Annotated in this window: 48 protein-coding genes, 3 pseudogenes and 1 riboswitch; of the genes and pseudogenes, 11 read left to right on the forward strand and 40 right to left on the reverse strand. The window is 36.1% G+C overall.

Going from position 1 to position 52123, the window contains the following annotated elements; translation table 11 throughout:
- Positions 1-214: 214 nt before the first annotated feature.
- Positions 215-1450: an ABC transporter permease gene (locus EKL97_RS08995; protein ID WP_126457400.1), complete on the reverse strand. Its 1236-nt coding sequence runs from the start codon at positions 1448-1450 to the stop codon at positions 215-217.
- 78 nt (positions 1451-1528) lie between these two features.
- Between EKL97_RS08995 and EKL97_RS09000 the strand changes: the two genes are divergently transcribed.
- Entirely contained in the window at positions 1529-2764 is a 1236-nt protein-coding gene (locus EKL97_RS09000) for an exo-beta-N-acetylmuramidase NamZ domain-containing protein (RefSeq protein WP_126568690.1), read from the forward strand.
- A 73-nt stretch (positions 2765-2837) separates the two neighbouring features.
- Here the strand turns inward: EKL97_RS09000 and EKL97_RS09005 are convergent, their stop codons facing one another.
- Positions 2838-3332 carry a YkgJ family cysteine cluster protein gene (locus EKL97_RS09005; protein WP_126555029.1) on the reverse strand — a complete coding sequence of 165 codons (495 nt, stop codon included), beginning with the start codon at positions 3330-3332 and terminating at the stop codon, positions 2838-2840.
- A gap of 74 nt (positions 3333-3406) precedes the next feature.
- On the opposite strand from EKL97_RS09005, the gene EKL97_RS09010 reads away from it, so the two are divergent.
- Both EKL97_RS09010 and EKL97_RS09015 read left to right on the forward strand, forming a co-directional pair.
- Positions 3407-4114 (forward strand): class I SAM-dependent methyltransferase, encoded by a 708-nt coding sequence (locus EKL97_RS09010; protein WP_126457402.1) that lies wholly within the window; start codon positions 3407-3409, stop codon positions 4112-4114.
- Positions 4115-4136: 22 nt separating this feature from the next.
- On the forward strand, positions 4137-4679 hold the full coding sequence (locus EKL97_RS09015) for a YfiT family bacillithiol transferase (protein ID WP_126568691.1): 543 nt from the start codon (positions 4137-4139) through the stop codon (positions 4677-4679).
- Positions 4680-4864: 185 nt separating this feature from the next.
- Here EKL97_RS09015 and EKL97_RS09020 read toward each other — a convergent pair whose 3' ends face one another.
- The 7 genes from EKL97_RS09020 to EKL97_RS09055 all read right to left on the reverse strand — a co-directional run bounded on the left by EKL97_RS09020 (position 4865) and on the right by EKL97_RS09055 (position 11445).
- On the reverse strand, positions 4865-5497 hold the full coding sequence (locus tag EKL97_RS09020; protein ID WP_126457404.1) for a 7-carboxy-7-deazaguanine synthase QueE: 633 nt from the start codon (positions 5495-5497) through the stop codon (positions 4865-4867).
- A gap of 210 nt (positions 5498-5707) precedes the next feature.
- Positions 5708-7414: a tetratricopeptide repeat protein gene (locus tag EKL97_RS09025; RefSeq protein WP_317125238.1), complete on the reverse strand. Its 1707-nt coding sequence runs from the start codon at positions 7412-7414 to the stop codon at positions 5708-5710.
- Entirely contained in the window at positions 7401-8327 is a 927-nt protein-coding gene (locus tag EKL97_RS09030) for a PstS family phosphate ABC transporter substrate-binding protein (protein WP_126568692.1), read from the reverse strand. The genes EKL97_RS09025 and EKL97_RS09030 overlap by 14 nt, the downstream gene beginning before the upstream one ends.
- A 230-nt stretch (positions 8328-8557) precedes the next feature.
- Positions 8558-9355 carry an energy transducer TonB gene (locus EKL97_RS09040; RefSeq protein ID WP_126457406.1) on the reverse strand — a complete coding sequence of 266 codons (798 nt, stop codon included), beginning with the start codon at positions 9353-9355 and terminating at the stop codon, positions 8558-8560.
- 41 nt (positions 9356-9396) lie between these two features.
- A complete protein-coding gene (locus tag EKL97_RS09045) occupies positions 9397-9945 on the reverse strand; it encodes an ExbD/TolR family protein (RefSeq protein ID WP_126453123.1) in 549 nt (182 codons plus the stop codon).
- Positions 9946-9964: 19 nt separating this feature from the next.
- Positions 9965-10576 carry an ExbD/TolR family protein gene (locus EKL97_RS09050; protein ID WP_126457407.1) on the reverse strand — a complete coding sequence of 204 codons (612 nt, stop codon included), beginning with the start codon at positions 10574-10576 and terminating at the stop codon, positions 9965-9967.
- Positions 10577-10623: 47 nt separating this feature from the next.
- Positions 10624-11445 carry a MotA/TolQ/ExbB proton channel family protein gene (locus EKL97_RS09055; protein ID WP_126453117.1) on the reverse strand — a complete coding sequence of 274 codons (822 nt, stop codon included), beginning with the start codon at positions 11443-11445 and terminating at the stop codon, positions 10624-10626.
- A gap of 373 nt (positions 11446-11818) precedes the next feature.
- Between EKL97_RS09055 and EKL97_RS09060 the strand changes: the two are divergent.
- The 3 genes and pseudogenes from EKL97_RS09060 to EKL97_RS09065 form a co-directional block, all read left to right on the forward strand.
- Positions 11819-12099: pseudogene (locus EKL97_RS09060) on the forward strand (helicase HerA-like domain-containing protein); the annotation flags it as partial.
- Between the two features lie 6 nt (positions 12100-12105).
- Positions 12106-12273: pseudogene (locus EKL97_RS16090) on the forward strand (cupin); the annotation flags it as partial.
- 42 nt (positions 12274-12315) lie between these two features.
- Positions 12316-13575, forward strand: coding sequence for an NAD(P)/FAD-dependent oxidoreductase (locus EKL97_RS09065; protein ID WP_126457408.1), 1260 nt, complete (start codon positions 12316-12318; stop codon positions 13573-13575).
- 32 nt (positions 13576-13607) lie between these two features.
- Here EKL97_RS09065 and EKL97_RS09070 read toward each other — a convergent pair whose 3' ends face one another.
- Positions 13608-14945 carry an FAD-dependent oxidoreductase gene (locus tag EKL97_RS09070; protein WP_126457409.1) on the reverse strand — a complete coding sequence of 446 codons (1338 nt, stop codon included), beginning with the start codon at positions 14943-14945 and terminating at the stop codon, positions 13608-13610.
- A 63-nt stretch (positions 14946-15008) separates the two neighbouring features.
- Positions 15009-17399: a penicillin acylase family protein gene (locus EKL97_RS09075; RefSeq protein WP_126568693.1), complete on the reverse strand. Its 2391-nt coding sequence runs from the start codon at positions 17397-17399 to the stop codon at positions 15009-15011.
- A gap of 163 nt (positions 17400-17562) precedes the next feature.
- Here EKL97_RS09075 and EKL97_RS09080 point away from each other — a divergent pair, with 163 nt between their 5' ends.
- Together EKL97_RS09080 and EKL97_RS09085 are read left to right on the forward strand one after the other, a co-directional pair.
- On the forward strand, positions 17563-18204 hold the full coding sequence (locus tag EKL97_RS09080) for a flavin reductase family protein (protein WP_126516167.1): 642 nt from the start codon (positions 17563-17565) through the stop codon (positions 18202-18204).
- Between the two features lie 2 nt (positions 18205-18206).
- Positions 18207-19739 (forward strand): cryptochrome/photolyase family protein, encoded by a 1533-nt coding sequence (locus EKL97_RS09085; protein ID WP_126568694.1) that lies wholly within the window; start codon positions 18207-18209, stop codon positions 19737-19739.
- Between the two features lie 78 nt (positions 19740-19817).
- On the opposite strand, the gene EKL97_RS09090 is transcribed toward EKL97_RS09085, so the two are convergent.
- Both EKL97_RS09090 and kynU read right to left on the reverse strand, forming a co-directional pair.
- Positions 19818-20225, reverse strand: a complete 408-nt coding sequence (locus EKL97_RS09090; protein ID WP_126457412.1) for a glycine zipper family protein — start codon at positions 20223-20225, stop codon at positions 19818-19820.
- Positions 20226-20326: 101 nt separating this feature from the next.
- Positions 20327-21613, reverse strand: a complete 1287-nt coding sequence (kynU, locus tag EKL97_RS09095) for a kynureninase (RefSeq protein ID WP_126568695.1) — start codon at positions 21611-21613, stop codon at positions 20327-20329.
- Positions 21614-21680: 67 nt separating this feature from the next.
- Between kynU and EKL97_RS09100 the strand changes: the two genes are divergently transcribed.
- Entirely contained in the window at positions 21681-21893 is a 213-nt protein-coding gene (locus EKL97_RS09100; RefSeq protein WP_126568696.1) for a hypothetical protein, read from the forward strand.
- A 522-nt stretch (positions 21894-22415) separates the two neighbouring features.
- On the opposite strand, the gene queA is transcribed toward EKL97_RS09100, so the two are convergent.
- The 14 genes from queA to EKL97_RS09170 all read right to left on the reverse strand — a co-directional run bounded on the left by queA (position 22416) and on the right by EKL97_RS09170 (position 35242).
- Entirely contained in the window at positions 22416-23465 is a 1050-nt protein-coding gene (gene queA, locus EKL97_RS09105) for a tRNA preQ1(34) S-adenosylmethionine ribosyltransferase-isomerase QueA (protein ID WP_126453091.1), read from the reverse strand.
- A 199-nt stretch (positions 23466-23664) separates the two neighbouring features.
- Entirely contained in the window at positions 23665-24882 is a 1218-nt protein-coding gene (aroA, locus tag EKL97_RS09110; protein ID WP_126568697.1) for a 3-phosphoshikimate 1-carboxyvinyltransferase, read from the reverse strand.
- Positions 24883-24995: 113 nt separating this feature from the next.
- Entirely contained in the window at positions 24996-25322 is a 327-nt protein-coding gene (locus EKL97_RS09115; RefSeq protein WP_126453086.1) for a nucleotide pyrophosphohydrolase, read from the reverse strand.
- On the reverse strand, positions 25319-26308 hold the full coding sequence (locus EKL97_RS09120) for a virulence RhuM family protein (protein WP_126568698.1): 990 nt from the start codon (positions 26306-26308) through the stop codon (positions 25319-25321). Before EKL97_RS09120 ends, EKL97_RS09115 begins: the two co-directional genes overlap by 4 nt.
- A gap of 2 nt (positions 26309-26310) precedes the next feature.
- Positions 26311-26640, reverse strand: coding sequence for a type ISP restriction/modification enzyme (locus EKL97_RS15845; RefSeq protein ID WP_233588569.1), 330 nt, complete (start codon positions 26638-26640; stop codon positions 26311-26313).
- A gap of 65 nt (positions 26641-26705) precedes the next feature.
- A complete protein-coding gene (locus tag EKL97_RS09130; protein WP_126568699.1) occupies positions 26706-27140 on the reverse strand; it encodes a hypothetical protein in 435 nt (144 codons plus the stop codon).
- A 1-nt stretch (position 27141) separates the two neighbouring features.
- Positions 27142-27735, reverse strand: a complete 594-nt coding sequence (locus EKL97_RS09135; protein WP_126568700.1) for a Panacea domain-containing protein — start codon at positions 27733-27735, stop codon at positions 27142-27144.
- Positions 27736-27860: 125 nt separating this feature from the next.
- Positions 27861-28313: a D-aminoacyl-tRNA deacylase gene (gene dtd / locus EKL97_RS09140; protein WP_126555007.1), complete on the reverse strand. Its 453-nt coding sequence runs from the start codon at positions 28311-28313 to the stop codon at positions 27861-27863.
- Positions 28314-28358: 45 nt separating this feature from the next.
- Positions 28359-29336 carry a ribosome small subunit-dependent GTPase A gene (gene rsgA, locus EKL97_RS09145; RefSeq protein WP_126457418.1) on the reverse strand — a complete coding sequence of 326 codons (978 nt, stop codon included), beginning with the start codon at positions 29334-29336 and terminating at the stop codon, positions 28359-28361.
- A gap of 201 nt (positions 29337-29537) precedes the next feature.
- Entirely contained in the window at positions 29538-30620 is a 1083-nt protein-coding gene (locus tag EKL97_RS09150) for a bifunctional 3-deoxy-7-phosphoheptulonate synthase/chorismate mutase type II (protein ID WP_126457419.1), read from the reverse strand.
- A gap of 85 nt (positions 30621-30705) precedes the next feature.
- Positions 30706-31563: a prephenate dehydrogenase gene (locus EKL97_RS09155; protein ID WP_126562872.1), complete on the reverse strand. Its 858-nt coding sequence runs from the start codon at positions 31561-31563 to the stop codon at positions 30706-30708.
- A gap of 3 nt (positions 31564-31566) precedes the next feature.
- The gene (locus EKL97_RS09160; protein WP_126568701.1) at positions 31567-32712 is read right to left on the reverse strand and encodes a pyridoxal phosphate-dependent aminotransferase; all 1146 of its coding nucleotides are present in this window, start codon (positions 32710-32712) and stop codon (positions 31567-31569) included.
- Between the two features lie 75 nt (positions 32713-32787).
- Entirely contained in the window at positions 32788-33615 is an 828-nt protein-coding gene (locus EKL97_RS09165; protein WP_126568702.1) for a prephenate dehydratase, read from the reverse strand.
- A gap of 373 nt (positions 33616-33988) precedes the next feature.
- Positions 33989-35242 (reverse strand): dicarboxylate/amino acid:cation symporter, encoded by a 1254-nt coding sequence (locus EKL97_RS09170; RefSeq protein ID WP_126516157.1) that lies wholly within the window; start codon positions 35240-35242, stop codon positions 33989-33991.
- A 145-nt stretch (positions 35243-35387) separates the two neighbouring features.
- Here EKL97_RS09170 and gldA point away from each other — a divergent pair, with 145 nt between their 5' ends.
- On the forward strand, positions 35388-36287 hold the full coding sequence (gldA, locus tag EKL97_RS09175) for a gliding motility-associated ABC transporter ATP-binding subunit GldA (RefSeq protein WP_126568703.1): 900 nt from the start codon (positions 35388-35390) through the stop codon (positions 36285-36287).
- A gap of 261 nt (positions 36288-36548) precedes the next feature.
- On the opposite strand, the gene metF is transcribed toward gldA, so the two are convergent.
- On the reverse strand, positions 36549-37505 hold the full coding sequence (gene metF / locus EKL97_RS09180; RefSeq protein WP_126554996.1) for a methylenetetrahydrofolate reductase [NAD(P)H]: 957 nt from the start codon (positions 37503-37505) through the stop codon (positions 36549-36551).
- 110 nt (positions 37506-37615) lie between these two features.
- Entirely contained in the window at positions 37616-40297 is a 2682-nt protein-coding gene (metH, locus tag EKL97_RS09185) for a methionine synthase (protein WP_126568704.1), read from the reverse strand.
- Between the two features lie 256 nt (positions 40298-40553).
- Here metH and EKL97_RS15990 point away from each other — a divergent pair, with 256 nt between their 5' ends.
- Complete coding sequence (locus EKL97_RS15990) at positions 40554-40679, forward strand: hypothetical protein (RefSeq protein ID WP_255416337.1); 126 nt, start codon at positions 40554-40556, stop codon at positions 40677-40679.
- 319 nt (positions 40680-40998) lie between these two features.
- Here the strand turns inward: EKL97_RS15990 and EKL97_RS09190 are convergent, their stop codons facing one another.
- The 11 genes and pseudogenes from EKL97_RS09190 to EKL97_RS09240 all read right to left on the reverse strand — a co-directional run.
- The gene (locus EKL97_RS09190; RefSeq protein ID WP_126554994.1) at positions 40999-42000 is read right to left on the reverse strand and encodes a homocysteine S-methyltransferase family protein; all 1002 of its coding nucleotides are present in this window, start codon (positions 41998-42000) and stop codon (positions 40999-41001) included.
- A 265-nt stretch (positions 42001-42265) separates the two neighbouring features.
- Positions 42266-42385, reverse strand: a riboswitch (SAM riboswitch).
- 92 nt (positions 42386-42477) lie between these two features.
- Positions 42478-43530 (reverse strand): NAD(P)/FAD-dependent oxidoreductase, encoded by a 1053-nt coding sequence (locus EKL97_RS09195; RefSeq protein WP_091204228.1) that lies wholly within the window; start codon positions 43528-43530, stop codon positions 42478-42480.
- A gap of 107 nt (positions 43531-43637) precedes the next feature.
- Entirely contained in the window at positions 43638-44219 is a 582-nt protein-coding gene (locus EKL97_RS09200) for a bifunctional precorrin-2 dehydrogenase/sirohydrochlorin ferrochelatase (protein WP_126554992.1), read from the reverse strand.
- A 74-nt stretch (positions 44220-44293) separates the two neighbouring features.
- Positions 44294-45067, reverse strand: a complete 774-nt coding sequence (cobA, locus tag EKL97_RS09205; RefSeq protein WP_126562874.1) for a uroporphyrinogen-III C-methyltransferase — start codon at positions 45065-45067, stop codon at positions 44294-44296.
- Complete coding sequence (locus tag EKL97_RS09210; RefSeq protein ID WP_126568705.1) at positions 45060-47150, reverse strand: HEPN domain-containing protein; 2091 nt, start codon at positions 47148-47150, stop codon at positions 45060-45062. The genes cobA and EKL97_RS09210 overlap by 8 nt, the downstream gene beginning before the upstream one ends.
- Before the next feature lie 187 nt (positions 47151-47337).
- Positions 47338-48582: a sulfate adenylyltransferase subunit 1 gene (locus tag EKL97_RS09215; RefSeq protein ID WP_126568706.1), complete on the reverse strand. Its 1245-nt coding sequence runs from the start codon at positions 48580-48582 to the stop codon at positions 47338-47340.
- A gap of 152 nt (positions 48583-48734) precedes the next feature.
- Complete coding sequence (gene cysD, locus EKL97_RS09220) at positions 48735-49634, reverse strand: sulfate adenylyltransferase subunit CysD (RefSeq protein WP_126453028.1); 900 nt, start codon at positions 49632-49634, stop codon at positions 48735-48737.
- 65 nt (positions 49635-49699) lie between these two features.
- Positions 49700-50401, reverse strand: coding sequence for a phosphoadenylyl-sulfate reductase (locus EKL97_RS09225; protein ID WP_126516148.1), 702 nt, complete (start codon positions 50399-50401; stop codon positions 49700-49702).
- A gap of 15 nt (positions 50402-50416) precedes the next feature.
- A complete protein-coding gene (locus EKL97_RS09230; RefSeq protein WP_231507414.1) occupies positions 50417-51322 on the reverse strand; it encodes a sulfite exporter TauE/SafE family protein in 906 nt (301 codons plus the stop codon).
- A gap of 115 nt (positions 51323-51437) precedes the next feature.
- Positions 51438-51848, reverse strand: a complete 411-nt coding sequence (locus EKL97_RS09235) for an RrF2 family transcriptional regulator (RefSeq protein WP_126516147.1) — start codon at positions 51846-51848, stop codon at positions 51438-51440.
- A gap of 169 nt (positions 51849-52017) precedes the next feature.
- Positions 52018-52119: pseudogene (locus tag EKL97_RS09240) on the reverse strand (PLP-dependent transferase); the annotation flags it as partial.
- Between the last annotated feature and the right edge of the window lie 4 nt (positions 52120-52123).

Here is a 52123-nt window from a genome sequence, read left to right on the forward strand (position 1 = left end):
CAAGCTACAATTACTTGCGGCAAAACAACAAAATATTCTGGTTTCCAAATCTTCGCGTTAGGGATAGTAGTGGAAAGCCCGCAAGAAAGTGGAGTGTAACGCAACTTTATGAGGACTTGTAGCGGATAGCCCGACCGTTTATAAAAAAGAGAGGCTACTATCGATATTGATAATAGCCTCTCTTTTTTATAAATGGGAACGCACTAATGATAATCTAATCGAAACGTATGGCTTTGACTGGAGAAATTTTAGTTATTATATAGGACGGAATTAATAATACAAAAAAACAAACGGTCACAGTAAGTAGGTTTAGCACTAGGATATATCCCCAATTTAAATAAACTGGTGCTTGGTTTACATAATAGTTTTCTGGATTCAACTGGATCACGCCAAATTGTTGCTGGAGTAACAATAGTGCTATTCCGATTAAGTTTCCCCAGAAAAGCCCTCTTACGATAAGATAGAAGGCATTATATAGAAATATTTTCCGGACGGACCAATTATTGGCTCCTAACGCTTTTAGGATTCCTATCATTTGGGTTCGTTCGAGAATTAATACTAATAGTGCAACCACCATGTTGATTGTGGCCACAAGAATCATGACAACTAATATAACGATGATATTAAAATCGAATAGCTGAAGCCATTCAAATATATAGCTGTATTTTTCTAGTATGGTTTTACTATCTAATGTAGAAGCTGTTTGTGCATAGACTTGTTCTCCGGTAGCTTCGATAGTATTAAAATCGTCAACAAAAACTTCGAAAGCACCAATTTGATCCGGAGTCCATTTATTGATACGCTGCATGTGACGAATATCTCCTATTATATAGGTTGCATCGAATTCCTGAAAACCGGAATTGAAGATTCCTGTAATTTTAAATCTCCGAATATTGGGCAACTGATTTTGATTTTCTTTGATGAAGAATGTATTGAACAGATCTCCTACTTTCAAATTCAACCTATTGGCAAGGAATTGAGACAATAACACTTCTTGATTCACATTTTTTGAATAATCAGGTAATTTGCCTGAAACCAGATACTCTTTTATATTATCCCATTTGTAATCATTCCCCACTCCCTTGAAAATAATTCCTTCGAAAGCGGTTTCGGTTCTAATAATTCCTGCTTTACTGGCAATGGCTTGAATATGCTCCACTTCAGGAACAGCAGTAAATTTTGGATAAAAATCTTGTTTTTTAGAAATTGGAACTACCGTGACTTCGGATTGATTGTTGTCATAATTGGAAATAACGATGTGTCCGTTGAAAGCCGCAACCTTCTCTCGGATTTTTTGTTGCAGTCCAATTCCTGTCGCTACCGAAATAATCATCATAATCATACCAATTGCAATTGCTGAAATAGCAATTTTTATAATTGGAGCAGATATGCTACTTTTATAATCTTTAGCAGTTATGAGTCTTTTGGCTATGAAATATTCTAAATTCAAAATTTATAGTTTGCAACAAAGATACATAAAGTTTTTTGCCACAGATTAAACAGATTTAAACAGATCAAAAATAGTACTATGAAATATTTTAGCTATACTTACCTCTTATTATTGACATTAGTTGTACAATCCTCTTGTGGAAGTTCTACAAAAAACAATCAGTATAGCAGCAGTACGGATAGCTTGCCAAAAATCCATTTCCAACCATTTTTTAGACCACATCAAATACCAATATTTAAAACGGGAGCCGATAATTACGAAAAATATATTTCTCTGTTAGAAAATAAAACAACAGGAATTGTAACCAATCAAACGGGAATTCTATCTGACAAAACCCATTTTGTTGATTTTTTACTTTCCAAAAATATCAATGTGCAAACTATTTTTGCTCCAGAACATGGTTTTCGTGGCACTGCTGATGCGGGAGAACATGTGGTTGATGGAAAAGATTCTAAAACCGGGCTGCCAATTATTTCTCTATACGGTGATAATAAAAAACCAAAACAAGAACACCTCGCTGGAATCGATATCATGATTTTCGACTTGCAAGATGTAGGCGCACGGTTTTATACTTACATCTCCTCGTTACATTACATCATGGAAGCTTGCGCTGAAAACAACATTCCGCTTTTAGTTCTTGACAGACCAAATCCGAATGGAAGTATAGTCGACGGTCCAATTCTTGAGCCAGAATTTACCAGTTTTGTAGGCATGCATCCAATTCCTTTGTTTCATGGAATGACAATTGGCGAATATGCACAAATGATTAATGGGAAGAAATGGCTGAAAAATGGCATTCAATGCAAATTGACCGTTATTCCGTGTATTAATTACAACCGAAAAATGAATTATAGTTTACCTGTAAAACCTTCACCGAATCTTCCAAATGATCAAGCCGTGAATCTTTATGCAAGTTTGTGTCTGTTTGAAGGCACAAATGTAAGTGTGGGTCGTGGAACTGAAAAACAATTTCAGATTTATGGCTCTCCGTATCTACCAAAAAGTGATTTTAGTTTTATACCCAAACCAAATTTTGGTGCACAAAATCCAGTTTACAATGGCGTGAAATGTTATGGGGAAGATTTATCAACACATACAAAGGTCAGTAAACTAGAATTAAAATGGTTGATTCAAGCCTATCAAAGCACAACGGAAAAATCGAAATTCTTCAATCCTTTTTTTACCAAACTTGCAGGAACTAAAAAACTGCAACAGCAAATAGAAAATGGAATTTCCGAAAATGAAATCAGAAAAAGCTGGCAGAAAGGACTTATCGAGTTTAAAGCAATGAGAATGAAATATTTGATATACTAATTCCCACCCCCTTCCGATCCCGAAGTTTCGGGACGGGACTCTACAAAGCAGAGGGAGACAAAATAGAAAATTTTTAAAGCGGCATTTTCTTTTTCATTTCCTCTACAATATTAAACGCTGCCGGGCATATCGCTACGTTTTTCAGGGTTAAGTCTGTAATTTGTTGGAATTTTTTTCGATCCGTATGCGGGAATTCTCTACACGCTTTTGGACGTACGTCATATATCATGCACGCATTTTCATCATCGAGAAAAGTACAGGGTACACTTTGCAAAACATAATCTCGGTCTTCATCGATTTGAAGGTATTGCTGGATAAACTGTTGTGGCTTTTGGCGTAGGTATTTTGAAACACGCTCAATGTCGGCATCCGTAAATAATGGTCCCGTAGTTTTACAACAATTAGCACACTTTAAACAATCCGTTTTCTTGAATTCAGCATCATGCAAATCTTGCATCACGTAATCCAAATTCTTTGGTGTCTTTTTTTTCAGCTTATCAAAATACTTTTTGTTTTCGATATGCTTATCTTTGGCTTCCTTAGGGAGATTGTTTAAAATATGTTTCAAATTTAAAGTTTAAAGTTGGAACCACAAAAGTAACAAACTTGAATCCTTTAACCTTAAACTTTAAACAAAAAAAGATGAAAGACCTTTTTGGCAAAGCCATACTTGATTTTCAAACCAATAATTCACCCGAAGATTTAATTACGGAAACTACAATATCTGAAGAAGATGAAATGAGCGTTGCCTACTTGTTTCGTTCTTATGATGAAATGCCCCAAATGGAACAAAAAGCGTTACAACTTGCCAAAGGTAAAATCCTGGATGTTGGCTGTGGCGCAGGAAGCCATAGTTTATCTTTGCAAAACGAACGCAATCTAGACGTGACCTCTATTGATATTTCAGCAAATGCTATTCAAGCGTGTACCTTGCGTGGATTGAAAAAAGCAAAAGTTCAAGATGTACTGACATTAGAAAATGAAAAGTACGACACCATACTCCTATTGATGAATGGTGCGGGAATGTGCGGTAAACTTAAAAACATCCCGAATTTCCTTTTAAAACTAAAATCATTATTGAATCCTGGCGGACAAATTCTATTAGACAGTTCTGATATAATTTATATGTTTGATGACGATGAAGATGGCGGAAAGTGGATTCCTTCCCAAAAGGAATATTATGGAGAAATCGTTTTTAATATCTCCTACAAAGGCGAGAAAGAAAAACCATTTGACTGGATGTTCATTGATTACAACACTTTGCAAAATGCAGCTTTAGATAATGGACTAAAATGCGAGTTGATTCTTGAAGGCGAACATTTCGACTATTTAGCAAAACTTTCCATTTAGAAAACACATAAAGCTACTTAGTATGAGAAATTCAGCGGTGGAAAAATTACGTTATCCTATTGGGAAATTTATCAGACCCGAGATCTATTCAAGTGAATATCTCCATAATAAAATAAAAGAAATCGCAAGTTTTCCAGAACGATTGAAAAACGAAGTCATTCATTTGACAGAGGAACAACTAGAGACACCATACCCTCAGGATGGCTGGACGATTCGTCAAGTCATTCACCATTGCGCCGACAGTCACATGAATTGTTTCGTTAGAATTAAATGGACATTAACTGAAAATAAACCGCTAATAAAAGCGTATCACGAAGATTGTTGGGCAGAATTACATGATAATTTAACGATGCCCATTCAACCCACACTTTCATTTCTTGACGGATTGCATTTTCGTTTGGCATATATAATGAACAGTCTTTCTGAAGCAGATCTTGAAAAATCTTTTATACATCCCGAACATAATACCGTTATTCAATTGAAGGAAATAATTGGAACCTATGCTTGGCATGGAAACCACCACTTAGCGCATATTACCGAATTGAAAAAAGAAAAAGGTTGGTAGTATAAGGAGCTATTTCCAGCTATTCGCTATATCTTTTTTTCTCATTAAAAAAATGAAAAAAAAAGGATGTCGCTACTATCTGGGCTAGGGAATCTGCTAACAAGAAGTAAGCCTTCCGAAAATTAATCAGTATCTGTTTTAATTCAAAACCCCAAACAGCACTTGCTATATGAGGTTTTTAAGTATTAAGGAATATTCAAATATTTATGTGTTTGCAACGAGACACGCCATTTTGGGTTGTTCATTACATAATCAACAATTAACGGAGTCATTTCTTCTTTTTTACTCCATTCCGGTTGAAGAAATAAAATGGCATTCTCATTTACCTTATCAGCTTGCTCTTCGGCAAAAATAAAATCATGTTTATTGTAAATAATCACTTTTAATTCCTGTGCGTTATCATACACCGTCTGAGTTGGTAATTTGTTTTTCTTTGGCGACAAACAAATCCAATCCCAAGTTCCCGTAAGCGGATAAGCCCCAGAAGTTTCTATGTGCACTTTTCTATCACTATCTTTTAGCTTTTGTGTTAGCAAGCTCATGTCCCACATCAGTGGTTCCCCACCAGTAACCACAACAGTTTCTGAATATTTACTTGCATTGGCAACAATTTGATCAATACTAGTTGGCGGGTGTAGCGCCGCATTCCAGCTTTCTTTAACATCACACCAATGACAACCTACATCACATCCGCCAATTCTAATAAAGTACGCAGCTGTTCCGGTATGGTATCCTTCCCCTTGAATGGTGTAAAATTCTTCCATTAAAGGAAGCATTGCACCTTTATTAACTTCTAACTGTATTTCTTTTGATAACATTCTTTAATTTTAAAGTGCAAAGATAGTTAATTAGAAAAGGAGTCCATTTGCAAACACAGACTAAAATGATAAACTTTCAATAAGCCAAAAAAGGCGTGTATTAAACCGTTTTAAAATAATTAATCCAACTCTGAATACAACGATCCTAAAATAGGAGCACAAAAAAACCGATAGCCAAAGACTATCGGTTTTTGATATTGAGACAAATTCTTATTGTTTCAAAATTTTTATTGATTCTGTTGCATAATTATTAGCAGGGTCTAATGCTAATGTTTTTTTGAAATATTCAATAGCTTTAGGCTTGTCTGTATTAGCAAAACTGGCTGCCATATTATTGTAACATTCAATAAACTTAGTTTTTACTGCAGGTTTTGCTATTTCCTCAGCACCTAATTCCATTGTTTTTAAAAGATAATCTTCATAATTTTTCACCATCAAGTCATCTTTTTCAAGTAATCTATTGGTTCTTGCTTTATACAAGTATGCTTCTAAATAAGTAGGAGAAGCAACTAATACTTTATCAAAAGCAGCATCTGCTTTTTGCAAAGCAATTGCATCTACTTTTTCGCCTTCCTTTTTGTTAATATTGGCATAGTAATTCGCTAGACCAAAATAGACGTTGTCATCCAGATAATTAGTAGACTCAGGAGAACTGGCTCCAGATTCAAATACAGCTGCAGATTCTTTGTATAGTTTTTGAGAAAATAATTTTTTACCAATATCACTCAAATCTTGAACCGCTAATGGCTCCATTTCGATTGCTTTTTTAAGACCTTTCATTCCTGAATCAAAAGCAACGGAGTCTATAGCTAATCCATCTTCGCTAGTCCCTTTTTTAATTTTAGTCAAACCTAAATACAAATAATCTTTAGCGATTACTTTATTAGTTGGGGAAGCGATAAAACTTTCCAATGATTTCAAAGCTAAATCAACATTTCCATTTTCATAAGCCGCATATCCTAAATAACGATAGATTCTTGGATTAACTTTGTCCAATTCGATCATTTTGTTAGCTTCCGCTTCCAGTGCAACATAATCCTCTATCAAGATTAGAAAATCAGCTCGACGCATTCTAGAGTTAATCGAGTAATCGGTTAAAGCCATATATTTATCGTAATAGCCAATTGCTTTTTTATAATTCACAGCCGCTTGAGAAGGTTTATTACGTGCAATTTTATAATAAGTCTCCGCTAATTCTCTATACACTGGTCCATAGTTAGGATTAATAGCAATAACCTCTTCATAAGCTTTTAAAGCTTCGTCATACGATTTTGCTCCTTTAAGCAAAACACCCAGTTGCATTTTTGCTCTTAGCAAAGAATTATCTGCTTGAAAAGCACTTCTATAAGCTACATAAGCTTCATTTTGTTTGCTATCACCATAGTAAGCATCACCAAGGGCAAGCTGTAACTGTGCATCATCTGCATTTTTTATGGCAGCGCGATTCAAAATAGCGATTGCATTTTTATAATCGGGCTTTTCAGCATTCATATAGGCTCTTGCTTGGTAAACGTACTCTGCAAAATCCTTTCTTTTCATGTCTTTGGTGGCCAATACAAATTTTGCTTGAGCTGCCGCAACATCATTGTTATCTAAATCCATTTGACCTAAGCCAATGTAATTCAAATTAGCTTCATCAGAAGCTGTTAATCCTTTTTGGAAATAAATTTTGGCGGAATCTTCTACATTTTGAGTAAGATATACATTCCCTAAAGTAAAAAAAGCAGCTCCATTAGATGGATTCTCCTTAATAATTGATTTTAAAATTGCCTTCGCACTTTCGAACTGTTCTGCATCGATCGCTTTTTTTGCTTGATCAATATCTTGCGCTTGACTTGCAAATGCCGATGCTAATAATGCAACACTAAACGTTTTTAATTTATTCATTTTCATTGTAGTTAATTTAATTTTTATCATTGTATATTTTTTTTCTAACCTGAATTAATCTACTCGGTGTTCGTACCGGCAGTAAACCAGATTTAAGTATTATCCGCTGTCCTCTTTCACCTGCTACAAAAGAGGCAAAACCCATTCCTAATCCAGAAGAACCCTGACAATTTATTATATACAAATCACGTGCCAAAGGATAGGTTCCCTCTGCAATATTATTTTGCGATGGCGGATAATATTGATTTCCAGTAGTACTTTTAACGCTAAGCACCTTAATTTTTTTTACAATATCTTTCATAATTCCAGAAGGTTGATAAAGCCAGTTTAGCCCCACTATTCCAATCATTCCTTCATTTTCAGACACATACTTTATTACCTCTTCATTGGTTTTAAAAGAAAAAATCCCCTTTTTCGGAAGTTCTGACACACCCGCTAATTCATTCATATAACGAACAGTACTGGAATTTGGATTATCAAAAACCAATCCCTTTATTGCCGTTTGAGACTTCCCTTGCAGAAAGGCTATAATGTCATTTAAAGCGACTAAGGTATCCTTAATTTTCTCATTTGCGATTAAAGCAATCCCATCAGTAGCGAAAGGAGTCACTTTTGGAATAATTTTTTTACCCTCAAAAATCTTATTTTCCTCAGCATTTAATTTTCTGGATAAAATGGCAATACTTAATGAATCATTTAGCAATGATCGGAGCACTTCTTTTTCAGATTTAGCATTCAACGTTATTTTTGCAGGATACACACTTTCAAAAACCGCTATCTGATCCTCAATCACAGGTTGTAATGTTTCATCAACTAGTATCATTGTAGAACCTTTTAAAATAGTTTCTTTATTTTCCTTAGATCCTTCCGTTTTTTTACATGCAAAAAGAAATGCAAACAAAGAAAGAAAAATAAAATACGGAATTATAGCTGTTTTTTTCATGATCTAGTTGGTATTATTAATAAGTCGGATGAATCTAAAAAAAGAATATACAATAAGAAGCAAACCAAATGCTATTCTATATCCAGTATCCATTACTATGGGAAATTCTTTCATAAAGATAATAAATAAACCCAAAACCAGATAAACTAAAAAAAACATAATTCCTAAAACGAGAAGAAATCGCTCTTTGAGCGATTTCTTCTGAATATTAATACGTATGCTCTTTAACATTAATTTGCCGTTTGAATTGTAATTGGTAAAGAATACAGCACTCTGACTTTTTTACCGTTTTGTTCACCCGGAGTCCATCTAGGAGACTTTTTCAAAACACGAATCGCCTCTTTCCCTGTACCATAACCAATATCTCTAATTACTTTAATATCGGTTAAAGAACCATCTTTCTCTACTACGAAAGTAACATATACTTTACCATTCAACCCGTCTTCTTCAGGAGTTTGATAATTATTACCCACATACTTGTAAAATTTCTCTATCCCACCTGGAAAATCAGGTTTAACCTCAATCCCGGCAGTGTTGTAAATTTGGTTATCTACTTCTTCTACTACCGCGGCAGTACCTGTACCTACAGGCTCTACAGTCAATACTGCATCTGGATCACCTTTTATGGTCACTGCACCTAATTTTTTGTCTTTAATTTCAACAATTTTGGGTGGTTCTTCTGTAACTTCTTCCGCTTTTGCTACAACAGGTTTCACAAATTTAACCTGATCCACTTTTGGAGGTGGAGGTGGTGGTGGCGGGATGTTTTCTTTAGGCTTTTCTTGCTTTGGCGGCAACTTTACTGCTGTAATTTTAATATCTCTATTTTCCTCTACATCAGATGTATCCGGAAGCAGACTAGCAATAAGAGGGGCACTAACGGCCAAACTAAAAAGAATACTTCCAACAATAAGCGCTCTCACTGAGGTCTTATTATTTTCTTTTCTTAGTTCATACGCTCCATAACTTTTATTTCGCCCTTCAAAAACGATATCCAGCCATTGGTTTTTAAATATATCTAATTTCATTTTTCTTAATTATTAGGTTATTAGGCTATTAGATTAAAATCTTATTTACCTTCTAACAATTTTGTTTCCTCAGGTGAAAAATCATTTACAATTGCATAAGTTGGAACGCCAACAATTGCCATTTCATCAAGTATATCAACTAAGTTACGATAATTAGATTTCTTACTTGGCTTGATGATCACAATAACTCCTTTGTCTTTGTTTCCAGTATGCTCCACTACTGATTTTTTTCTAGCCAATAATTCTTTACGAATTCCGTTTTTTCCATAGGCAATATCTTTTGGACCTGCAATTGGCGTAGCCAATAAACCCATGTAATATACCACCTTATTGTTCTCACCAAGCATAATTGTTAAAGTACGATTTTCATCTACTTTAATGTCCTTATTTATTTTAGGATCGTCTTCTTTATCTGGCAACCCCAAATCCATTGATTGGGGTTTTGACAACGTAGTAGTCAGCATGAAAAATGTGATCAATAAGAATGCCAAATCCACCATAGCAGTTAAATCTACTTTTGAATTTTGTTTTTTACTTCTTACTTTACCACCTTTTCCGCCTCCACCGTCGCCGGTATTTAATTCAGCCATTGTAGTGTATGTTTTTTAATTAAAAATCTTCTCCTCTTAAACCAGTAACTAAATTAAAGCTATTGATTTTTTGATCTTGTAAAATATCCATCACCTTTTTAATTGCCTGATATTCTTCTTTTGCATCCCCTTTTATGGCTATTTGCAATTCTTTATCAGCAATTTCAATATTGGCAATACGAGCATTTTGTATCCAATCCGCTAATTGATTATCAAGTGAATCTTTTGGAATACCTGGTTGGTTTGCTTTTCCTCTGTCTGCAGCTTTCATCTCTATGATTTGCTTCAAACTTTGAATTGGCACACCAAAACCATCCATCAGTGCAAATTTATCAGCATCATCAGCTGAGAATTCAACACCATATTTTTGACCCATTAATTCTAACGTTTTTTTACGAACTTCTCTTCCTTTTAGATCAAAGAATACTTTTCCTTTTCCAATAGTAATTGTAGCCAAATCTGTCTCAGGCAATTTTGTCTGAACTGTAGAAGAAGGCGTGTCTACCGGCAATGCTTCTGGTACTTTAGCTGTAGCGGTCAAGATAAAGAACGTAAGCAAAAGAAACGCAACATCACACATCGCAGTCATGTCAATTGACGTTGACTTTTTTGACATTTTTAGTTTAGCCATTATCTTTTTTATATTTTATTTTGACGCACATGACGTCAAAAAAATTATTATTGTTTTAAGCTTCCTCTAAATCTTCTGTAAGTATTTACAATTGTAGTACCTGCTTCATCAATAGAATAGGTTAAATCATCAATTTTAGAAGTAAAGAAGTTATACGAAACGATTGCTAATACTGAAGTCGAAATTCCAGTTGCAGTGTTGATAAGTGCTTCAGAAATACCATTTGCAAGAGCCGCTTGATCAGGAGTACCTGCACTAGCTAATGCTCCAAACGCTTTAATCATCCCTGTTACCGTACCTAATAATCCTGCAAGAGTTCCTAAAGAAACCAAAGATGAAATAATAGTCATATTTTTCTCTAACATTGGCATTTCTAATGAAGTAGCCTCTTCGATTTCCTTGTGAATTGTTTCAGCAGCTTCTTCGCTATTGAATCCTTCTTTTTTAACATCTTGGTATTTGATCAAAGCTGATTTTATTGCATTTGCAACAGATCCTTTTTGTTTATCACACAAAGCGATAGCTCCATCAATATTCCCTTCTTTAATATCATCTTGTACTTTTTTCATAAACTGATCTAAGTTTCCTGATCCAGCTGCTTTTGAAATCACAAAATATCTTTCAAAAGAAAAAACAACAGTCATCAACAATAAACCCATCAAAACTGGTACAATTGGACCTCCTTTGTATACCATTGCCAAATAATTACCCGGTATTGGGTGTCCTGTATTTACTCCGCCTTCAAAATTGGCACCATCTCCCATTATAAAATTCCAAATCAACCATCCTACAAATACACATGCCACAATAATGATTCCTGAAATCATTCCTCCTCCGTTTGAACTCTTTTCTTTTTTAACGTTTGCCATTTTTTTTAATTTTAATAGTTTTAAATAATTTATTTTAGTTATAATAAACTTGTAGTGGAGCAAATTTATATTTTTAGTTCAAATAAAAAAACTTTTTTTAATTTTATTGTCATTAATTTTATTTCAAACAAACATTTAGCAATTTACTCATTGCATATATATCAAAATCTATAAGGAAATCATTCGTTTTACAAAAAAAAAAATACATTTTTAAGAAATATTAACATAAATTTTCAATAACCGTTTAAAAGCAGTCAAAAATATATTTTTTTATTATTAAGAGTAAAAAAGCAGGAAAACTGCATTATACCCCATAATTTCCTATTTTAGGATACTAATAGCAGCTTACAAATCCTTTTAATTCAAACTTATCATGACCAGAAAAGAAGATTTTATACAAGACATAACGCGTGGGTACCTTTCAAAAGGAGAGAGTATGACTTTGGAGGAGTACTATTAGGCGGAGAAGCTCTAGCAAATGCACCCATAAAAATTCCCTTAAAAACCTTAAACCGTCATGGGTTAATTGCCGGAGCTACTGGAACGGGGAAAACCAAAACGATCCAAGTTCTTTCATAACAACTATCCTCTTTTGGGATTCCTGTTTTAATGATGGACATAAAAGGCGATTTTAGTGGTATTGCTAAAGAAGGGAAATAAAAACAATTTATAATTGAAGGCGAGACCGTGGTTCTTACAGCAGGACAGTCCATAAAAATAGAGAAGAATACCCGTGTGCACTATTCCGATCCTTTTAATGAAGTCTGTGAATATTTAGCTATTTGCAAACCTTCATTTTCTTTAGAAAAAGTTAATAGAGCAGACTAACCCTTATATAATTTGTATCTTCATACTTTCAATAAAAAAAGTATGAAAGTTCAAAAAAAAATTATAATAGTTGGCGCTGGCTTTGCTGGATTGCGTTTGGCTCAAGATTTAGAAAATACAGATTTTGATGTTTTACTGATTGACAAAAACAACTACCATCAATTTCAACCCTTGATGTACCAGGTAGCCACAGCAAGGCTTGAACCTGCCAGTATCTCATTTCCGTTACGAAAAGTATTTCAGCATTCGAAAAATGTCCGCATTCGAATAGCTGATGTACTTCGTATTGATCCGGAGCACAAAATAGTACAAACCTCTATTGCTGATTTTGAGTACGACCATTTGATAATTGCCTTTGGATGCACGACTAATTATTTTGGAAATGCTGAAATAGAAAAATTTGCATTTCCCATGAAATCGGTACCGGAAGCGATCCAACTTCGCAACCAAATTCTACAAACTTTTGAAGATGCCTTAATTGCTTCACCAGAAGAGCTACAATCGCTAATGAACTTTGTGATTGTTGGCGGAGGCCCTACCGGAGTAGAACTTGCAGGAGCTTTGGCAGAAATGAAAAAAAATATTTTGCCAAAAGATTATCCGGACAAAGATTTTTCGAAACTCACCATTTATATTCTTGAAGGATCTCCGAACGTATTGAATCCAATGAGTGAAGATTCCCAAAAAACGTCTCGTAAATATCTGGAGGAACTAGGTGTCATTGTAAAAACGGATACTATTGTAAGCCATTACAACGGTAAGACCGTAAGCCTGCAAAACGGAGACACGATTGCATCCAGAAATGTGATTTGGGCAGCAGGAATTACAGGAAACACCCTGGAAGGCATTCCCAAAGAAAGTATTACCAGAGGAAATCGCTATCTTGTTGACCGATTTAATAAAATAGAAAACCTCGAAGACGTGTATGCCCTTGGTGATATTTCATTCATGGCTACTCCTAAATATCCCAATGGTCATCCGCAAGTAGCCAGTGTTGCTATAGAACAAGGAAAAGTATTAGCCACAAACTTCAAACTAAGTCTAAAAAACAAACCTCAAATCGAATACGAGTATCATGATAAGGGTTCTATGGCTACAGTAGGGAAACGAAAAGCGGTGGTCGATTTGCCAAAATTTAGTTTCCAAGGAAGATTGGCTTGGTTTACCTGGATGTTTATCCACCTTATGTTGATTTTGAGCGTCAAAAACAAACTTTCTATTTTTATCAATTGGACGTTCAGCTATTTCAATAATGACAGCACCTTACGAGTCCTACTGAAACCGGCAACAAAAGATAAATAACACCAAAAAGGACTCTGAATAGAGTCCTTTTTTTATTTTAATAATTCTAAAATGGTCTTTTCAACTACTTCTGAATCCCAGATTTCTTTGATATTTTCCATTTTTAAAATTTCTTCCATAATTGCATTTTGATAATCACCTATAGCCAACGCTTCTGTATAAGGCCGATCACTAAATGTTACACGACTGTATAGCGGAATCCATTTTTCAGGGTGCTTGTCTGAAAATGATTTTTCAATTTTCTTTTGCAAAAGGAAGTTTTCATCTGCAGTCTTAGAGCTCATTTCTAAAAAATTTCGATAGGAAAGCTCTGCAATAGCATCGGCATTTTGTTTACGGGATTTTTGATATTCGGAAAAAATAGATTTCCAATCATCTCCGTACTTTTCAATCATTTCATACAGCACTGAAATATCTTCAAAACCGGCATTCATTCCTTGTCCGTAAAAAGGTACAATGGCATGACTCGCATCCCCAATCAAGGCAACCTTATCCTCATACGTCCAAGGAAAACACTTCATGGTTACTAATGTACTGGTTGGGTTCCGGAAAAAATCTTCTGCTAATTTTGGAATAACATCAACCGTATCCGGTAAATTTTTTTCAAAAAAAGCTTCTACTGACTTCCTGTCCTTTAAGGAATCAAAGGAATTTTCTCCTTCAAAGGGCATGAATAAAGTACAGGTAAAGCTTCCGTCTAAATTGGGCAAGGCAATCAACATATATTCTCCTCGTGGCCAGATATGAAACGAATTTTTATCCAATTTATGTGATCCATCCCCGTTTGCCGGAATATTTAATTCTTTATATCCAATAGGTAGAAATTCTTGCGAATAATCGAACATACTCTGGCGCTGCATGCGGTGACGAATTCTTGAAAAAGCACCATCAGCGCCAAAAACCATATCGTATTTTTTATCTTCCCATGCACCTCTTTCGGTTTCGCCTATATGAAGCGTGGCATTTTCTAGAGTTACATCCCAAATTTTGTGCTCAAAAAAGAACTCTGCTCCTGCGGCTTCCGCCAAATCGATCATTTTTCGGTTTAAAATTCCTCTCGAAATTGAATCAATGGATTCGCCTTCCTGACCATAATTTTGAAAATTAAGCTTATCCACTAAATGAATTGCCCGTTTTTTCATGGGGATTGCGATCGCTCGAACAGCATCACCTACTCCAACTCCATCTAAGGCTTTCCAGCCGCGATTAGACATCGCTAAGTTGATAGAACGTCCTGAAAATTGTATCTTCCTGATATCTGGACTTCTATCGTAAATATGAACAGTATGACCTGCTTTACGAAGGTAAATAGCTAGTAAAGATCCGACTAGTCCAGAGCCTACAACTGCTATTTTTCGGGGAGTTTGCATTAATTTTTTATAAAAAGTTAGGCAAAATTACTGATTTAATGTTTTAATAACTTTAAAAAACAATCATTTTTTATAGGGAATAAACACCAATTTTGTAGAAGTCCTAACAATCTCCTTTTCGTTCAGTTTCATTCTTCTGAATTTTCCTGAATTATACAATTCCGCCTGATCGTTATAATGTGCACTGAATGGATTTCCGGATTGTCCCGTTGGCAAAATGGCCCAGCTATTTTCAATGTCTGAGAAATCAATAATTCTTCGTGTTGAAGGCCCGCCTTTTACTTGATACTGACCCGTTTCGGTATAATCAAAAAACAAATTATTAATCACTTCCGTTGAACCTGAAACTTCAAATGGACCAACATTAAATATAGTTCTTAAAGCTGCAATTTTACCCAACGGATGCTGATGTTCCAGAGTATGTACTTTGTTCCAGGTCCAAGCTGATACGGAATTGCCCAATTGTTTTTCTAAAGCAGCAATCGATTCCTTGAACGATAGCGACACGATTTCTCGCCTTGTTTCCGAATGGTTTTTTGTATTGATATTATCCCACCACAGTGAGTTTTTGTTTTCAAGTTGTCTGGCGATCATTTGCTTCATGATATGCGTGCCTAAAAACTGCTTGAAATTAGCAGCTCCCAGTTCGTCCTCAAAAGTATTTTTTAAATAATTAAAAATCCATTTATTATAGATTGTGGGTGCTACATCATCCAGATTATTAGAACCTTTCCATTTTTTCAAAACAGCAAAGGCTTCTTTTTCATTATTTGAAAGCGTTGTGTAATCCAGATTCGAAATTAAACGTGCTACAACGTCAGGCGCAACTGGTGATGTATTATCAAAAATCATGCTGCCTACAGTTGCCTTATTCCATTTTGTTTTTTTATTCAATAATTGCGTGATTCGTTTGGCTCTGTCTTCAGGAAGGTAATAGCCCGGATACAAAAATCCGTCTATTGCCTCTGGTTGATTATTGGCTGAATACACGTAATTCCATTTTGGATTCACCGCTGAAGGATTTTTGGAGAAATCCAAATATTCCTTGATATCGTCTTTCCCGCTCGCCCCATCCAAAATAAAATTCGGATTCACGCCTTCATTATGCTTGTATAATTTTCCTGTTGCCCACCATGCAATATTTCCTTTGGAGTCACCATACATAACATTCAGTCCCGGTGCGGCTATCAGAGCCACTCCTTTTAGAAAATCTTCCTTGCTTTCAGCGTGCGAAAGCCTATACACTGCGTCCAGAATTCGTATGGGTTGTTGGGTATAAATCCAAGACATTGCCACTGGTTTGTCCTTATCCAGCCCTACAATTAAGTCATTCATGATAGGCCCGTGACGACTCACTTTTACATTCAAAACCACATCAGTAGAATCTTTTATTTTTATAATTTTTCGGCGAATTTCATAATTCCTATACCCCGTTGGTGTTTTGTAAGCGGTCGCATTTCCAGGACTATTTTCTTCTTGGTACAAATCAATATCATCATTTTCAAACATGGTTAATCCGTACGCATAGTTACGGTTATGTCCCAATAATGGGAATGGAGTACCTGCTAAATAACAACCGTACAATTCAAAATCCGGAGTTACTAAGTGCGCTTCATACCAAGTTCCGGGTTGCGAAAACCCAATATGTGGATCATTGGCAAAAATCACTTTTCCTTTTTTAGTTTTCTTTGGAGAAAGAACCCAGCTGTTGCTTCCTATAAAGGGTGGGATAGGGGATTGGTCTAAAAGTGAGGCTACTGATTTTGAAATAGCAGCATATTCCTGTGGCTTATGTTTTGCATTTTTTATTTTTGTGGTATTAAATGAACCGTCAATGCCAAAATCCTTGAGATAGTCCATACCGTACTTGTTCCGAATATCCGTCAACAAAGGATCTGACTTATGGGCCATAGCAAAACTAAAAGACATGTATCCAAAAATATTGTAGACGTCTTTTATGGTAAACTTTTCTTTTTTGACACCAACTAAACTGAATTCTATTGGCGTAGTTCCCTCTGCCATATATTGGTTTATCCCCTCTAGATAGTCCATTGTCAATAGATAACTGGAACTTTTCTTATCTAAAGCTGCGATTGCTTTTGTGGAAGCTTCTTCGATTCCTAATCCGGCAAAAAACAGATCACTTTTCAATGCAACTGGTCCAAAAATTTCTGACAATCGTCCCGGAGCAATACGCCGCATCAATTCCATTTGCCACAATCGTTCTTGCGCATGTACGTAACCCAACACAACCATAGCGTCCCTTGAACTTGCCGCATAAATATGGGGCACTCCAAATTCATCAAAATAAACTGTGGTTTCCTTTCCAATATTTTTAAGTTTTAGTTCCCCTTCATAGGTTGGCTTTAAATAAAACCCATAAATCAACACAACTATTGCTGAAAGAAACAATAAAGAAAGTAAAACCAGAAGGACCTTTTTAAGTGTTTGCATCTTTACATAAATTGGCAACAAATATATAAGATTTAGAAGTCAATTAGAACAATTTACTTATAATGTGTTTGTTCAAAATAAATAATTGAGCCCTATTTGTTATTTTGTTTGATTTATTTACATTTTAATTAAACAAAAAGTATATTTGTTCAAAAGTAAAAAGATGAAACATATTTCTAAAGAAGCTATTTCCAAAATGGAAAAAATTGAAAGACTGAATTTAATCAATTCGTGCACGGGTTATAAATCAGCGAATCTTCTTGCTACAAAATCATTGGACGGAAACACTAACGTAGCAATTTTTAGCAGTATCACACATTTAGGCAGTAATCCTGCCATAATTGGATTCATTATGCGACCCACAACCGTTCCCAGAGACACCTACAAAAATATAAAAGAGACTGGTTATTTTACGGTAAATCACATCACTGCTGACATGATTGCCGATGCGCATCATACCTCCGCAAATTATGATTTAGGCGTTTCTGAATTTGATAAAACAAGCCTAGAAGAAGAATACAAGACCAATATTGAAACTCCTTTTGTAAAAGGAAGCCCTGTGCAGTTGCATTGTAAATATCTAAATGAATATTACATCCAGGAAAACAATACAATTCATGTAATTGCAGCTATCGAAAATTTATTTTTTGAGGAGAAATTAATACATAAAGATGGGTGGTTACAAATTGATAAAGGCAATGTTGTGGCGCTAAACGGCCTTGATGGCTATTGTTTACCCAAACTTATCGACCGTTTTGAATATGCCCGAAAAGAAGTTTCTACTGTTTCCTTTTACAAAAAATAAAAATGAAAAAACTACGATTAATCCTTGGAGATCAACTCAATTTAAAACACTCCTGGTTGGTGGAGAAAGATCATAACACTATTTATGTGCTGGCCGAAATGCGTCAGGAAACAGCGTATGTAAAACATCACATTCAAAAAGTGGTGGCCTTTTTTATGGCGATGAGAAATTTTTACACAGCCCTACAATCACAGGAACATCAAGCCTTATATTTTCAAATTACTGATGGCGATAATCCTCAGGATCTAGAAAAAATTATTGCTTTCTGTGTCGAAAAATATAAAATCGAAAAATTTGAATATCAATTCCCTGATGAATACCGATTGGACCAACAACTAAAAACAATTTGTTCCAATCTAAAAATAGAATCAGAAGCTTTTGACTCCGAGCATTTTTACACTACGCGTCATGACCTTTCCGATTTTTTTGAGGGTAAAAAGCTGTTGCTGATGGAAAATTTTTATCGCAGCATGCGTAAAAAACATCATTTGTTAATGAATGGGTCAACTCCTGTGGGAAATCAATGGAATTTTGATGCCGATAATCGCAAAAAATACAAAGGAGAAGTTCCTGTGCCTTCTGAAAAGAATTTTCACACCAATGTTTCTAAAGTTGTTGCCCAAATTAAAGAAGCTGGGATCATCACTTTTGGAAACATCGATTTAGATAATTTCAGTTGGCCTACTTCGCGCGAGCAATCGTTCGAGGTTTTAGATTATTTCTGTAAAAATCTGTTGAAACATTTCGGTGATTACGAAGATTCAATGCATACCGATGAAAAATTCCTTTTCCATTCTCGTTTGTCTTTTGCCATGAATAGCAAAATGCTTTCGCCAAAGGAAGTCCTCGAGACCGTGATTGCTTTTTATCATGACAATGAAATAGAAATAACTATCTCACAAGTAGAAGGTTTTGTGCGTCAAATTTTAGGCTGGCGCGAATATATAAGAGGAATATACTGGAAAGAAATGCCTGATTATGCTAAAATGAATGTCTTGCAAAACAAAAACAAGCTTCCTGATTTTTTCTGGACAGGTAAAACCAAAATGAATTGCATGAGCCACGCGATTAATCAAAGTTTAGATGAAGCCTACGCGCACCACATCCAAAGACTTATGATTATTGGGAATTTTACACTACTGACACAAATTCATCCTGACGAAGTAGACGCTTGGTATCTGGGCGTGTATATTGATGCGATTGAATGGGTTGAAATGCCCAACACACGCGGGATGTCACAATATGCCGATGGCGGAATAATTGCCACAAAACCCTATGTTTCCTCTGGAAGTTACATCAACAAAATGAGTAATAATTGCTCTAAATGCCACTACAATGTCAAAGAGAAATTTGGCGACAAAGCCTGTCCCTTCAATACGCTGTATTGGAATTTCCTTGATGAGAAAAAAGAGTATTTCAAAGGGAACCAACGCATGGCAATGATGATGAATTTATTGAACAAAATGAATCCGGAAGAAATGTATAAAATCAAAGTTAAGGCGAACGAAATTATAACTAATATGGATTCCTATTAAACTAGATAGCGCTAAATAAAAAGGGGTGTTTAAATTCTTTTTGAACTTAAACACTCCAAGCTATATTGAAAAATCTATTTACTGTTTTTTACTATCTAAAATAGCGCCTGTACCTGCCCCTACTCCCGCACCGGCTAAACCACCTATTATAGCACCTTGTCCTTTTTTCTTACTGATGATTGCCCCTGTGGCGGCACCAACGCCGGCACCAATTACGGCTCCTTTTGCAGCACCACTCCAACCTTTATTTTTTGTAGTAGTCCCCGCTGTTTGTTGATCCACAACAACTACTTCTTTTTGAGTTTCTACTTTAGCTTCCTGGATTTTAACCATTTCTACCTGCATGGAGTCGATCACTCTTTGTTTTTCGATTTCAACTTTCATGGAGTCTACAGTAGCCTGTTTGGCTTTTTGAATGTCCATTTTTCCTTGATTTTGACAAGAAACAATACCTGCAGCTATTAGTATAAAATATAATGCTTTCATAATTTTAATTTTCATAATTAGTACGAATACAAAGAAAGGCTTAACCCTGTTAATTACGTTTATAAAATTAAAACTATTTTTTGTGTTATTTAATGCCCGTTTTAAGACTGAATTCCTGCTTTCAAAATTTGCCCAAATTGATATATATCCTCAAAAGAAGTATACAGAGGCACTGGCGCTAAGCGGATAACATTAGGTTCACGCCAATCCGTGATTACTCCATTTTGCATTAAATAATCAAACAAACTGCGGCCTTCCCCATGAAGCAAGACGGACAATTGTGACGCTCTTTCTGTGGGATTTGACGGTGTTATAATTTCGAAACTACTATCCACTTCTTTGTCTATTTCGTGCAGAATGAATTCTAAATAAGAAGTGATCGCATCTCTTTTTTGGATCAAAGCATCCATCCCAATTTCATCAAACATGTCTACAGATGCTAAATAAGGCGCCAGAGAAAGTATTGGAAGATTACTAATTTGCCAGCCATCAGCGCCTTGAATAGGATCAAAGGTTTGTTCCATCTTAAAACGACGTTCTTTATTATGTCCCCACCATCCGGCAAATCTGGGTAACGCTGCATTGTTGTGGTGCTTTTTATGAATAAAACATCCAGAAGCATTTCCTGGCCCTGAATTCATGTATTTATAACTGCACCAAGCGGCAAAATCCGCATTCCAATCGTGCAATTCCAGCTTAATATTTCCTGCGGCGTGCGCTAAATCCCAGCCTACGTAGGCTCCCACTTTATGACCTGCAGCGGTAATAGTTTTCATATCAAATACCTGTCCTGTGTAATAATTGACTCCCCCAATTAAGACCAGAGCCAACTCATCACCTACTTCCCCAATTTTTGCCAACACATCTTCTAAGCGAATGTTGTGTTCGCCATCGCGACGCTTAATCTCAACAATTGCATCCTCGAGTTGTATCCCCAGGTTTTGGGAGTGAAAATCGACCTGACTTTGAAACATATATTGATCCGAAGGAAATGCTTTTTCTTCGCAAATAATTTTATATCTGGTTTGTGTAGGTTGGTAAAAGGAAACCATCAGTAAATGAAGATTTACCGTTAATGTATTCATCACGGTAACTTCGCTTGGTAAAGCACCAACAATTTTACTCAACGGATCTGCGAATCGTTCGTGGTAATCCCACCATGGTTTTTCACTGTAAAAATGTCCTTCAACAGCTAGATTTGCCCAATCATTCATGACTTCATCTACATACGCTTTGGTGCGTTTCGGCTGCAATCCTAAAGAATTTCCAGTAAAATAAATTACTTTTTTTCCTTGTACCTTCGGAAAAATAAATTCGTCTTGGTATTTGTGTAAAGGATCTTGTAAATCGAGGTGTTTTGCAAATTCAAGGGTGTTTTCGAAAATCATGATTTGTATTTTGTTTTGTAAAAGTAGTGAAAAAGCACCACTTTGAAAAAGGCCAACGTCGCATTGGATGAGGACAGAGAGAAAAGAAAAAAACTATTTATCCGGCAAAAGAGTTATTGCCTATGAAATGATATTCTCTGCGGGAAATTTCAATAAAGATTTTGAAACTACTTATAACAAAAACGGAACTACGAGACAGCAAATTTTTGCTGGATTCACGTTAACTCAAAGTGTGAGTATCCAATCTAAGGAAGTAAACAAAATTGAAAAATTATCGTGACAATCCCGTGAATTGATTAATTCTGGCGTGGAATATTAGTACATCAAACTGGCCGAACTAAAAATAAAATGATTGCTCAGGCAACTAAAGATGCAAGTATACGAGCCACGAGTATTGCTGAGAATGCAGACTCTGACTTACGAAATCTAAAAAAGCAGGTATCGGTGCTTTTCAAATTACAATTTAAGGCTTCAGAATATATATTAAGTCGAGCGCAGTCAAAACTCAACGCGGTATCTCGACTGCGCTCGACTTGACAAAAAAATAGCTGTAACAAATTTATTCAGACACAAAATTGAGATGCCGTTTTAAATTTCTTTTTACACAAAAAGTCCTCACATATTCCAAACGTTTTGTGTGAGGGATGGAAGCGGCATCCTTTATTTTCTTTCTTTAAGAAAATAAAGATACAGCGTACAGCGCGACCCTTGGGGCACACTCTTATAAAACTGTGCTCGGAATAAACCAAAAATCTCGCCATTGCTGACGAGATCTTGTTATTTAGACTGAAATGAATTCAGATTAGATGATCATCATTGCATCACCGTAAGAATAGAATTTGTATTCTTTTTCGATTGCTTCTGCGTATGCTTTTTTCATTAAATCGTGGCCACAAAAAGCGGAAACCATCATTAATAAAGTTGATTTTGGCGTGTGAAAATTAGTAATCATACAGGTGGGAATCGTAAATTCATGAGGTGGAAACACAAATTTATTTGTCCATCCGTCAAAAGGATTCAGTGTATTATGTGACGAAACTGAACTTTCTACGGCACGCATAGATGTTGTTCCTACGGTACAGATTCTTTTTTTATGAACTTTTGCGTTATTTACAATATCACATGCTTCTTGAGTGATTTTTAATTCCTCGGAATCCATTTTGTGTTTTGATAAATCCTCAACCTCAACCGGATTAAAAGTTCCCAAACCTACGTGAAGGGTTACTTCGGCAAATTTGATTCCTTTGATTTCCAGTTTTTTCATTAAATGTTTAGAGAAATGCAATCCTGCAGTTGGCGCTGCAACAGATCCTTCTTCTTTGGCATAAATAGTTTGGTAACGTTCCGCATCTTCCGGAGTTACGTCTCTAGAAATGTATTTTGGGATTGGAGTTTCTCCAAGTTCCGTTAATTTATTTCTGAATTCTTCATAAGAACCGTCGTAAAGAAAACGCAATGTTCTTCCACGAGACGTAGTATTATCTATCACCTCAGCGACTAAGGAATCATCATCTCCAAAATACAATTTGTTACCAATTCTGATTTTTCGGGCCGGATCTACTAAAACGTCCCAAAGTCTTTGCTCTGCATTTAATTCTCTAAGTAAAAAAACTTCGATTCTTGCGCCTGTTTTTTCCTTGTTACCATACAAACGTGCCGGAAAAACTTTAGTATTATTGAGAATTAAAACATCGCCTTCGTCAAAATAATCAATAACATCTTTGAACATTTTATGCTCTATAGTCCCTTTCTTACGATCTATAACCATTAGACGTGCTTCGTCTCTGTTTTCAGCTGGATATTCAGCAAGAAGTTCTTTTGGCAAATCGAATTGAAAATGTGATAGTTTCATCTTAAAAAGTTATAAGTTATGAATTATGAGTTATGTCCTTCGTCTGCGCTCAGGATGACAATCTTAATTCGAGTGTGCAAATATACGATTGTGAGATAGGCGTTGTCAAGTGTTTTGCAATTTATTTTTCCTCACACCAGCCCTCTCCAAAGGAGAGGGAAAAGGGAAACATCTTTTCGCCCAATGAATTGAGGGTTTTTTACGAAATTTCGAAACCTAAACTTTTTAAATCTTCCCAAAAATCCGGATATGATTTTGAAACGACTTCGGCATTTTCGATGATTATGGGTACTTTCAACGCTAATGGTGCAAATGCCATTGCCATTCTGTGGTCGTTGTAAGTTGCAATTTTAATGTTGTGATTGATTTCACTTGAAGCCAAAAGCGTCAAGCTATCATTGGTAACGGATATGCTCGCTCCGAGTTTTGTTAGCTCAATTCGTAGTGCTTCCAGTCGGTCTGTTTCTTTAATTTTCAAGGTATGTAAGCCTGTAAGATGGCAACCAATTCCTAATCCAAGGCAGGTAACAACAATGGTTTGGGCAATATCCGGCGTATTATTTAGTTCAAGATTTAGAGTTTGAGGAATGAAATTCCCTTGTTTGGTAAGCGTCATTTTATTTCCTTCAAAATGCGTTTCAACGCCCATTAGCTTATAGATTTCTACCAAAGCCGAATCGCCTTGTAAACTGGTTTCTGTATAACTGGTCAATGAAACAGTAGCATTTTCAGCCAAAGCAACCAAACTAAAAAAGTAGGATGCCGAACTCCAATCCGATTCTACGGTCATTACTTTTGATATTACTGCTTGTTTTGGATAAATAGTAATTACATGTCCTTCAAAACTGGTTTTAATGTCCAAATCATTCAACAAAGCCAGGGTCATTTTGATATAAGGAACTGAAGTGATTTCACCAACCAAAGTGATTTCAATACCGTTTTCCAGTTTTGGCGCCACTAATAATAAGGCCGATATGTATTGACTGCTCACATTGGCAGGAATGTTCACTTTAGAAGCTGTTATTTTTTGTCCTTTGATACGAATGGGCGGATATCCTGGTTCTTTCTCGTACGTTATTTTCGCACCTAATTGTTCCAAGGCTTCCACCAAAACTTTTATAGGGCGCTCCGTCATTCTTTGAGAACCAGTCAAAACTACTTCGCGGCTTTCGTTCACAGCAAAATAAGCGGTCAGGAAACGCATGGCTGTTCCTGCATGATGAATATCAACTATTTCCTCGTTTCCTAGCAATGCTTTTTGCATGACTTCACTATCATCAGAGTTCGAAGTATTGGCCAAAGTAATGTTTGGGAATAAGGCCTGTAACAATAACAAGCGGTTTGTTTCGCTTTTTGAGCCAGTAACTGCAATTTGAGCTTGTAAATTGGATTGGGAAGTTTGTAACAGTAAATTCATTTTTGTAATTATGGGTTGTGAGTTATGAATTATACTTTCATTTTTAACTCAAATAATTTTTGAGTCGCAATTTACCACTCCGCATTTATAATTCATAATTTATACTTCACAAATTATTTGAGTTTTTCATTGTTTTTGTGACGGTCTTTGTCTCGAATGGATTTTAGATCCATTTTTTTATCAAAAGCGGCTTGTAAATCAATTCCGGTTTGGTTGGCTAAACACAATACCACAAAAACTACATCGGCTAATTCTTCGCCAAGGTCTTTGTCTTTATCGCTTTCTTTTTCGGATTGTTCGCCGTAACGACGGGCGATGATTCGGGCCACTTCCCCTACTTCTTCGGTAAGCTGCGCCATATTGGTCAATTCGTTAAAGTAACGAACGCCGTGTTCTTTGATCCAAGTATCTACGTCGAGTTGGGAATTTTTTAGGTTCATTTTTTTAGTTTTTTTATTTCTTTATCAAAATCAGAAATTATTTTCTGTGTTTTATTAAAGGCTTCATAGGCAGCGATTGCTTTTTTATCAGCTTGTATTTTAGAAATTTTCCCTTTACCATCCAAAACCTTATAATCATTAAAGTTTAGAAATTTATTCACACTTGTTGCCAATTGACTCATCGTAAAAGTATTCTCCCGCTCTATCAATCCTTCTATGTAATCAAAGTAACCCGTTACGGTGCGCTCCAATTGTTTAATTTCTTTTTCTTGTAAATAATTTTTGGCAACTACCACATCCGATTTCAAAACCCTTCCACTTGGACTATTTTTCCAAGTCGTTAATCCCATATTTTCCTTTTTGGAGTCGGCAGTTTTGGCTATTATTTCGGCAGCAGTATTACCGGTTATAGCAAAATGAAATTTATTTTGAACTGTGGCATAGAAATTTTTTGTGATATCGGCATTGCTGTCATAGTCAATACTGCACTCCGCAAAAATATCCGTTACTTGCTGGTAAATTCTTCTTTCACTTGCGCGAATCGAACGAACTCTTTGCAGTAATTCTTTAAAATAATCTTTTCCAAAAATTGCTTGACCCTGTTTTAAACGATTGTCGTCAAGAACAAACCCTTTTATAATATATTCTTTTAAAGTCTGGGTTGCCCAAATCCTGAATTGTGTAGCTTTGGTAGAGCTTACTCTATAACCAACAGAAATTATTGCGTCAAGACTGTAATGTTTTACTTTGTAGGTTTTGCCATCTGATGCAGTTGCCGAGAAAACCTCGGTAACTGCATTTTCTTCTAATTCCTTACTTTCAAAAATATTTTTTAAGTGTAATGAAACATTGTCTGCACTGCAGTCAAACAATAACGCCATTGCTTTTTGCGAAAGCCATACCGATTCGTTTTGCAGTAAAACATCAACACGTATTTCTCCGCTTGGTGCGGTGTATAAAATAAACTTTTTTACGTTTTCTTCCATAACTATTCTATTGCTATTGTATCAATTACTTTCATTAATCTATCCGTTTCACTTAGTGCTACAATGATTTTTTGATAATGGGCAATATCGTCAAATTCCAGTTTGCGTTCCTTACGGTCTTTGAGCCATTTTTGAGCGGGTTGATAACCACCAATGTAGAAATTCCAAGCTATTTCAGGAACGTTGTCGAAATATTGGGTTTCGTTGGTTGCGGCAACATCCGGAACAATACTTTCGATAAGTTGCTTCAAATCGCCACGATAGGTGTGTTCTGTTGCATTACCTCTTTTGTAGGCGGAATTTATATTTTGAATGTATTGTTCTAAAGTCATCTCAGTTGTATTTGAACAAATGTAAAGAATTGGAACCTAAAAAAACACCTTCAGTGAGGTGTTTCTTATAACAATTTCCGGTATTTACTTTTTATGTTTGGAGAGTTTTTTAAACAAGTAAGAACATTTTGATATTCTTGAATAGTTAGCCTTCCTATTAAACCATAATCCTTTGGTTTATAAATATAATCAATCGTTTCAATAGTTTTATCAGTTATCCAATACGCATACACAAAAGTATCAAATGGAAAACCAAAACCACATTCCGTAATTGCAACTTGATTTTCGAAAAAATAACATCCAAAATTTACCACTGGAAGATTTATGCAACCGTGCTTTTTATTTTTAGGAATGGAGGCGTTTTGCACAGAACTTGGTAAAGAAATTATCATTATACCATTTTCATATCTTTTTAAAACTAGAAAATATTTAGGCTTGGCGGGGTCACCGTTTTCAAAATAATATTCTTCAAAGTATAATAAATTCCTTTCTTCAAACATATTACTGCTTTAATGAAGATACAAAATTTAAAAACTCTTTGTGTTCATAGTAAAATTCCAACTTTGAAGGTTCATTCTTAATTAATTCGGTGAAATCAATTTTAAGATTAGTTGTTGGAATTTCTTCATTTAAAAGTAATTCTAAAACTCCGTTTTCTTTAGCAGTATTATACCATAATGAATTTTCACGATGTGTATAAGCTATTAAATCATTGCAATTTGCACCAGAAAACTCGTTGATAATTTCATCAATTAAAAAAATATCTGAATCAGAAAATTCATCATCATTAAAACATGCGTTTTTATCAAAAACAAAACCGTTTTTAATATTTCTCTTTTTTATGAAATTTTTGAGAAGAATTGGTTCTTCAGAAAATTCTACATATAGATTTTGACAAACAGGACCAAATTTCCAAACCTCGAAATCAAGGTTAAAAAAAGGCATACCACGTTCCTCTATGGATTTCTCTTCAATAATGTAAACTAATTTTAATAAACTAGTTTTACCAAGAGACCCCATTTTATCTATCAAATAAATTAAAGCATTGCCTAATTTATCGATCTGATCGTGAGAATATTTATCGTTGATTGTCATAATTAAAATGATTAATTAATGTATTCATTTTCAGAAACATAAATTTTAATCGGGGTGCAAAGATAATGTGATTTATTTTGATAACTAAGTAAATATACAAATAATTCTTTTAACTCTACGGAAACCTACTCTCTATTTTTACTGTCAATTACTATCGTTACAGGACCATCATTCAGCAAAAGTACTTTCATATCTGCACCAAAAACGCCAGTTTGTACTTTTTTACCCAATTCTTTCTCCAGCTGAAGCACAAAATTCTCGTATAATGGAATAGCTATTTCTGGTTTTGAAGCTTTGATATAGGAAGGACGATTGCCTTTTTTAGTAGCGGCGTGCAAAGTAAATTGACTTACCACAATAACATCGCCATCTGTATCCTTGACAGATAGATTCATCACTGCATTTTCATCTCCAAAAATACGAATATTGACTGTTTTTGAAGCTAACCAATTGATATCTTCTTGATTGTCTAAATCTTCAATCCCAACCAAAACCAACAATCCTTTCTGGATATCGGCTACGACTTTAGTATCGATGGTTACGGAGGCTTGGGAAACTCTTTGGAGGACGATTTTCATTCTTTTATATTCTATGTAAAATAGACGCGATAAATCGCGTCTCTACTATTCCCTGGTTTTGTCACTGATTATTCGATCCTCATTATGAATATCCGTACGGTAATTTTCATCGTCACCTTCGAGAATTTTAAGGTAACTTCTATAACGGGACCAAGCGATTTCATCTTTTTCTAAAGCCCCTTTAATAGCGCAATGCGGCTCATCTTTATGCAAGCAATTATTGAATTTACATTGCTCTTTCAACTTAAAAAATTCAGGAAAATAACCACTGATTTCTGCTGCATCCATGTCTACGATTCCAAAACCTTTGATCCCGGGCGTATCGATGATTCTGGCATCAAAAGACAAATCATACATTTCGGCAAAAGTCGTCGTGTGTTGCCCTTGTTTACTTGCTTCAGAAATTGTCTTTGTTTTTAAATGTAAAGAAGACTCCATCGCATTTACCAAAGTCGATTTCCCAACTCCGGAATGTCCAGAGAACATGCTCACTTTCCCAATCATCATTTCTTTCAATTCCTCTATTCCTTTCATTTCAGTCGAAGAAACGCGCAAACATTTATATCCAATTTCCTGATACACATGCTGCATGTACAATTGTTCATCCAGCGTGGCATCGTCTAGCGTATCTATTTTATTAAAAACCAGTATAGTTTCAATTCCATACGCTTCGGCAGTAACCAGAAAACGGTCAATAAAGTTAAAAGTCGTTGGCGGATTATTGATGGTTACCAGCAAGAAAACCCTGTCAATATTAGACGCAATAATATGCATCTGATGGGATAAATTCACTGATTTCCGAACGATATAATTCTTTCTGTCATGAATGTTATGAATGGTTCCCGTAACAGTATCGGATGATTCTTCTAGTTCATAATCCACAATATCACCTACAGCAATAGGATTGGTGCTTTTGATTCCTTTAATTCGGAATTTCCCTTTCATACGGCATTCGATAAAATCCCCTTGTTCGGATTTTACGGTGTACCAACTTCCTGTAGATTTGTAAACGAGTCCTGTCATAAAGGATTATTTGATTGAAGATTAACTATTTTAGATTTCTGATTTAAAATCTAAGACTTTGCAAAGATAATTCTTTGTTTTAGGTTTAAAGTTTAAAAGTTTAAAGTTTTTCACTTTGAGCAACTTTACATACAATTAAAAATAGAAAATCCCCACAACTTTTGACAAAAGCTGCAGGGATTTATATTTAAAAAATACGGACTAAGCGTTTAGTACTTTTTCTTGGTGACCAATACTTTCCTGGTGAATCGCTTTGAACATTTTTAGTACAAACTCTTCTGTCAACCCTTTTTTCTCGCCTTCCAAAATCATTTTTCCTAAAATTTCGTTCCAACGATTGTTTTGCAATACAGCAACGTTAGCGTCTTTTTTCACTTGACCAATTTCGTCAGCCACTTTCATTCTTTTGCCTAACAATTCCAATAAATTCGAATCCAGAACATCAATATTCGCTCTCAATTTTGTCATTTTATTAGCAAACTCATCCGTATCACCACTTACTTTTCTCACTTTCAAATCTTTGAAAATTTGCTTCAAAGCATCTGGTGTCACTTGTTGCGCTGCATCACTCCAGGCATTATCCGGATCAGTATGCGTCTCGATAATCATACCGTCGTAATTCAGATCTAATGCTTCTTGAGTCACTTCAAGAATCATCTCACGGTTTCCTGTAATATGGGAGGGATCAATGATCAAAGGCAAATCAGGGAATTTATTTTGCAATTCAATAGCTATCTGCCATTCAGGAATGTTTCTGTATTTCGTTTTTTCATACGTAGAAAAACCTCTGTGAATAACGCCTAAATTCTTAATTCCTGCCGCATGCAAACGTTCCACACCACCCAGCCACAAAGCCATATCTGGATTTACCGGATTCTTGACCAATACAATTTTATCGGTTCCTTTTAATGTATCAGCAATTTCTTGCACCGCAAACGGATTTGCAGTTGTACGGGCTCCAACCCATAATACATCAATATCATGCTCTAAAGCCAATTTACAATGCGCTGCAGTCGCTACTTCGGTTCCCATAAGCAAGCCGGTTTCTGCCTTTGCTTTTTGCAACCATTTAAGTCCTATTGCTCCTACTCCTTCAAATCCTCCCGGACGCGTTCTTGGTTTCCAAATTCCTGCTCTAAAAACACTTACGTCAGAGTCTTTCAATTCATGTGCAATTTTCAATACTTGCTCTTCTGTTTCAGCACTACAAGGTCCTGCGATCACAAATGGATGAGTCAAATTGAATTCATTCAACCAATTTCTCATTTCTTTCTTGTTTTCCATCTTTTCTAATTTTAGTTTTTTTATTTTATTCTGTGTTGTTTACTTTAACTGTAACCTGCTCCTGAAGCTTCTGAAAAAATGCTGGTTACTTTTTTATATTTATTCCGTTTAATATTTCTTTTATTTTATTCACACTTTGCATTTCATGGTAAATCGCATCATAATCTTCCTTCTCTAATAATTCCTTAAACTTTGACAAATTAGAAATATACTCCTCTAATGTTTTCACAACCTGCTTCCTGTTCTGTTTAAAAATTGGTGTCCACATTGCCGGTGAACTCTTGGCCAAACGAACCGTACTTTCAAAACCAGAACCCGCCATATCAAAAATATCCTGCTCGTCTTTCTCTTTGTCAATTACCGTTTTTCCAAGCATAAATGCACTGATATGGGATAAATGCGACACATAAGCAATATGTTTGTCATGTGATTTTGGATCCATATACCGAATCCGCATTCCCATTGCCTTAAACAAATCCAACGCTTTTTCCTGCAATTTAAACGTTGTTTTTTCTACCTCACAAATGATATTCGTTTTCCCTTGAAACAATCCTTTTATCGCTGCCGATGGTCCTGAAAACTCCGTTCCTGCAATAGGATGCGTTGCAATAAAATTCCTTCTCTTAGGATGATTAGCAACCGCTTCACAAATAGGCGTTTTTGTCGAACCTACTTCAAAAACAATCGTATTTTCACCAATAACATCCAGTACTTTTGGTAAAACACTTAATGCAACGTCAACCGGAACAGAAACGATTACAAAATCTGCATCAACTAAATCATCAAATGTCGCACCAGCATCAACAACTCCCAAAGTTATTGCTTCCTGCAAATGATTTTCATCAGTATCGATTCCATAAATTTTGGCTTCCGGATGCAGTGCTTTAATGTCCAATACCATTGAACCGCCTATCAATCCTATTCCTATTACGTGTATATTCATGTATTAAAATCTATCAATTGCTTCCTGTACTTTTTCTTCTTTTACACACAATGCAAATCGGATGTAACCTTCTCCATTAGAACCAAAAATGGTTCCCGGTGTAATAAAAATAGATTTGTCATATAAAATTTCATCTATGAATTTCTCCGCCGATGTGATTCCGTCCGGCAATTTTGCCCAAACAAATAATCCAACTCCTTCTTTATAAACTTTACAGCCTAATTTCTCAGCCAGTTGTTCGGTAAGAATTCTGCGTTTTCTATAAATCGCATTCATCGAATCAAACCAAGTTTTGTCACTTTTTAAAGCTTCAATTGCTCCTTTTTGAATCCCGTAAAACATACCGCTATCCATGTTGCTTTTCACTTTCAAAACGGCATCAATGCAAGCTGCATTTCCCAGAAGCATTCCCACTCTCCAGCCCGCCATGTTAAAAGTCTTACTCAAAGAATTCAATTCTAAAACCACGTCTTTTACACCTGCTACTTGCAACAAACTCATCGGATTGTCGTTCAAAACAAAACTATACGGATTGTCGTTGACTAATAAAATGTTATGCTTTTTGGCAAAAGTCACTAATTTTTCAAACAATGCCAGACTTCCTCTGGCTCCAGTTGGCATGTGCGGATACCCAATCCACATGATTTTCACTTTCGACAAATCCAATTTTTCCAAAGCTTCAAAATCCGGCTCCCAGTTATTGTTTTCTTTTAAGTCATAATAAACCGGAACTGCTCCCACTAAATTTGTCACCGAAGTATAGGTTGGATATCCTGGATTTGGGATCAGTACCTGATCGCCTTCATTCAAAAAAGCCAGTGAAATATGCATAATTCCCTCTTTGGAACCCATCAAAGGCAAAATTTCGTTAGCCAGATTCAACGCAACTCCGTAATTGTTTTTGTAAAAATCAGCCATACCTTGCCGCAACTCTGGCAACCCCTGATAACTTTGGTATTGATGTGCATTCTCCTCTTGCATTGCCAGAACCACTGCATCAATTACCGCCTGTGACGGCTGTAAATCCGGACTTCCAATTCCCATATTGATAATGGGTTTCCCTTCAGAAGCCAGTTGCCTTACTTCTCTCAACTTTGAGGAGAAATAGTATTCTTCAATTATTTCGAGACGTTTCGCTATAGTAATCATTCTTCTATTTTAAATTTCTTGTAAATCGATCTTAATCTAATTCCCACTTCGGGGGTTGGGTTGGGGTTAAGGGCTTTATAATTTTGTGTTTTTATATTCGCCTAACACTTTGAAATATTCTGCCATAATGATCAATAGCGACTTTGCTTTCGCATAATCTTCGTATTTTTCAAAAGTGACATCTACAAAAAACGAATATTTCCAAGGCGTTTCTATTTTTGGTAACGATTGTATTTTTGTTAAATTCAATTTGCAATCGCTCATCACATTCAAAACTGCCGCTAAACTTCCCCGTTTGTGATCCAATTCAAATTTGATGGACGCTCTGTTAATTTCGTTTTCCGGAACAAATGAATTTTCCTTTTTGATAATCACAAAACGTGTCATATTATTTTTAATCGTTTGAATCTCCGGAGCCAAAATTTCTAAATCATACATTCTCGACGCCGTAATACTGGCAATTGCAGCAATCCCTTTCAACTGATTTTCCTGAATTCTACGTGCCGTTTCGGCAGTATCTTTATCTTCGACTAATTTTATATTTGGATATTTTTTAAGGAATTCCATACATTGCAAAATGGCCATAGGATGCGAATGTACTTCCAAAATATCTTCTATTTTCTGCCCTTTTAAGGCCATTAAATTTTGATGAATTATTAAATAATGCTCCCCAATAATGTGTAAATTATTCTTGTCAATCAATGCGTAATTCGGAATAATTGGGCCCGCAATAGAATTTTCTATAGCCATAACTGCTTGATCTGATTTACCGGAGAGCAGGTTATCCACTAACTCTTCAAAGGACAAACATTCATCTAAAGCAACCGCCTGATGAAAATATTCTTGTGCCACCTGATGGTGAAAAGAACCCGTTATGCCTTGTATTCCAATTATTTCATTCATTTCACACCTTTTTAAGCAAAAAAAAATCCCGATTTACATCGGGATTGTATATTTATAGTATCAATTTAATTTTATAATCAAATAACCATACAACAATCCCTTTCGACCTTCCAGAAGAAATAATAAGAGTTGCTAAAATAAAATCGGTTATTCAACATGCTGTTGTTTTTTGTATTAATTACTCTGCGAATGTATACATAATTTCCAGCTATCCAAAAAAAAAGGCTGATTTTATTGAACAAAAAAAGAATTCGCTAAAAAACTGGTTATTAATTATGTAATAATTAAAAAAAGGTCTTTAAAACACCAATAAGTCGTTGCTATTTTACTGTTTTTAAAACTATACCATTGAAACCGGCTAAAAAAAGTGGTTTTATACAACTACTTTTTCAGCAAGCCATTTTTTTCCTTCCGAAATTCGGGCAACCATCATCGCCGACACTAAATCACCATTCGCATTTAGCAATGTCGCCATTGGATCTACTAAAGTCCCCACAATCATTGCAGCTGGAAGAGCTTGTTCCATTGGGAAACCATAAACGGTAATCGCCAAAATTTCTCCTATATAACCTCCATTAGGAATTCCGCCTTCAACTACCGAAACAATTACTGTAATTCCTAACGCCACTAATAAGGTATTTGGGTCCGTTAAATCTTTTCCGAACATGGCGAAAATTACCGCAATTTTCACAATAGATGACATACTGGATCCGTCTTTATGCAAAGGCGCACCCAGTGGAATAACTACATTTCTGATGTGAGCCGGAATATTCATTTTTTCGGCACCTTCCAGATTGGCAGGAATAGTGGCAATGCTGCTGCAAGTTCCCAATGCGGTTAAGGAAGGCGTAATATTATTTTTCCAAAATACTTTAAATCCTAATTTCCCTCCAGCGATAAAAGCGTACAAACTAAAAAACACAATAAAGTAGAAAGCACAAACCGCATAATAAAGCCCCAAAGGTTTTGCATAAGCTCCAAATAATTGCGGTCCAAAAATTCCAACCTGATACGCGAAATAAGCCCCCAAACCTATTGGAGCCGTTTTCATGATGATGTGTAACAATTGTTTCATCACTTCATTGCCTGAATTCAAAAACCTGCTGAAATCTTTTCCTTTTTCTCCGGAACGCAGGGCGGCAAACCCTATTAGAAAGGAAAAAATGATTAAGGCCAACATGCTTTTTCGAGAAAGCAGTTCATAAAAATCCCCCGCTGTAAGCAATTGGGTAATTTGTGAACCTGTATTTGTACTTTGTATACTTTCTAACGGTATTTTTGAAATAATGATGTCTTGATGAATGGGAAATAACAGGACACCAACCAGCATCAAAATGGCAGAAATTAATACGGTGCTTAAAAACACTCCCATAACAATTACAAATAATCTTCCCAGTTTCTCTGATTTTTCTAAATTGGCAATCGAAGATGCAATCGTAAAAAACACCAAAGGGATAATGGCGGTAAACAATAAATTCAGAAAGATATCGCCCAATGGTTTAATCACTTCTACTTCCTTTCCAAAAACTAAACCCAATATACTTCCTGCCAAAATTCCGCCAAGCAGCAATAAAATACTTTTGTAGTTTTTCAAGAAACTCCCTGATTGTGTGTTTTTCAAATTCATGTTCATATAGTTTATGGTAAATATATAAATCTAAAAGAGAATATCCTCTTGCTCAATAAACTTTGACTAAGGTCTTTTATTTATTGAGTTACAAAAACAATAAATCAATACTTTTTCTGTTTACTTTTGCAACAAATAAAATTCCATGTCAATAGAAGTAAATAACATATCCAAAAGTTACGGTACTCAAAAAGCCTTAGACAACATTACATTTTCTGTCAAAAAAGGAGAAATAGTTGGTTTCTTAGGTCCAAATGGAGCCGGAAAATCAACTTTGATGAAAATATTGACCACTTACATCAATGCTGATGAAGGATCCGCAATAGTAAACGGAAATGATGTAAACACCAACCAAAAGGCAGTACAACTTTCAATTGGTTATTTACCGGAACACAATCCGCTGTATTTGGATTTGTATGTACGCGAATATTTAGCCTTTAACGCTGATGTGTATAAAGTAGCTAAATCCCGTATCGACGAAGTAATTCAACTTACTGGTTTAACTACCGAAAGTCATAAAAAAATAGGCCAATTGTCTAAAGGATATCGGCAACGTGTGGGCCTTGCCAATGCGTTATTGCACAATCCCGATGTTTTGATTTTGGATGAACCAACCACTGGTTTAGATCCAAACCAATTAATCGAAATTCGTAATGTGATTAAAAATGTGGGAAAAGACAAAACTGTTTTCCTTTCGACGCACATTATGCAGGAAGTAGAAGCGATTTGTGACCGTGTTATTATCATCAATAATGGAAAAATTGTTGCCGATAAAAAACTGGACAACTTAATTTCTGAAGATAAGGAACAAGTGATTGAAGTAGAATTTGACTATAAAATCGAAGAACAAGCCATTGCTAAAATCGAAAATCTTGTTTCTTATAAAAATACGCACGACATGATTTGGGAGTTGACTTTCAAAGCGGATAAAGACATGCGTCCGGCAGTTTTTGATTTTGCCAATGCCAGTGGTTTGAAAACATTGCAACTGAATCAGAAAAATAAAAATTTAGAGGCTGTTTTTAGAGAGATTACGAAAAAATAGTAATCAGTGTTCAGTCGCAGTTTGCAGATGAAAAATACTAGCCATTCATAATACTTATACCGTTTGATTTGTCATTCCGACGAAGGAGGAATCCCATGCGGTGAAATTCCTCCTTCGTCGGAATGACAAAATTATGAGAATTTGGAATGAATAACGACATTTATAACCGTTAAATCCCTAGCCCAGATAGCAGTAAAAATCCTTTTCTTGTCTCGTTTTTTTAGACAAGAAAAGATTGTAACGAATAGCTGGAAATAGCTCCTAAAAAACCTTACTCGCTATTTGTCGAATATTTTCTGATTTTCCCATAGAATAATAGTGCAACACGGGAACACCGGCTGCTTTCAACTCCAATGATTGTTGGATAGCCCATTCGATTCCTACTTGTCTGATATCCGCGTTGTTTTTGCACTGATCAACCGCATGAATTAAATCTTCCGGCAGATCGATTCGGAAAATTTGTGGCAAAACTTGTAAGTGTCTTTGCACGGCAATAGGCTTAATTCCCGGAATAATAGGAACGGTGATCCCAATTTCTCTGGCTTTGGCAACAAATTCGAAGTATTTAGCATTATCAAAAAACATTTGCGTCACCACATAATCCGCACCGGCATCTACTTTTTCTTTGAGTCTTTTCAAATCTGAAATTAAAGACGGTGATTCTAAATGTTTCTCCGGATATCCCGCAACTCCAATACAAAAATTGGCTTTATCATCAACATCCATGAGGTCATGCAAGTACTTCCCGCAATTTAATTGGTTAATTTGTTTGACCAAATCAACTGCAAAATCATTTCCTCCTAATTTAGGAACAAAAGACTGCTCGTCTTTCATGGCATCGCCACGCAAAGCCATCACATTATCAATTCCCAGATAATGACAATCAACTAATAGATATTCCGTTTCTTCTTTGGTAAAACCACCACAAAGCACATGAGGAACGGTATCTACATTGTATTTATGCTTGATCGAAGCGCAAATCCCAAGTGTTCCTGGACGCATTCTGGTTAGTTTTTTTTCCAATAAACCATTTCCTTTATCCATATAGATAAATTCTTCGCGAGAGGTGGTTACGTCTATGAATGGCGGTTTGAACTCCATCAACGGATCAATATTATTGTATAATTCCTGAATACTTTTGCCTTTTTGAGGCGGAATAATTTCAAAGGAGAATAACGTTTCTCCTTTGGCTGCTTCTATATGTTGTGTTACTTTCATGATCCTCCCCCGACCCCTCCAAAGGAGGGGAGAACTCGGGTAATTTTAATTGAACAATATTTTTTTCTTTCTTTTCGACTCCTCCCCTTCGGGGAGGCTGGGTGGGGATTTTAATCTGCTACATTCGGGTTCAACCATTTCATTGCTACATCGGTTGGAATGCTTCTGCGTTTGGCATAATCAATGACTTGGTCTTCTTTTATTTTTCCAAGTCCGAAATACTTGCTTTCCGGATTTCCAAAATAATACCCAGAAACGGATGAAGCCGGCCACATTGCCATACTTTCGGTCAAGGTCACTCCAATTTCTTCTGCAACATTTAGTAATTTCCAAATTGTTGGTTTTTCTAAATGGTCGGGACAAGCCGGATATCCTGGAGCTGGACGGATTCCTTTGTAATCTTCAGCGATCATAGCCTCTGTACTTAAAGCTTCATCTGATGAATAGCCCCAAATTTCTTTACGGATTTTTTCGTGTAAATATTCCGCAAAAGCTTCCGCAAAACGATCTGCTAATGCTTTGACCATAATCGAATTGTAATCGTCTAAATCTCTTTCGAATTCAGCCGCCCACTCATCAACACCAAAACCAGTCGTGACACAAAATGCGCCCATATAATCCGTTTTACCGCTATCTTTTGGAGCAATAAAATCAGACAAAGCAATGTTTGGAGCACCTTTTGTTTTTTGTGATTGCTGACGTAACGTCAAGAATGTCTGCAATGGTTTTCCGTTTTCATCACTTATCTCAATGTCATCATCGTTCACTTGATTGGCAGGGAAAATTCCATAAATTCCTTTAGCAGTCAGTTTCTTTTCTCTCAAAATAACTTCTAACATTTCCTGCGCATCTGCAAAAACCGAAGTGGCTTGTTCGCCCACTACCGCATCCGTTAAAATTGCCGGATATTTCCCGAACAATTCCCATGTTCTAAAAAACGGTGTCCAGTCAATATACGGAACCAAAACATCCAAATCCACTTCGATCACTTGTTCGCCTATGATTTTTGGCTTTACAGGAGTAAAATTCTCCCAATCCAACTGCAATTTATTCTTGCGCGCTTGCTCAATAGTTAAGAAATTCTTGTCGCGTGAACGATTCAAAAACGTCTCTCTAAAGGCATCATACTCCGCTCTAATGTCGCTTGCATATATTTTTTTATCCTTGTTCAATAAACTTCCCGCCACCGTTACGGCTCTCGAAGCATCATTCACATGAATAACCGTTTCTCTGTATTGTGGTGCAATTTTCACGGCTGTATGTGCTCGCGAAGTTGTTGCCCCACCAATCATTATTGGAATTTTAAGTCCTCTTTTGTCTAATTCTTTAGCAAGAAAAACCATTTCGTCCAGTGACGGCGTGATCAATCCGCTCAATCCAATAATATCTACGTTATGCTCAATGGCCGCTGCGATAATTTTTTCGGGAGGCACCATTACGCCTAAATCTACAATCTCATAATTATTACACGCCAGCACCACGCTTACAATGTTTTTACCAATATCGTGTACATCGCCTTTTACGGTTGCCATCAGGATTTTTCCATTCCCTTGTTTGTCTCCGGCTTGTTTGCTGGCTTCAATAAACGGCAACAAATAAGCCACTGCTTTTTTCATTACCCGAGCCGATTTTACCACTTGCGGCAAAAACATTTTACCCGAACCAAATAAATCCCCAACCACATTCATTCCTGTCATTAAGTTAATTTCAATAACTTCAATTGGTTTTTTTGCTGCCAGTCGAGCTTCTTCAATATCCAAAAGAATAAATTCATCCACTCCCTTCACTAAGGAATGTGTCAATCGTTCCTGAATCGTTCCAGAGCGCCATTCCTGAATCGCTTTTTCATTGCTCTTTACATCTCCTTTTACATTTTCGGCAAAATCCAGTAATCGCTCTGTGGCATCCTCTCGCCTGTTCAGAATTACGTCTTCAACGCGTTCTAAAAGATCTTTTGGAATTTCGTCATAAATAGACAACATTTCAGGATTCACGATTCCCATCGTCATTCCATGTTGGATGGCGTGGTACAAAAACACGGAGTGCATCGCCTCCCGAACCGTATCATTTCCTCTAAAAGAGAACGAAACATTACTTACACCTCCACTAATGTGTGCGTGAGGTAAATTTTCTCTAACCCATTTTGTTCCTCTAAAGAAATCCAAAGCATTCAAGCGGTGTTCTTCCATTCCTGTCGCTACTGGAAATATATTCAAATCGAAAATAATATCCTGCGGAGGAAAACCAACTTTATTCACCAAAATATCATATGAACGTTGGCATATTTCTACCCGGCGCTCGTAATTATCTGCTTGTCCAGTTTCATCAAAAGCCATAATAATTGCCGCAGCACCGTAACGCTTAATCAATTTAGCGTGATGAATAAATTGTTCTTCGCCTTCTTTCAAGGAAATCGAATTTACCACACTCTTACCTTGCACCACTTTTAGTCCAGCCTCAATGATATCCCATTTCGAGCTATCAATCATGATTGGAACTCTGGAAATATCCGGTTCAGCAGCAATCAAATTCAGGAATTTCGTCATGGCATATTCGCCATCAAGCATTCCTTCATCCATATTTATATCGATGATTTGCGCGCCACCTTCCACTTGCTCTTTGGCAATACTGAGTGCTTCCTCGTATTTTTCTTCCTTGATTAATCGAAGGAACTTTCTAGAACCGGTAACATTCGTTCGTTCACCAATATTTACAAATACGCTGTTAGGCGTAATGATTAAAGGCTCTAATCCTGATAATACCAAGTTTCTTCTAGTTTCTGCTTGTGCCATTTTTTATCTTTATTTGTCCTGCACGGTTTTAGAAACGGTACAAGTTTATGCTTTTGTTGTTTATTTCTACTTTTTTTTAACGTGTAGTTCGTTTTGTTTCTTATTATTTTGGGCGTGACCACAAGGGTCGGGCTATTCGTTACAAGTCCTCGACTAATTCCGTCCCGATAGCTATCGGGACTTCATTTGTCTGTGGGCTTTTCACTGCTATCCCTCACGCGGATATTGGTACTAAATCATCTATTATCAACAGAATATGCTCGTAATCCTAATTTTTATTTCATTCAACGGAATAAATTCCGTTGCTACAAAATATATCGTTCCTACGGAACTCGTACTTCGCTATCGCGAGCGTCCCGCTCGTGCCTATTCTAAATTATAATTCTATATTTCAAAATCTATTTATCCTGCCTTTGTTAATGGGCACGAGCTAGAAGCTCGCGCTAGCGGGGGAACCTAGCCACCCAGTTTGTCATTCCGACGAAGGAGGAATCTCATCAAACTATATCCGTAATGTGATTCCTCCTTCGTCCGAATGACAAAATCACACTTTATGTTTTTATTCTCTTTGTGGGCACGGATTACAAATCCGCGCTATCTAGTGTTATCAGTTCCGGCGCTGGCACTAACTTGGATTCAACTAAAAAAATCCATTTTCAAACATCACTACACAGTTTAAAAAAACCATGCAGGAAATTTAATTACATCGTTGCTGTTGAAACTCTAGGTTTATACTCCTTTGCGATATCAGCAATCAACTTAATGTGTTCTGGGGTTGTTCCGCAACAGCCACCTATGATATTTACTAAATTATCGTCTAAATATTCTTTGATAAAGGCTTGCATCTGTTCTGGCGTTTCATCGTACTCTCCAAAAGCGTTGGGTAATCCTGCATTAGGATGTGCCGAAACATTGAACGAAGTATTATGCGCTAAGGTTTGGAGATACGGTTTAAGCAAATCGGCACCCAAGGCGCAATTGAATCCTACACTCAACAACGGAATGTGTGAAACCGAAACTAAGAAAGCTTCCACGGTTTGACCTGAAAGTGTTCTTCCTGATGCATCGGTAATTGTCCCGGAAACCATGATTGGAATATCAATATTACGTTCGTCTTTGACTTCTTCAATAGCGAAAAGAGCCGCTTTGGCATTTAACGTATCGAAAATAGTTTCCACCAACAGTAAATCACTTCCTCCGTCTATCAATGCTTCTACTTGTTGTTTGTAAGCAATGCGCAAATCATCAAAAGTTACCGCTCTGTAACCTGGATCATTTACATCTGGTGACATACTCGCTGTTCTGTTTGTTGGTCCAACTGAACCGGCTACAAAACGAGGTTTATCTGGATTTTTGGCTGTAAATTCATCGGCTACTTCACGGGCAATTCGTGCCGATTCGTAGTTAAGTTCGTAAACAATATCTTCGAGATGGTAATCTGCCATTCCGATGGTGGTTCCAGAAAAAGTATTGGTTTCAACGATATCTGCTCCTGCTTCAAAATAGGCGGCGTGTACCGCACGAATCGCTTGTGGTTGCGTAAGTGACAATAAATCATTGTTCCCTTTTAAGGAATGTGGAAAATCTTTGAAACGTTCTCCTCGAAAGTCTTCTTCAGAGAAATTGTAGCGTTGCAACATGGTTCCCATAGCTCCATCGAGTATGAGTATGTTTTTTTTAATGGCTTCTTGAATGCTTGACATATCTTGTTATTTCTTGTAAATCACGATCCATTTCGGGATTTACACTTTTGATTATTAATTACAAAAGTTCACTATATGAACTCTTTAGCCCCGATTGAAGCGATATCCTATTTTTCTGGCGTTCAGAAAAAAAGATATAGCGGAAAGCGGGAACAGTATTGGCAAAAAAACACCAATTGTTCGCTCCTGATACCGAAATTAATTCAGAAGGCTAAAAATATATGTTGTCAAGAAAAGGTTTGAGAAATACTGAGTGAGTATTCGTGTGTTATCTATCTTAAATACTGAAACTGGTTCTGTATAAAGTAGAATGTAGCACCTTCTTTAAAGATAAAGGGTTGCTAAGGTTTCATTGGGTCTTTCCCTCCGCCTTTCGTGATAACTTTCAATAAATATAGGAACAGTGCAAAGTAAAGACATAGCGCCTATACTTGCAAGTATTAGCGCTATATTTTTTAACTAGTTTGTATTAAGTTGTTAAACTATGGCTTTAACCACGGCTTTTGGAGCTTCTTTACGAGTTCCGTCAAATCCGTCAACACCAGAAACTGTAGTATATTTCAGCACATATTTCTTACCCGGATTGATTATTTGGTAGGCTGCCTGACACATCATAGTTGCTTCGTGGAATCCACAAAGAATCAATTTCAGTTTTCCTGGATAAGTGTTTACGTCACCAATGGCAAAAATTCCGGGAATATTCGTTTGATAATCCAAAGCATTATTTACTTTTATGGCATTTTTTTCAATGTCTAATCCCCAGTCTCCGATAGGACCTAACTTTGGAGTTAATCCAAAAAGCGGAATAAAATAATCTGTAGGAATGGTTCTGTGGGCACCATTTTCTTCAATATCAATTGATTCTAAATGTTCGGCTCCATTTAAACCAACTACTTCTGCCGGCGTGATCATTTTTATTTTTCCGGAATCTTTTAACTCCTGCACTTTTTCGACCGAATCCAAGGCTCCTCTGAATTCATTTCTACGGTGAATTAAAGTCACTTCGGAAGCAATATTCGACAAGAAAATACTCCAATCTAAAGCGGAATCACCACCTCCTGCAATTACTACTCTTTTGTCTCTGAATTTTTCCGGATTTTTAATGAAATACTTGATCCCTTTATCTTCGTAAAATTCGATGTCTTCAATCAATGGTTTTCTGGGTTCAAAACTTCCTAATCCACCAGCAATTGCTACAACTGGTGCATGGAATTTTTTTCCTTTATTTGAGGTGACAATAAAACTTCCGTCTTCTTGTTTTTCAATCGTTTCTGCACGCTCGCCAAGTGTGAATCCTGGCTCGAACTGCTTGATTTGTTCCATTAAATTATCCACTAAATCCCCCGCTAATACTTCTGGAAACCCTGGAATGTCATAAATAGGTTTTTTAGGATATAATTCTGAAAGCTGTCCGCCCGCTTGTGGCAAAGCATCTAAAATATGGCATTTTAATTTCAATAATCCTGCTTCAAAAACGGCAAATAAACCAGTTGGTCCGGCTCCTATTATAAGTATGTCTGTTTTAATCATTTTTTTATTCTTTATGTAATGTAATTATAATAAACTATTTAGTACAAATTAACGATTGATTTTTACAACTTTAAATGATAAATATCATTCGTTAATTTGCAATGCTTTTATTCTTTGTTTTTTAATGCTTCTGTGATTTCGTTCATTTTTTGTACTTTTTCTTCGAAATTCCCTTTAAGCGTTTTGCGATATTCATTGAGGTTTTCGACCATTTTATTGATGTCATCCGGAATTATTTCTTCGAAAAACTCCCGTAATCTTTTGGCAGTTGTCGGTGATTTACCGTTGGTTGAAATGGCTATTTTCACATTTCCTTTGGTTACGATTCCGCCCAAATAATAATCACATAAATCCGGTGTATCGGCAATGTTGCAAATCAAATGTCTTTTTCGACACAAGTCGAATACCCGTTTATTTACTTTCAAATCATCGGTGCAGGCAATTACCATGTGGCGTTTGCGAAGCATCCAGCGATTGAACTTTTTATAGGTCAATATTACCGAAGGATGTTTTGCTGCCAGGCCTTCCAATTCTGGAAGAAACCTTGGCGCCACCACTTCAACATTGGCATTTGGACTGGATTTCAACATGAAAGATAACTTTTCTAAACCCACATTTCCTCCACCTACAATAAGTACATTGAGGTTGTGTAGTTTTAAAAAAACAGGATATAGTTCGTTTCTTTCCATTACTATCTTATTTTCCTCTACCAACCCTCTCCGAAGGAGAGGGAGCCTGAGCTTGAATAATTTATACTTATTTTTTATGCAATGTTACTTAAAATGAATTCTTCGTGAAATCCTTTTAACTTGATACTTTCTTTGACCACTTCTCCAATAACAATTATAGCTGGTGAACTTAACTTTTTCTCCGCCACAACTCCTTGGATAGTGTTAATCGTTCCAACTCCAATTTTTTCCTGTGGAGTAGTTCCGTTTTGAATAATTGCAACAGGAGTTTCTCCTTTGGATTCCTTCTGGAATAATGACACAATTTGTGATAGTTTACTCATTCCCATCAAAATCACAACTGTTGCTGATGATTGCGCTGCGAGAGCTACATCATTCGACAAATTCCTGTCGGAAGTAGTGCCTGTGATTACCCAAAAACTTTCTGAAACACCTCTTTTTGTCAAAGAAATTCCTTGATAAGCCGGAACTGCAATCGAAGATGAAATTCCGGGGACTACAAATGTAGGGATTCCAAAACTTTCTGCAAATTCAATTTCTTCGCTTCCACGACCAAAAATAAATGGATCTCCACCCTTCAACCGAACGACATTTCCATAGGTAAGCGCATTATCAACAATCAACTGATTGATTTGGTCTTGCGTATATTCATGACAGCCTTTTCGTTTCCCTACAAATATTTTTATGGCATCTTTGGGTGCATGAATCATTATTTCCTCATTGGCTAGTGCATCATACAAAACCACATTCGCTTCTGCCAGCGCCTTTACTCCTTTCAGAGTAAGCAAATCCGGATCGCCAGGACCAGCGCCTACTAAAGTTACTTTGGGTTGTATTGTATTATGCATCAGCTAAATCTTTGGCTCTGTATTTCTCTATTGTATCAAAAAACGCAACTCCTTGTTGGATGTATTTTTGTGCAAATTCGGCAGAAGGCTCATTCGCTTTGATTTGATAAACCAAATCTTTAAAGCTTGAATCCAATTCTATTTTTTTGCTTTCGATAAAAACAGTATCAAATAAATCGATAATTCCAGCGTGGTGATTTGTTTTTTGGTTTTCTGCCAATAATATTGCTTTGGCACCGTTTACAAAACCTGCGTAGGCCAAGTAAATCGCATCTGCCCATTTTTCTTCTTCGAAAGCTTCTTGTGCAAAAGTCATTTTATCTTTGGCTTCTAATATTAAAGTAGCCACTAAATCAATTACTACACCTGCACATTCTCCTACTCCAACAGCTTTTACGTAGTTATCAGCATTTCCCCAATCTACAAAATCAGCCTCGGTAAGGTTTGTTATATCAGCTAATGGTTTTAAAAATTCATAGAAATATTTCTCTCCTTTGGCGTCGTAATAATTCAAGAACGATTGTCCGTTTCCGTTTGCTTCAAAATCATTTAAGATATAACGCAACGCATCGGGTCCTCTTCTGCTTGGAATTTTAATCACTTTATCCGAAAATCTTCCGTTTCCGTTTCCTAAATTCCCGCCACCTAATAATACCTGAAGAGCTGGAGCCACTAGTTTTCCTGCATTAATGGACATTCCTTGGAAACCAATTTCGGACATATTGTGTTGTCCACAAGCATTCATACAACCGCTAATTTTTATGGCGATTTGTTGATTGTTGCTGTATTGTGGGTATTCTGTTTTTAATACTCTTTCTAATTCATCCGCAATACCAGTACTACTTGCAATACCTAAATTACACGTATCCGTTCCCGGACAAGCCGTGATATCTCCGATAGTATCATATCCTAAAGCAACAAAATCCAATTTGGCTAATTCTTGGTAAAAGAACACTAGATTTTCTTCTTTGATATTACGCAAAACGATGTTTTGTCTTAATGAAAAACGCAACTCATTAGCACCATAATTTTTAATCAAATCGGCTAACAATCTTGCTTTATCTGTATAAAAATCTCCTAAAAGCACTTTGATACCAATAGCCACATATCCTGCTTGTTTTTGTGCAATCACATTTGATTTTTTCCAAGCTTCAAAAGCTTCAACATTATCAATTGTTACTGATGGTACAGCTAACAAAGGTTCTGTAATTGGCCCTTCAAAAGCTGTAGTATCTATCTCGTATGTATGAAAAGGCAATGCTTTTTTCTCTTCGTCAACCAAACGCAAAAACTCATCACGACCTAAATCTTTAATTAAGAATTTCATACGTGCTTTCAAACGTTTTGCTCTTTCTCCGTAACGGTCAAAAACTCTGATTATACCTTCGGCAGTTGGAATAATTTGGTTCACCGGTACAAATTCTGAAAGCAATTCAGCGTGACTTGGTTGAGAACCTAAACCACCCGCAAACATTATTTTGAACCCTTTTTCGCCATTTACAATTTTTGGAATAAATCCTAAATCATGCAAATAACTCAAAGCGGTATCTTTATCAGAAGAGGAGAATGATATTTTGAACTTACGTCCCATTTCCTGACAAATTGGGTTACGCAATAAATATTGAAACAAACCATGCGCATAAGGCGACACGTCAAAAGGTTCGTCAACATCTACACCCGCTAATTCGCTTCCAGTAATATTACGCACGGTATTTCCACAAGCTTCTCTCAAAGTGATATCATCTTTAGCTAACTCAGACCAAAGCTCCGGTGTTCTGTCTAAACTCACATAGTGAATTTGAATATCCTGACGGGTTGTAATGTGTAAACGTCCTGTAGAATATTTATCGGACACTTCCGTAATACGCTTCAATTGCTCGCTAGTCACTTTTCCGTATGGCAATTTAATACGAATCATTTGCACGCCTTCTTGACGTTGACCGTAAATACCACGTGCCAAACGAAGACTGCGAAAACGCTCATCGTCAATTTGTCCACTTCGGAAGGAATGAATTTTTTTCTCTAAATCGATAATCTCTTTTTGGACAATCGGATCTTCTATTTCTGTTCTAAAACTTTGCATCTTTTAGTTATATTTATCCCCTCCTCAACCCTCCCCTTCGGGGAGGGAGTCGAAATTGGAAATATTATTACATTTTCTTTTAACTCAATTATTATTATATTCTTATCGTAAAAGGCAAACGCCTTAACTACCGGCATACTTTTATCCAGGATGTCTCCCTCCCCTTCGGGGAGGGCTGGGGTGGGGGCTATTTTATAAACCCAACTCCTGCTGTTGTGTTGGTTGTAGCATCTATTAAAATGAAAGCTCCGTTAGATTTATTATCAGTATAAGCATCAAAATAAATGGCTTTGCTCAATTTGATAGTTACTTCTCCAATTTCATTTATAGCTAATTGAGTCGCTGGTGTTGTTCCAGAATAATCGGTTGCGATTACGTTTTTTACACTGTCAATTTTCGCCAAAACTCTATTGCTGTTGTGTTGCACATAATATTTTGCACCTGCCACTAATTTTTTACTGTCCATCCAACAAACAGTTGTTGTGATGTCTTTTTCAATTTTAGGAAGTTCATTCGATTTTACAATCATATCACCTCTGGTTACATTGATGTCATTATCTAATTCGATAGTGATAGAAGAACCAGCCGTAGCTTCATCAAATTGTTTATCAAAAAAGTGAATATTCGTTACGGTAGATTCAGTTAAAGAAGGAAGCACCGTTACTGCATCTCCCACTTTAATAGTGTTACCGTATAATTTTCCGGCATATCCTCTAAAGTCGTGATACTCTTCCGTTTTTGGTCGGATTACTGTTTGAACAGGAAAACGTGCGATCCCGTTTTCGTAGATATCATTTGGTTCCAATGATTCCAAATGTTCCAAAACCGTCTGTCCGGTATACCAAGGCATGTTCTCCGATTTATCGGCAACATTCCCTCCATTGATTGCACTTAGCGGAATGTAACTTACATTTTGTTCTTTAAAAGCGCTTTTTGCATTTAATGCCTGAAAGTCTGCTTTGATTTTGTTGTATACTTCTTCTGAATAATCAACTAAATCCATTTTGTTTACCGCAACAATCACATCTTTTACTCTCAATAAATTATTGATAAAAAAGTGACGGTAGGTTTGCTCAATAACTCCTTTACGCGCATCAATCAAAATGATTGAAACTTGTGAAGTTGAAGCTCCGGTAACCATGTTTCGTGTATATTCAACGTGACCCGGAGTATCGGCAATAATGTAACTTTTTTTGGCTGTCGAAAAATAAATATGCGCCACATCAATCGTAATTCCTTGTTCTCTTTCAGCAACCAAACCATCGGTAGCCAATGAGAAATCTAAATAATCGTATCCTTTTTGCTTACTGCTTTTTTCTATTGCTTCAATCTTATCTGTAGTCAATGATTTTGTATCGTACAATAATCTCCCGATTAATGTACTTTTTCCGTCATCTACACTTCCTGCTGTTGCTATTTTTAAAACTTCCATCTGAATTTTGTTTAAAGTTTAAAAGTTTAAGGTTTTCAAAAACACCTTGTAAAAACTTCTAAATTTGATTTTTTTATTTTAAATGTTGAATTATAAATTTTAAATATCTCGGAACAATTCATAATTTATAATTCATAACTTATAATTGTTTTCTAAAAATAACCTTGTTGTTTTCTTTTTTCCATTGCAGCTTCAGAACGTTTATCATCAATTCTGGCTCCTCTTTCAGAAATAGTTGAAGATCTAATTTCACCCACCACTTCCTGAATAGTTGCTGCGTAAGAATCAACAGCTGCGGTACAACTCATATCTCCAACGGTTCTAAAACGAACAATTCTTTCTTCAATTTGCTCATCTTCTTCTTGGTAAACAAAAGGAGAATGAGACCAAATCATACCGTCTCTCAAGAATACCTTACGCTTGTGTGAAAAGTAAATCGATGGAATTTCGATTTGCTCTTGTTCGATATAACTCCAAACATCTAGCTCTGTCCAATTCGAAATTGGAAAAACACGAACGTTTTGACCGTTTTCAATTTTTCCGTTTAAAATATCAAATAATTCAGGACGCTGATTTTTTTCGTCCCATTGACCAAAATCATCACGAACCGAAAAAATACGTTCCTTCGCTCTCGCTTTTTCTTCATCTCTACGCGCACCACCGATGCAAGCATCAAATTTGAATTCTTCGATAGCATCCAAAAGTGTAGTCGTTTGCAAACTGTTTCTACTGGAGTACTTACCTGTTTCTTCTACAACTTTCCCTTCGTCAATAGCATCTTGCACATTACGAACGATTAATTCTAATCCCAATTCAGCAACTAATTTATCTCTAAAAGCAATAGTTTCAGGAAAGTTATGTCCCGTATCTACGTGCAACAATGGAAAAGGGATTTTCGCTGGAAAAAATGCTTTTTGAGCTAAACGTACCAAAGTAATCGAATCTTTTCCACCAGAGAAAAGCAATACCGGTTTGTCAAATTGAGAAATTACTTCTCTAAATATGTATATCGCTTCGCTTTCTAAAGCATTTGTTTTTAATATGGTACTCATTATATTTTTATTTATTCAAGGATTGAAAAATTCAAAAATTGAAAGATTGTTGTATTAATTTTTAATTATTTTTGGTGCAACCCACATTCTTTATGACTCGATTCCCATGACCATCTCCCTGCTCTGATATCTTCCCCTTCGGCTATGGCTCTCGTACATGGAGCACATCCTATACTTACAAACCCTTGTTTGTGTAATACATTTTGTGGCACATTATTTTTTTCTAAATAAGCTTCTACTTCTATCAAAGTCCATTTCAATAATGGATTGAATTTTATAATGTCGAACTTTTCATCGTATTCAAAAAGGTCTAAGTCATTTCTGTTTTCGGATTGTTCCGCACGTAAACCAGTAATCCAGATGTCATTCCCTTTTAATGCTTTAGTCAACGGTGCCACTTTTCGAATAAAACAACACTCTTTTCTATTCTCCACCGATTCATAGAAGCTGTTTGGACCTTTATGATTTAACAACTCTTCCACCGCAATTGCTTCCGGAAAATAGGTTTTAATGTCAATTTTATATTTTCTTAAAGTTTTATGAAAAACATCATACGTTTCCTGAAATAATCGTCCTGTATCCAATGTAAAAATGGTAATTGGCAAATCATTTTTCGCAATTAAAGCCGTAATCACCTGATCTTCCTGACCAAAAGAAGTAGAAAAAACTACGTTATCCTTATATTCGTTGGCTAAAAAACGAAGCGTTTCCTCAATGGAAAAATCTTTGGTTTTATGCAATAACGCTTGTACTATATCTGTGCTCATAATTCCGTTTATCTTTTACAACAATTTTGACAAGGTTCTTAAACTCAAAATAATAATTAAGATACCTACCAAAATCATCATTGGTTTTCTTTTGATTTTATTAACTAATAAAGCAGCAATTGGCGCAGCAATAACGCCTCCTAAAATTAAACCTATAATAACCTGCCATCCTTGGATTCCTCCAAAAATCATAAATGTAATACCACTAGCGAAAGAAACCGCAAATTCGGCTGCATTCACAGAACCAATTGTATATCTAGGATTTCTACCGCGTCCTAATAATGTAGAAGTTACAATTGGCCCCCAGCCTCCACCTCCAACGGAATCCATGAATCCCCCAAAAGAAGCCAGAATATTCAATCGTTTCGTTTTCTTTTTAATAATATTTTTTTGCATTGCCTTTCTGATAATTATAACCGCCAAAGCGATCATATACACGGCAATAAAAGGCTTTATTGCATCCCCATCAATTACATCCGATAACAAATAAGCTCCGGTAATCGAACCCAAAATTCCGGGTATCAACAAATGCCGGACTAGTTTTTTATTGATATTCCCAAAACGATGATGAGAAATTGCAGAAGCGCCGGTGGTAAACATTTCAGCAACGTGAACACCTGTACTGCTGATTGCTGGCGGGATTCCATATGCCAATAAAAAAGAGGTAGAGGTTGCTCCGTAGCCCATTCCTAAAGTTCCATCGACTAGTTGTGCAAAAACGCCAATACAAAAAAAGATTAAAAACTCCTGATCGAACCCTCCCACAAAACCATTCCAAGAAAATTCAGCATGATGGTTGTACACCAATGTAGAAATTAATCCAACTAATAAAACAACCGGAATAACAACCCACAAGCGTTCTTTAAATGTAATTTGGGATTTTATCATCCCTTTATTTTCTTCTACTACTTCTTTATTCATGCTTGCAAGGTAAAATAAATTTTATTTATTATCTATTACCCTATCGGCATTGTAGATTAAAGCGCAAAAATAGTACTTTTTGTTTAACTACAACACTAATTTTTAAGTTTATTTTTTAAAAGGCGATATCCGCTAGGGTATTGTTTTCCAATATCATCAGGGTATTGTCTCGCACTTCGGTCATTAATTTCCGAACGGCGCAAGTGGTTTCATCGGCACAGTCTTCACAAGGCTCATAAAAATTATGGCTGGCACATGGAAGTAATGCAATAGGTCCCTCTAGAATACGATACACATGGGCCATATTTATTTCCTTAGGATCTTTTATCAAATAATAGCCTCCGCCTTTTCCTTTTTTGGCTCCTAAAAAACCAGAATGACGCAGTAATAATAAAATACTTTCTAAAAACTTGATCGAGATAGTCTCGCTCTTGGCTATCTCCGCTATTTGCACCGGAAAATTGTTTTTTTGGCGTGCCAAAAAAGTAAGTGCTTTTATTCCGTATTTAGTTTTTTTTGAAAGCATTTTAAAAAAATATAATTGAAGATTAATTATTTTTGATTGTAGATTTCAAAGCTGTCTGAAATCAACATTCTTTTTATATTGAAACAACAAAAATATACTTTTTGATTTAAGAATAGTGAATGGAGATTGATGATTTTTAATTTGTAGTAAATCTACAATCAAAAAATCCTTACAACAATGCCTGCTCTAAATCAGCAATCACATCTTTTACGGTTTCCAATCCTACTGAAACACGAACTAAACCATCGGTAATACTCACTGCTAAACGTTCTTAA

The organism is Flavobacterium sp. LS1P28 (assembly GCF_003970335.1).
Taxonomy (GTDB): domain Bacteria; phylum Bacteroidota; class Bacteroidia; order Flavobacteriales; family Flavobacteriaceae; genus Flavobacterium.

Bases quoted from the DNA above. Each gene is read 5' to 3' on its own strand.
- EKL97_RS09115 (WP_126453086.1), bottom strand. From the start codon at position 25,322: ATGAACCTAAAAAATTCCCAACTCGACGTAGATACTTGGATCAAAGAA.
- EKL97_RS09160 (WP_126568701.1), bottom strand. From the start codon at position 32,712: ATGATTACTATAGCGAAACGTCTCGAAATAATTGAAGAATACTATTTC.
- EKL97_RS09170 (WP_126516157.1), bottom strand. From the start codon at position 35,242: ATGAATTTGAAAAACACACAATCAGGGAGTTTCTTGAAAAACTACAAA.
- kynU (WP_126568695.1), bottom strand. From the start codon at position 21,613: ATGATTTTCGAAAACACCCTTGAATTTGCAAAACACCTCGATTTACAA.
- EKL97_RS09075 (WP_126568693.1), bottom strand. From the start codon at position 17,399: ATGCAAACACTTAAAAAGGTCCTTCTGGTTTTACTTTCTTTATTGTTT.
- cysD (WP_126453028.1), bottom strand. From the start codon at position 49,634: ATGAGTACCATATTAAAAACAAATGCTTTAGAAAGCGAAGCGATATAC.
- EKL97_RS15990 (WP_255416337.1), top strand. From the start codon at position 40,554: ATGCTCGTAATCCTAATTTTTATTTCATTCAACGGAATAAATTCCGTT.
- EKL97_RS09010 (WP_126457402.1), top strand. From the start codon at position 3,407: ATGAAAGACCTTTTTGGCAAAGCCATACTTGATTTTCAAACCAATAAT.
- EKL97_RS15845 (WP_233588569.1), bottom strand. From the start codon at position 26,640: ATGACTTTAGAACAATACATTCAAAATATAAATTCCGCCTACAAAAGA.
- aroA (WP_126568697.1), bottom strand. From the start codon at position 24,882: ATGAATTTACTGTTACAAACTTCCCAATCCAATTTACAAGCTCAAATT.
- dtd (WP_126555007.1), bottom strand. From the start codon at position 28,313: ATGAAAATCGTCCTCCAAAGAGTTTCCCAAGCCTCCGTAACCATCGAT.
- EKL97_RS09040 (WP_126457406.1), bottom strand. From the start codon at position 9,355: ATGAAATTAGATATATTTAAAAACCAATGGCTGGATATCGTTTTTGAA.
- EKL97_RS09195 (WP_091204228.1), bottom strand. From the start codon at position 43,530: ATGATTAAAACAGACATACTTATAATAGGAGCCGGACCAACTGGTTTA.
- EKL97_RS09090 (WP_126457412.1), bottom strand. From the start codon at position 20,225: ATGAAAGCATTATATTTTATACTAATAGCTGCAGGTATTGTTTCTTGT.
- EKL97_RS09225 (WP_126516148.1), bottom strand. From the start codon at position 50,401: ATGAGCACAGATATAGTACAAGCGTTATTGCATAAAACCAAAGATTTT.
- metF (WP_126554996.1), bottom strand. From the start codon at position 37,505: ATGAAAGTAACACAACATATAGAAGCAGCCAAAGGAGAAACGTTATTC.
- EKL97_RS09000 (WP_126568690.1), top strand. From the start codon at position 1,529: ATGAAATATTTTAGCTATACTTACCTCTTATTATTGACATTAGTTGTA.
- EKL97_RS09130 (WP_126568699.1), bottom strand. From the start codon at position 27,140: ATGTTTGAAGAAAGGAATTTATTATACTTTGAAGAATATTATTTTGAA.
- EKL97_RS09215 (WP_126568706.1), bottom strand. From the start codon at position 48,582: ATGGAAGTTTTAAAAATAGCAACAGCAGGAAGTGTAGATGACGGAAAA.
- cobA (WP_126562874.1), bottom strand. From the start codon at position 45,067: ATGCATAATACAATACAACCCAAAGTAACTTTAGTAGGCGCTGGTCCT.
- EKL97_RS09190 (WP_126554994.1), bottom strand. From the start codon at position 42,000: ATGTCAAGCATTCAAGAAGCCATTAAAAAAAACATACTCATACTCGAT.
- EKL97_RS09055 (WP_126453117.1), bottom strand. From the start codon at position 11,445: ATGGCAAACGTTAAAAAAGAAAAGAGTTCAAACGGAGGAGGAATGATT.
- metH (WP_126568704.1), bottom strand. From the start codon at position 40,297: ATGGCACAAGCAGAAACTAGAAGAAACTTGGTATTATCAGGATTAGAG.
- rsgA (WP_126457418.1), bottom strand. From the start codon at position 29,336: ATGACAGGACTCGTTTACAAATCTACAGGAAGTTGGTACACCGTAAAA.
- EKL97_RS09120 (WP_126568698.1), bottom strand. From the start codon at position 26,308: ATGGAAGAAAACGTAAAAAAGTTTATTTTATACACCGCACCAAGCGGA.
- EKL97_RS09050 (WP_126457407.1), bottom strand. From the start codon at position 10,576: ATGGCTAAACTAAAAATGTCAAAAAAGTCAACGTCAATTGACATGACT.
- EKL97_RS09100 (WP_126568696.1), top strand. From the start codon at position 21,681: ATGAGGACAGAGAGAAAAGAAAAAAACTATTTATCCGGCAAAAGAGTT.
- EKL97_RS09080 (WP_126516167.1), top strand. From the start codon at position 17,563: ATGAAACATATTTCTAAAGAAGCTATTTCCAAAATGGAAAAAATTGAA.
- gldA (WP_126568703.1), top strand. From the start codon at position 35,388: ATGTCAATAGAAGTAAATAACATATCCAAAAGTTACGGTACTCAAAAA.
- EKL97_RS09070 (WP_126457409.1), bottom strand. From the start codon at position 14,945: ATGCAAACTCCCCGAAAAATAGCAGTTGTAGGCTCTGGACTAGTCGGA.
- EKL97_RS09235 (WP_126516147.1), bottom strand. From the start codon at position 51,848: ATGCTTTCAAAAAAAACTAAATACGGAATAAAAGCACTTACTTTTTTG.
- EKL97_RS09165 (WP_126568702.1), bottom strand. From the start codon at position 33,615: ATGAATGAAATAATTGGAATACAAGGCATAACGGGTTCTTTTCACCAT.
- EKL97_RS09020 (WP_126457404.1), bottom strand. From the start codon at position 5,497: ATGTTATCAAAAGAAATACAGTTAGAAGTTAATAAAGGTGCAATGCTT.
- EKL97_RS09015 (WP_126568691.1), top strand. From the start codon at position 4,137: ATGAGAAATTCAGCGGTGGAAAAATTACGTTATCCTATTGGGAAATTT.
- queA (WP_126453091.1), bottom strand. From the start codon at position 23,465: ATGAAACTATCACATTTTCAATTCGATTTGCCAAAAGAACTTCTTGCT.
- EKL97_RS09210 (WP_126568705.1), bottom strand. From the start codon at position 47,150: ATGCAAAGTTTTAGAACAGAAATAGAAGATCCGATTGTCCAAAAAGAG.
- EKL97_RS09150 (WP_126457419.1), bottom strand. From the start codon at position 30,620: ATGGAAAACAAGAAAGAAATGAGAAATTGGTTGAATGAATTCAATTTG.
- EKL97_RS09030 (WP_126568692.1), bottom strand. From the start codon at position 8,327: ATGAAAAAAACAGCTATAATTCCGTATTTTATTTTTCTTTCTTTGTTT.
- EKL97_RS09230 (WP_231507414.1), bottom strand. From the start codon at position 51,322: ATGAATAAAGAAGTAGTAGAAGAAAATAAAGGGATGATAAAATCCCAA.
- EKL97_RS09045 (WP_126453123.1), bottom strand. From the start codon at position 9,945: ATGGCTGAATTAAATACCGGCGACGGTGGAGGCGGAAAAGGTGGTAAA.
- EKL97_RS09155 (WP_126562872.1), bottom strand. From the start codon at position 31,563: ATGAATATACACGTAATAGGAATAGGATTGATAGGCGGTTCAATGGTA.
- EKL97_RS09200 (WP_126554992.1), bottom strand. From the start codon at position 44,219: ATGGAAAGAAACGAACTATATCCTGTTTTTTTAAAACTACACAACCTC.
- EKL97_RS09135 (WP_126568700.1), bottom strand. From the start codon at position 27,735: ATGACAATCAACGATAAATATTCTCACGATCAGATCGATAAATTAGGC.
- EKL97_RS09025 (WP_317125238.1), bottom strand. From the start codon at position 7,414: ATGATAAAAATTAAATTAACTACAATGAAAATGAATAAATTAAAAACG.
- EKL97_RS09065 (WP_126457408.1), top strand. From the start codon at position 12,316: ATGAAAGTTCAAAAAAAAATTATAATAGTTGGCGCTGGCTTTGCTGGA.
- EKL97_RS09085 (WP_126568694.1), top strand. From the start codon at position 18,207: ATGAAAAAACTACGATTAATCCTTGGAGATCAACTCAATTTAAAACAC.